This window comes from Mycobacterium sp. 852013-50091_SCH5140682, from assembly GCF_001665685.1.
In the GTDB taxonomy this organism is placed as follows: Bacteria; Actinomycetota; Actinomycetes; order Mycobacteriales; family Mycobacteriaceae; genus Mycobacterium.
In genome coordinates this window covers 1-57671 of sequence record NZ_LZTB01000025.1, presented here as the reverse complement: position 1 = coordinate 57671, position 57671 = coordinate 1, and the positions used below count along the sequence as shown (strand labels likewise).

The window sequence follows — 57671 nt, the reverse complement described above, 5'->3', positions numbered from 1 at the left end:
CCGTGGCGTGATCGTCGAGGGTGTCGTGTTCCTGCGCGAAGTAGCCGAGTTTGAGGCCATGGCCCGGCTCAAGGGCGCCCGCATCGGCGGTTTCCGCACCCGCCAGCAGACGCAGCAGGGTGGTCTTGCCCGCACCGTTGAGTCCGAGCACCACAACCCGCGATCCGCGGTCGATGGCCAGGTCGACACCGGTGAAGATCTCCAGCGACCCGTACGTCTTGGTCAGCCCCTTGGCCACCAGCGGCGTCTTACCACACGGCGCCGGGCTCGGGAATTTGATCCGGGCCACCTTATCGGCAACCCGTTCAGCGTCCAGCTCGGCGATCATCCGCTCGGCTCGACGCAACATGTTCTGCGCGGCAACGGCTTTCGTGGCCTTGGCGCCCATCTTGGCGGCCTGGGCGCGAAGTGCGCCCGCCTTCTTCTCCGCGTTGGCGCGCTCCCGACGACGGCGCTGCTCGTCGGTCGCGCGGGCGTCGAGGTATTTCTGCCAGCCCATGTTGTAGACATCGGCCTCGCCACGCACCGCGTCCAGGAACCACACCCGGTTGACGACGTCAGCCAGCAGCTCGACGTTGTGGCTGATGACCACCAGACCACCGGCATGGTTCTGCAGGAAGGTCCGCAGCCACCCGATCGAGTCGGCGTCGAGGTGGTTTGTGGGCTCGTCGAGCAGCAAGGTGGTAGCCGAACCCGATCCCGTATCGGACGCCGCGAACAGAATGCGGGCCAGTTCCACCCGCCGGCGCTGACCACCCGAGAGGGTCCGCAGCGGCTGGGTCAGGACACGGTCCGGCAACGCCAGGCTCGCGCAGATACGACCTGCCTCGCTCTCGGCCGCGTACCCGCCAAGGGCGGCGAAGCGCTCCTCCAGCTGACCGTACTTCCGCACGGCCTTGTCGCGGGCGGCGTCGTCGGCCACCTCGGCCATCAGCGCCTGCTGCTTCTCCAGATCAGCCAGCAGCGCGTCCAGGCCACGCGCCGAGAGGACGCGGTCACGGGCCAGCACGTCAAGGTTGCCTTCCCGGGGATCCTGTGGCAGGTAACCGATCTCGCCGGTCCGCGTGACAGTGCCGGCGTACGGCTCGCCCTCACCGGCGAGAATCCGCATCGTGGTGGTCTTGCCCGCGCCGTTGCGGCCGACCAGACCGATCCGGTCGCCGGGCTGGATCCGCAGCGCCGAACCCTCGATGGACAGCAGTGTGCGCGCGCCGGCGCGGACCTCCAGGTCCGTTGCGGTGATCACGCTACTGCCTCCCTGCCTGTTGTCTCATGTGTCGTTGGTGCCTGACGGCTATTTGTCGTCGGTGCCTGTCGATTCCTCGCGCAAGCGCTCGTCGGTGCCTGTCGATTCCTCGCGCAAGCGCTCGTCAGTGAAAACCGGGGGCCGACGCTCCGCGCGCGCAGCCACCGCTTCCTCGAAGTTCGCGGTGAGCAGGCGCACGAAGAGTTGCCCGAGGCCTTCGGCCTGCATATGCCCCTCAAGGCTAGCGGCGTCCAGTCCACTCCAAAGTGTCCGCTTGGTCAACTCGATTCCCGGGCGGGAGAACGCCGCCATGCCCTCGGCCATCGAGTAACAGGTTTCCAGCAGCTCACCTTCCGGCACCGACCGCGACACCAGGCCGATGCGCTGGGCTTCCTCGGCGTCGACATCGCGGCCGGTCAGCATGATCTCGAAGGCCCGCGATGCGCCTATCGCCCGGGGCAGCAGGTACGAGAGGCCCAACTCGCTCGCGGTCAGCCCGTTGTTGATACCCGCGGCGCGGAAGTACGCGCCCTCGGCGGCCACGCGGATGTCGCAGGCCAGCGCCAGGCACAGGCCGCCGCCGATGGCGGCCCCGTTCACCGCCGCGATGACGGGCTGATGCAGCCGCCGGAGCCCCAGAATCACGTCGTCGAGTACTTCCATCGACCGCAGCGCGAACGTCGGCCGGGTCAGGCCTCCCACGTGGGGTACCGACCCGGCCGACTTGTGGTCAGCGCCCGAAGAGAATCCGCGACCGGCGCCGGTCAGCACCACAACCCGCACAGAGTTGTCGTAACGGAGCTCTTCGAGCGTCTGCTTGAGCGGAACCATGACGTCGAACGCCATCGAGTTCATCCGCTCGGGCCGATTCAGGGTCACCAGGGCCACGCCAGGGCGCGGACGGTCGACGACGACGAACTGGTTGGGCTCTGTCACGCACAGCACGCTATCGCGTGTGCAGCCGCCTGAGTGCGCAGCGACCCCGGATCAGGTCGGTTAGACCTGCTCCCCGTCGCCCTGCGCGGCGATCGCGGCGTCGACGTCGAATTCCTTGACCTTCTGGACCAGGTCCTCGAGCGCTGCGGGCGGCAGGGCGCCGGCCTGGTTGAACACCAGCTTGCCCTTCTTGAAGGCCATCAGCGTCGGAATGGACCGGATCTCGGCGGCGGCAGCCAGCGACTGCTCGGCCTCGGTGTCGACCTTGGCGAACACCACGTCGGGGTGCTTCTCCGATGCGGCCTTGAAGGTCGGCGCGAACGCACGACACGGCCCGCACCAAGACGCCCAGAAATCCACCAGCACGATCTCGTTGTCGGCAATGGTGGTGTTGAACTGTTCTGCGGTGATGTCTTGCGTACTCACGACTTTCCTAACGTTGCGGTGCGGCGGGCTGTTCCCAGCCTATGGTCAATGCAAGCCGGCCAGTGCAGTTTCAGCGTGGTAGCCGCCGAAGCCGTCGAGCGTGTCGTCGCGCAACCGGTTCACCCAACCCGGGTCGGCCAGCAACGCCCGCCCGATCGCCACGATGTCGAACTCACCTGCGGCGAACTGCTCGAGCAACCGGTCCACCGGAGCCGGGGTGATCACATCGCCGTCGGCCCGGCCTGGTTTGAATTCGGTGGCCAGCCCGACGGAGCCTACGCCGATGACCGGGATGCCGGTGATGTGCTTGACCCAGCCGGCGAGGCTGCGCGTGGACCCGGGGAACGCCGGAAGGTAGTGCCTGCGGGTCGACGGGTGCAGGATGTCGATGCCCGCGCTCACCAGAGGTGTCAGCACCGCCTCCAGCTCACCGGGATCGGCGGCGATGTGTGCGTCGTAGGCGTTGGCCTTCCACTGCGAGAACCGGTAGATGATCGGGAACTCCGGACCGACCGCGTCCCGTACCGCAGTGATCACCTCGACCGGGAACCGGGTGCGCGCGGCAATCGAGCCGCCATATCCGTCGGTGCGCTGATTTGTTCTCTCCCACAGGAATTCGTCGAGGAGGTAGCCGTGCGCGCCGTGCAGCTCGACAGCGTCGAACCCGGCGATCTTGGCGTTGCGGGCAGCCTCGGCGAAGCTCGCGGCCACGCCCGCGAGTTCGTCGGTGCTCAAGGCGCGCCCTTTCGCCTCGCCGAGAGAGTTGACGCCGGACGGACTCACCGGGACGAGCCCGTCACGGTCGTCGCGCTCCGCGCCTTGATGCCACAGCTGCGCCGCGATGGTCGCGCCGTGAGCGTGGACCGCGTCGGTGACCGCCCGCCAGCCGGCCAGCACCTCTGAACCGGCCAGGGTGGGGATGCTGAACGGCCAGCCGGCCACGGGATCGGGCAACCGCACGCCCTCGGTGATGATCAAGCCGACACCGCCGGCGGCGCGACGCGCGTAGTACGCCGCGACATCGGGCCCTGGAACACCATCCGGCGACGCGCGACGGGTCATCGGGGCCATGGCAAACCGATTGGGGATCGTCAGGGACCCGACGGTGATCGGACTGAACAACTCTGGACGTGGCACGTTCACATGTCCAACCAACATCGGTTGCCGCGCGGGGATTCCGTTTTACTCGCCGCGAGTCTGAGTGGGTAGCGGCTTCTCGAACCAGTGATCGGCGTAGACCTCGCCGCTGAACGGTTCGACTTCCTCGTAGCCGCAGCTGCGGTACATCCGCTGCGCCTCGGTCAATGCAGCATTGGTGTCCAGACGCATGAGCCGAGCCCCGTGGGCCTGCGCGTGTGACTCCAGGGCCGTGAGGATGCGTCGGCCCACCCCCAGGCCGCGTGTGCTCGGGGCGACCCACATCCGTTTGACGAGCGCGACCGCGTCGGGATACCAGATCACCGCACCGCACCCCACGGGCCGGCCGTGCAGCGAGGCGACGAGCAGCAACCCCGCGGGCGGTGTCATCTCGGCATCGGCGACCGGACTGACCGCCGGGTCGTAGCCGCCGGTGAACCGCTGGGCCAGTTCGGCGTAGTAGGTCGCCAGGCAGTAGCGAGCGTCGGGATGGTGTGGATCGCAGACATCCAGCTGGACCGCAGACGCCGTCAGCAGCCGCTCGACCTGGGCCATCGCCGTCACCAGCCGGTCCTGCTGGCTGCCGGACAGTGACCGCAGCACGGCGGCTGCCGCGGCGTCGGAGCGCTCGTTGAGCGTGGCGAGCTCCCGGCGCCCGGCGTCGGTGAGCTGCGCCGTACGCACCCGCCCGTCTGCGTCGCTCGGCGCGACCGCCACGAGCCCTTCGTGCTGCAGAGCCCGCAGGAGCCGGCTCAGGTAACCCGAATCCAACCCGAGCCGTTCCCGCAGGTCCCGCACGTCGCATCCATCGACACCGATCTCCCACAGCAGCCGGTCTTGACCCAGCGATCGCCCGCTGGCCAGGAAGTTCTCGTTGAGCACCCCCGCGCTGCGCGTGACGACCCGGTTGAACCTACGGACCTGCGCGACCATCTCCGCGGACATATCTCTGACTTTAGTCAGGTAAATACCGGACGCGCCGAGCTTCCGTCAGGATGAGCACTTCATGCGGTGGACGGCAGCTCGGGCCGGCGTGCCGACTCGAACCGCCAGATCGCATGGTGCAACGCCGTGGCGTCCCAGCCCGCGTCGTCGGCTACGGCCTGCAGAAGCGCAGCCACGTCCTCGCCATCGACCGCACCGAGTTCGCGATACACGTAACCGGCGACCGACGGATCGACGGTGACACCGGGCTGTTGTGCGAGCAGCACGAGGTAACGCCAGGTGAAACCTGACCGCTGCCCCGGCACCGCACACCACGCCGCCTTGGCCTGCGCGCAGCGGTCATCGTCCGCGGCCACGGCCCGCAGGTCCGCAGTGGTGCGGACCCCGAGCCCGACGAGAGCCTGGGTGACCTCGATGAGCGCTGCCGCCCGCAGCGGCGCACCCTTGGCCGTCGACGTCGGACGGCGATTGCCGATCTCTGCCGCCCACTGCGGCGGACCACCGAGCTCCTCGACATTCGCGAGAAGCTCCGGCGCGCCGTCGGTGTCGGCGTCTCCACCCTGGGCCGCTCGATAGCCGCGGTATCGCTCGACCACTTTCTCGACGGTCAGGTGCCGCGCACCGGTCACGTAGATCGCGTCAATGATGCACAGCGCCAATGCATCTGGATATCCGAACGGACCCGGCCAATCGCCCGGATCGCCGAGATCGCGTTCGCATGCCACCCGCAACCGCTCAATACTCATATCGGTGCCTTCCCAACCTGTGGGCCCGCCATCGGTCCCGTCTGGCCGAAAGCTAACGAGGACAGCCGACAAGAACGGCTCAGGATCGGGAGTTATCCACAGGCCCGGTCGACATTGGCGAGCAATTGCGCCCTGCGCTTCGGCCACCAGAACATTTCGGCCAGCAAGGCAACGAGATAGATCACCGAGGCCACGGCATTGCCCCACGAACCGAACACCGCGTCCCACGCTGCGGACGCGGCCGCAACGACAAGGACCACCGGAAACAGCCACCTCAGGGGTCGTGCGTCCTCAGCTGCGGCATGCATACCGCGGCGATAGTCGAGCGCTGCGGGCATCAATCGGGGATCGTCGATCCGGTCCCCGTTTCGCGCCGCAGTCACCACCGCGACCCGGTCGGCACCGCCGAGTTGCTTGGCGGCCGGCCAGTACCGCGCCATCCGTTGCGGCATCCATATCCCGTAGAAGACGCCCATGACCACGAACACCGCGACGCCTGCCACCCAGAATCCGGAGTCCAGCAAGGCCAGGACCGCAAGGCACAACCCGACACTGCCGCCGATGATCACCGCGCGGTAGAAGAAACCACCTCGCCATACGAAGGCAGGGACCGTCAGCACACCGTCATTGTGACGGGGCGAGAGCGGCTAAACGGTGAAACCGAGAGCCCGCAGCTGTTCGCGACCGTCGTCGGTGATCTTGTCGGGACCCCACGGCGGGTTCCACACCCAGTTGATCCGGAGTTCGTCGACCAGCCCGGCACCGACGAGCGCGGTCCGCGACTGATCCTCGATCACGTCGGTCAGCGGGCACGCCGCGGATGTCAGCGTCATGTCGATCAGCGCGACGGTTCCGGTATCAGCCTGTTCGACGTTCAGTCCGTACACCAGACCGAGGTCGACGACGTTGATCCCCAGCTCCGGGTCGACCACGTCGCGCATGGCCTCTTCGAGGTCGGCGAGGAATTCCTCATTGGCGGTGTCGGTCATGCCGTCTCCCTGTGCGAATCGTTGGCCTCGGCGAGCGCGGCCTTGAAAGCTGTCCAACCCAGTAACGCGCATTTCACCCGCGCCGGGTATTTGGCGACCCCGGCGAACGCGATGCCGTCACCGATCACATCCTCGTCCCCCTCAACGTTGCCGCGGGAGGAAATCATCTCGGTGAACGCCGCGACCGTATCGAGGGCATCACCGACGCTCTGCCCGATCACCTGATCGGTGAGCACAGAAGTGGAGGCCTGGCTGATGGAACAGCCCTGTCCGTCATACGAGATATCGGCGATGGTGTCACCGTCGTCGGACAACGTCACCCGCAGTGTCACCTCGTCCCCGCACGTCGGGTTGACGTGATGCACCTCGGCCGCGAACGGCTCCCGCAGTCCGCGGTGGTGCGGATGCTTGTAGTGGTCCAGGATGACGTCCTGGTACATCTGTTCCATTCGCATCATCGATCCCCGGTCGCTTCGCTCCTGCCCGCCGAACCGAAAAACTCCACGACGCGCTTCACCCCGGCCACCAACCGGTCCACCTCGTCGAGCGTGTTGTACACCGCGAACGACGCGCGTGCGGTCGCGGCGATGCCGAACCGCCGGTGCAACGGCCAGGCGCAGTGATGCCCGACTCGCACCGCCACGCCGTCGTCATCGAGGAACTGGCCGACATCGTGGGCGTGGATTCCGTCGACGACGAAGCTCACCGGCGACCCACGGTGCTGCATGGTCGTCGGCCCGATCACCCGGATATTCGGTAGCCCTGCCAAGCCTTCCAAGGCGGCGGCCACCAGTTCGGCTTCGTGCGCCTCGACGGCGGGCATCCCGATGGCGGTCAGATACCGTGCGGCAGCGGCCAATCCGACGACCTGCGACGTCATCGGCGTGCCTGCCTCGAACCGCTGCGGCGCAGGTGCGTAGGTGGTCTTCTCCATCGTGACGGTCTCGATCATCGAACCGCCGGTGATGAAGGGCGGCATCGCGTTCAGCAGTTCCGAGCGCCCGTAGAGCACACCGATTCCGGTGGGCCCCAGCATCTTGTGTCCGGAGAACGCGGCGAAGTCGACGTCGAGGGCATGGAAGTCCACGGGCTGGTGCGGCACCGACTGGCAGGCATCGAGCACCGTCAGCGCCCCGACCGCCTTGGCCCGCGACACCAGCTCGGCCACCGGGGCGATTGCCCCGGTCACGTTCGAATGATGGCTGAACGCCACCACATTCACGCGCTCGTCGAGTTCGAGTGAATCGAGGTCGATGCGGCCGTCCTCGGTCACCGAGTACCACTTCAGGGTCGCCCCGGTGCGCTGCGCCAACTCCTGCCACGGAATCAGGTTGGCGTGGTGTTCCAGTTCTGTCGTGACGATCACGTCGCCCGGGCCGACCGCGCGGTCGAACCGCTTGTCCCCCAGCACATACGCCACCAGGTTGAGCGACTCGGTCGCGTTCTTGGTGAAGACCAGTTCATCGGGCTCGGCGCCGACGAAGGCCGCGATGTCGGCGCGGCCCTGCTCGTAGGCGTCTGTCGACTCTTCCATCAACTGGTGCGCACCGCGGTGCACGGCCCCGTTGGAGGTGATCAAGAAGTCCCGTTCGGCGTCGAGCACCTGTAACGGCTTCTGCGACGTCGCCCCGGAATCCAAGTAGGCCAACTGATTCCCACCGCGCATCACCCGACTCAGGATCGGGAAATCCGCACGGATCCGGGTGACGTCCAGGTCGACCGAGGCGGCAGTCATAGTCCTGCTCCTCACGTCCGCGCCATGATCAGGCGCCTACGGCTTGGGTGAAGCGCACGTAACCGTTCTCTTCGAGTTCGTCGGCCAGTTCGGGCCCGCCGGACTCCACGATGCGCCCACCGACGAACACGTGCACGAACTGCGGCTGGATGTAACGCAGGATCCTGGTGTAGTGGGTGATCAGCAGAATGCCGCCGTGGGTTTCCTCGGCGTAGCGGTTCACGCCTTCGCTGACGACCCGCAGCGCATCGACGTCGAGGCCCGAATCGGTCTCGTCGAGGATCGCGATCTTGGGCTTGAGCAGGCTCAGCTGCAGGATCTCGTGCCGCTTCTTCTCGCCACCGGAGAAGCCCTCGTTGACGCTGCGCTCACCGAACGCCGGATCGATCTCCAGGTCGCTCATCGCGCCCTTGACTTCCTTGACCCAGTGCCGCAGCTTCGGCGCCTCGCCGCGAACGGCGGTCGCCGCGGTGCGCAGGAAGTTCGACATCGAAACCCCGGGCACCTCGACCGGGTACTGCATCGCCAAAAACAGTCCCGCTCGCGCTCTTTCGTCGATGCTCATCTCGAGCACGTCCTGGCCGTCGAGGATGATCGACCCGGACGTCACGACGTACTTCGGGTGCCCCGCGATCGCGTAGGACAGCGTCGACTTGCCCGAGCCGTTGGGGCCCATCACCGCGTGGGTCTCCCCCGACTTCACGGTGAGGTCGACGCCCTTGAGGATGGGGATTGCGCCGCCGTCCTCGGCGCCGTCGTTAGCAGCGACGCTGACGTGGAGGTCCTTGATTTCCAGAGTGCTCATGCGTGCGTGATTCCTTCAGTTAGCTCAAGTTCGTGTTCGATGGCGGCGGTGAGGCGCTCCCGGACCGCGGGGACGGAGATCTTCTGGATCAGCTCACCGAAGAATCCGCGCACCACCAGGCGACGGGCCTGGTCCTCGGGGATACCGCGAGCCTGCAGATAGAACAGCTGCTCATCGTCGAATCGGCCGGTGGCACTGGCGTGCCCGGCGCCGATGATCTCGCCGGTCTCGATCTCCAGGTTGGGCACCGAGTCCGCGCGCGCACCGTCGGTGAGCACCAGGTTCCGGTTCACCTCGTAGGTGTCGGTGCCGGTGGCTTCGGCGCGGATCAGCACGTCGCCGATCCACACGGTGTGGGTGTCGGGCTTGCTCGACTGCGGATCCCCTTGCAGCGCACCCTTGTACGTGACGTGCGACCGGCAGTTGGGCTGGGCGTGGTCCACCAGCAGCCGCGACTCGAAGTGTTGGCCGTCGTCGGCGAAGTACAGGCCGAGCAGTTCGGCGTCGCCACCGGGGGCGGTGAAGCGCACCCGTCCGGTCAGTCGCGCGACGTCGCCGCCGAGGGTGACCGCGAAATGCCGCAGCACCGCGTCCTTGCCCAGCGTCGCATGGTGCGTGCTGACGTAAACGGCGTCGTCATCCCAATCGGCGATGGAAACGACCTTCAGCTGCGCTGCGTCGCCGACGATGAATTCGACGTTGTCGGCGTAGGTTCCGCCACCGCGGAGGTCGAGGACCACGACCGCCTCGGCGAGCTCCTCCAGCCGCACCTGCAGGTGACCGTATGCCGTCGACCCCGCACCTGGGCCGTTGACGGTGATCTCGATGGGCTCGGCAACCTGCTTGTTGCGCCCGACCGTGACGACCGTCGCGTGACCGAACGACGAGAAGGCCTGGGCCGCAACCCGATCCGCGGGCACACCACCCTGACCGAGTCGCTCGTCGCCGCGCTGGACGGTCTCGACGGTGACGCCGGGCCGCTCGGAAACCTCGATCAGCGCACTGCCGGTGACCGCGGCCGACCCATTGTGCAGCCCGCGAAGCCGCTTGAGCGGGGTGAACCGCCAGATCTCGTCGCGGCCGTGCGGCACCTCGAAGGCGTCGACGTCGAACGACGTGAAGATCTCGCCCTTATTGGTGCCTTCAACAGCTTCAGTAAGCCCTGCCACTAGCCGACCGCGCCTTCCATTTGCAGCTCGATGAGCCGGTTGAGCTCAAGTGCGTATTCCATCGGGAGTTCCTTGGCGATCGGCTCGACGAAGCCGCGCACCACCATGGCCATGGCCTCGTCCTCGGTCAGACCGCGGCTCATCAGGTAGAACAGCTGATCCTCGCTGACCTTGGACACCGTGGCCTCGTGGCCCATGGTCACGTCGTCCTCGCGGATGTCGACGTACGGGTAGGTGTCCGAGCGGCTGATCGTATCGACCAGCAGCGCATCGCATTTCACGCTGGAGCGCGATCCGTGCGCGCCCTTGTTCACCTGGACCAGGCCGCGGTAGGACGCGCGGCCGCCGCCGCGAGCCACCGACTTGGACACGATGTTGGACGACGTGTTGGGCGCCAGGTGCAGCATCTTGGCACCGGTGTCCTGGTGCTGACCCTCGCCGGCGAACGCCACCGAGAGCACCTCGCCCTTGGCGTGCTCGCCGGTCATCCACACCGCCGGGTACTTCATGGTGACCTTGGAGCCGATGTTGCCGTCGATCCACTCCATGGTGGCGCCAGCTTCGGCCCGGGCTCGCTTGGTGACCAGGTTGTAGACGTTGTTCGACCAGTTCTGGATCGTGGTGTACCGAACCCGCGCACCGGGCTTCACCACGATCTCGACAACCGCGGAGTGCAGCGAATCCGACTTGTAGATCGGTGCGGTGCAGCCCTCGACGTAGTGCACGTAGGAGCCCTCGTCGGCGATGATCAGCGTCCGCTCGAACTGGCCCATGTTCTCGGTGTTGATCCGGAAGTACGCCTGCAGCGGGATGTCGACGTGCACGCCCGGCGGCACGTAGATGAACGATCCGCCCGACCACACCGCGGTGTTGAGCGCGGAGAACTTGTTGTCCCCGGCCGGGATCACGGTGCCGAAGTACTGCTTGAAGATCTCCGGATGCTCGCGCAGGCCCGAGTCGGTGTCCAGGAAGATGACGCCCTGCGCCTCAAGGTCTTCGCGGATCTGGTGGTACACCACCTCGGACTCGTACTGCGCCGCCACACCGGCGACCAGCCGCTGCTTCTCGGCCTCCGGGATGCCGAGGCGGTCGTAGGTGTTGCGGATGTCCTCGGGCAGTTCCTCCCAGGACGCGGCCTGCTTCTCGGTGGACCGCACGAAGTACTTGATGTTGTCGAAATCGATGCCATCGAGGTTGGAACCCCAGTGCGGCATCGGCTTCTTGTCGAACGTGCGCAGCGCCTTCAGCCGGGTCTCCAGCATCCACTCCGGCTCGTTCTTCTTGCCCGAGATGTCACGCACGACCGCCTCGGACAGGCCGCGTTGCGCACTGGCGCCCGCGGCATCGGAATCCGACCAGCCGTAGCCGTAATTCCCCAGCGAGGCAATGGTCTCCTCTTGGGTCAACTGGTCCGGTGTGGTCGTCATCGCGACACTCCTTGTTCGTTGGTGACTACAGGCTGTTCGGGTATGACCGGCACATGCGTGGTGCATGCGCAGTCACCGTTGACGATGGTGGCCAGCCGCTGGACATGGGTTCCCAGGATCTCGGCGAACGCCTCGCGCTCCGTCTCGCACAGTTCGGGGAATTCCTCGGCGACGTGCGACACCGGGCAGTGGTGCTGGCAGATCTGCACGCCTCGCACGGGCCCGCTCACCGGATTGGTCGTCGTCGCATAGCCGGCCTTGGTCATGGCCGCGGCCACGCGATCGGCGGTTTCGGCCACATCGCCGGAGTCTGCGGTGACCCCGGCGAGGATGGTGTCGATGCGCCGCCGAGCGAATGTCCGGACCGCATCCTTGCCGCCGATCTCGCGCAGCTGCCGAATGGCCGCAACCGCCAGGTCGTCGTAGGTGTGCCCGAGCTTGGCCCGCCCGGCCGACGTCAGCTGGTAACGCTTGGCGGGCCGGCCCCGGCCGTTGTGCTGCCACGGCGCCGCGGCGCTGGCCTGGGCATCACCGGCATCGATGAGGGCGTCGAGGTGGCGACGCACCCCTGCGGCCGAGATGCCGAGCCGCTCGCCGATCTGGCCCGCGGTGGTAGGACCCTGGAGCAGCAACTGGATGATGGCGCGGCGCGTCTGGCCGTCGGAAACGGGCACGACGTCACCCGCAGCGGGCGCACCGGCAACACCGACAGGGGCCGGCGAACCGACCCCAGCCTTGCGCGCAACGTCCGAGCGGATTTTCACAACACCATTGTGACGGAATTCGGCCGACGGTTCTAGCAAGGGTAGCCTTACGTGATTTGGGCCACCCTCCTGCGCCCTCACCGGCCCGGACCACTCAATCACGGCGGTTACTCTGCACTGATGGCCAGCCGCCTGTCGTCCTTCAGCTCGTCGATCGCCCGGTGGCACGGCGACGAACGTGCGGTCGGCTCCCCACTGAACGACGCCGAGGTCGTCGCGCTGCGCCGGACCAGGCTGTTCGGCGCCACCGGCACAGTCTTGATGGCCATCGGGGCGCTGGGCGCAGGAGCCCGCCCGGTGGTGCAGGACCCGACGTTCGGGGTGCGGCTGCTCAACCTGCCGTCCCGCATCCAGACGGTGTCGCTGACCATGACCACCACCGGCGCCGTGATGATGGCGCTCGCCTGGCTGATGCTGGGCCGGTTCGCGCTGGGGCCCCGCCGCATGTCCCGCAGCCAGCTCGACCGCACGCTGCTGCTGTGGGCGCTGCCGCTGCTCATCGCCCCACCGATGTACAGCAAGGACGTCTACTCCTACCTGGCCCAGAGCGAGATCGCGCTGCTCGGGCTCGACCCGTACCGGGTGGGCCCGGCCACCGGCCTCGGCCTCGACCACGTCTTCACCCTGTCCGTACCCAGCCTGTGGCGCGAGACCCCGGCCCCCTACGGTCCGCTCTTTCTGTGGATCGGCCAGACCATCTCGGGAGTGACCGGCGAGAACATCGTCGCTGCCGTGCTGTGCCACCGCCTGGTCGTGCTCTTCGGTGTCGGCCTCATCGTGTGGGCCACCCCGCGGCTGGCTCATCGCTGCGGCGTCGCCGAAGTCAGCGCGCTGTGGCTGGGCCCCTGTAACCCGCTGCTGTTCATGCATCTCGTCGCGGGCATCCACAACGAGGCGCTGATGCTGGGCCTCATGCTCGCGGGCACCGAGTTCGCGCTCCGGGGGATCGATTCGAGCCACCCGCTGTTGCCGCGCCCGTTGACGTGGCCACACGGTTCGGCCGAGTGGGCCCGCTGGCGACCAATGGCGATGCTTCTCCTCGGCGCGGTGCTCATCACCATGTCCTCGCAGGTCAAGCTGCCGTCGCTGCTGGCGCTCGGGTTCGTCGCGATGGCCCTGGCGTGGCGCTGGGGCGGCACCGTGAAGGCGTTCTTCATCGCGAGCTTCTCGTTGGGCGCGGTATCGCTGGTCGTGATGGCGATCATCGGCTGGGCCAGCGGCCTCGGCTTCGGCTGGCTGTTCACCCTCGGCACCGCGAACGTGGTGCGCAGCTGGATGTCACCGCCGACACTGCTGGCCCTGGGCACCGGTCAGGTCGGCATCCTGCTGGGGCTCGGCGATCACACCACCGCGGTTCTGGCGCTGACCCGCGCGATCGGCGTCTCGATCATCGCGGTCGTCGTCACGTGGCTGCTGCTCGCGGTGATGCGCGGACGGCTGCATCCGGTCGGTGGCCTCGGGGTCGCCCTCGGCGCGACCGTCCTGCTGTTCCCCGTGGTGCAGCCGTGGTACCTGCTGTGGGCCATCGTGCCGCTCGCCGCCTGGGCCACCCGGCCCGGCTTCCGCGGCACCACCATCGTGCTGACCCTCGTCGTCGGCATCTTCGGCCCTACAGCCAACGGCGACCGGTTCGCGCTGTTCCAGATCGTGATGGCGACCCTGGCGAGCGCGGTGATCGTCCTCATCCTGATCGGGCTGACCTGGCGCCGGTTGCCCTGGCGCAAGCTGCCCGACACCACCACCAGCCCACCAGCGGCACCGGTCACCACCTCCGACGCCTACGCTGAGTCCCCGTGAACTCGCGTTCCGACGCTTCGCCGACTGAAACACCCGTGCTGCTGCGCGGCGTCACCAAGCAGTACGGCACGACGACAGCGGTATCCGGCCTCGACCTCGAAGTACACAAGGCCGAGGTGCTGGCGCTGCTCGGGCCCAACGGCGCAGGCAAGACCACCACCGTCGAGATGTGCGAAGGCTTCATCCGGCCAGACGGCGGCACCATCGAGATCCTCGGCCTCGACCCGGTCGGCGAGAACGCGCAGCTGCGTGAGCGGATCGGCGTGATGCTGCAGGGCGGCGGCGGCTACCCGGCGGCACGGGCCGGCGAGATGCTCAATCTCGTGGCGTCGTACGCGGCCAACCCGCTCGATCCGGCCTGGCTGATGGACACCCTCGGCCTCACCGAATCCGCCCGCACCACCTACCGGCGGCTCTCCGGCGGACAGCAGCAGCGGCTGGCGCTGGCATGCGCGGTGGTCGGGCGTCCCGAGCTGGTCTTCCTCGACGAGCCGACCGCAGGCATGGACGCGCACGCGCGAATCGTGGTGTGGGAGTTGATCGATGCCCTGCGCCGCGACGGCGTGACCGTGGTGTTGACGACGCATCAGCTGACCGAGGCCGAGGAACTCGCCGACCGCATCGTGATCATCGACCACGGCGTTGCGGTGGCCACCGGCACGCCCGCCGAACTGATGCGCACCGGCGCCGAAAACCAGCTGCGGTTCAGTGCGCCGCGCAAGCTCGATCTGTCGCTGCTCATCGCAGCGTTGCCCGAGAACTACAAGGCCGGCGAGACCGCACCGGGCGAATACCTGGTCGAGGGAGACATCGACCCGCAGGTGCTGGCCACCGTGACGGCGTGGTGTGCCCGGCTGGACGTGCTGGCCACCGACATGCGGGTGGAGCAGCGCAGCCTTGAGGACGTGTTCCTGGACCTGACCGGACGCGAGCTACGAGGCTGACGATACGGACGACATGACGGACAACGAGATGACCACCACGAACCGCTTCGAACCCGGGATGTTCTCTCCCGATCCGCGGCCGGCGGGCGTGCCGAAGATGCTGGCCGCGCAGTACGGGCTCGAGCTGAAATTGCTACTCCGCAACGGCGAGCAGTTGCTGCTGACCATGTTCATCCCCATCACGCTGCTGATCGGGCTGACGCTGCTGCCGCTGGGGTCGTTCGGCGAACACCGCGCCGCGGCGTTCACCCCGCCCATCATGGCGCTGGCCGTGATCTCCACAGCCTTCACCGGGCAGGCCATCGCCGTGGCGTTCGATCGCCGGTACGGCGCGCTCAAACGGCTCGGCGCGACGGCCCTGCCGGTCTGGGGCATCATCGCGGGCAAGGCGCTGGCCGTGGTCACGGTGGTGTTTCTGCAGGCGATCCTGTTGGGCGCCATCGGTGTCGCTCTGGGCTGGCGCCCGCCGGTCGCGGGTCTGGCGCTGGGCGCGGTGATCATCGCGTTGGGGACGGCCGGCTTCGCGGCATTGGGACTGCTGCTGGGCGGCACGCTCAAGGCGGAGATCGTGCTGGCGTTGGCGAACCTGTTGTGGTTCGTGTTCGCCGGGTTGGGTGCGCTGACGCTGGAAGGCGGCCTGGTGCCGTCGGCCCTGCGGTGGGCCGCCCGGCTCACCCCGTCGGGCGCCCTCACCGAGGCGCTGACCCGCGCGATGTCGCTGTCGGTGGACTGGTTCGGCATCCTGGTGCTCGTGGCGTGGGGCGCCGTCGCGGCCGTGTGCGCGATGCGCTGGTTCCGCTTCACCTGATGACCCCGTCGGCCCCTACTACGAGCTGTAGTTCCCGTTCCTCTACGATCAGCCCGTGACCGTCGGACGTCTTTTTCTGCGACTGGTCGATCTGCTGCCACTACCGAGCCTGCGGGTCCAGCGCATCATCGCGTTCCTGGTGATCCTCACGCAGGGCGGCATCGCGGTGACGGGAGCGATCGTGCGGGTGACCGCCTCGGGCCTCGGCTGCCCGACGTGGCCACAGTGCTTCCCCGGCAGTTTCACCCCGGTCCCGCACGCCGAGGTCGCCGTGGTGCATCAGGCCGTCGAGTTCGGCAACCGGATGATCACCTTCCTCGTGGTGTTCACCGCGGTGGCCGCCGTGCTGGCCGTCACCCGGGCCCGCCGCCGCCGCGAGGTGCTGGTCTACGCCTGGCTCATGCCCGCCTCCACGGTGGTGCAGGCCATCATCGGCGGCATCACCGTGCGGACCGGCCTGCTGTGGTGGACCGTGGCCATCCACCTGGTCGCCTCGATGACCATGGTGTGGCTGTCGGTGCTGCTGTACGTGAAGGTCGGCCAGCCCGACGACGGCTCCCCCACCGTGCTGGTGGCAAAACCCTTGCGGCAGTTGACCGCGCTGAGCGCCGTCATACTCGCCGCGATCCTGATCACGGGGACCCTGGTCACCGGAGCAGGCCCGCACGCAGGCGACAAGAGCCTCGACCGCGTGGTGCCGCGTCTGCAGGTGGAGATCACCACCTTGGTCCACGCCCACTCGTCGCTTCTGGTCGCCTACCTGTCGATGATCATCGCGCTCGGGTTCGCCCTCGCCGCAGTGCACGCGGCTCGGCCGATCATGGTGCGACTGGGTGTGCTGCTCGCCCTGGTGTGCGCGCAGGGACTGGTGGGGACCGTGCAGTTCTACACCGGCGTGCCTGCCGCATTGGTCGCCGTGCACGTCGCAGGCGCAGCGGCCTGCACGGCTGCCACGGCGGCGCTATGGGCGTCGATGCGAGAGCGGACCGAGCCCCAGCCGCTCCAGGGCTGATTCGACCCCCAGTGCGAACTGTCGTTCCGCGTCGGCGCGTTTGCCGGCGCTGAGCTGACGGAAACCCAGAGACGGTTCGACGAGCTCGAGTTCCAGGAGCCGGGGACCGTCCGTACCTGAGTCCGTCGCCCCGGCCCCGCCGATCACGTCCACCCGGGCGTACAGCAGGTCGCGCGCGGCGATGTCGAAAATCCGTGCCACGGCCGCGATGGCCAAGCGCCCGACCTCCCAGATCTCGTCCTCAGGTTCGGCCGGGGACAGGGTCTCGGTGGCATAGGTTCCGGTTTCTTCGAAGTCCGGCGCGCTGCCCGCAGGTGGCAGTATCGGCCCCTTGATGAACGCGTGGGACTCCTCGCCGTTGAGAAAGACCAATGCCGTCTCCCCGTCGGCGATGCGCGCGTCGTACGGCTGCACCAGCACAGCGCGCCCCTGCGCATGCAGCTGGGCCGCGTGTGCAGCGGCCGCGTCGGCGTCGACGAACCGTTGTGCTCCTTGCGAACCCGCCCCGACCGCCGGTTTCACCACCACCTCGCCTACGGGGACACTCACCGAATGGCCAACCGGGAAGTGCCGGGTGGGAACCACCGGCACCCCGAGCTGATCGAGGTCGATCAGATAGTGCTTGTCGATATTCCAGGCGACCAGCGCGGGCGGATTGATCAGGTTGCGCACCGAACGCGTCCACGACAGGTATTCGTCGAGCCGGTCGGGGTAGTCCCACGTCGCCCTCAGCACCACCAGATCCGCGTCCCGGGTCGCGGGGTCGTCCCAGGACAGCCACCGCGCGTGCAGGCCCCGAGCACGCAGCGCGGCGACCAAACCCGCGTCGTCGCCGTCGCCCTCGGGCAGTGACGGGCAACCGGCGAACACGATGCGTGGATGGAAGATGTCCGGGCGGGCGAGCTTCACACAATCCTCCGGGGTCGGCGGCGACGGGTTCTCCCAAGGGTGTCACGGGATCCCGCCGGGCGTTGCGGCACACGCGAACGGCCGACGCTTGGCAGGATGGTCACCATGCACGCGATCGAAGTCGCCGAGACCGGCGGGCCCGAGGTCCTCAATTTCATCGAACTGCCCGAGCCCACCCCGGGCCCCGGCGAAATACTGATCAAGGCCGAAGCGATCGGTGTGAACTTCATCGACACCTACTTCCGGTCCGGGCTCTACCCGCGGGAGCTGCCGTTCGTCGTCGGCACCGAGGTGTGCGGCACCGTCGCCGCCGTCGGTGACGACGTGGCCGCACTGGCCGTCGGCGACCGGGTGGTGACCGCCAACGCCACCGGTGCATACGCCGAATACTGCGTCGCCCCAGCCGATTTCAGCGCCTACGTGCCGGACGGCGTGGCACCGGACGCCGTGGCCTCCGCACTGCTCAAAGGCATGACCGCGCACTACCTCATCAAGTCGACGTATCCGGTGCAACCGTCGGACACCGTGCTGCTGCACGCCGGCGCAGGCGGCGTGGGACTGATCCTCACGCAGTGGGCCACCAGCATCGGCACGCGGGTGATCACCACGGCGTCCACGCCGCAGAAAGCCGAACTGTCCCGGCAGGCCGGTGCCGTCGAGGTACTCGACTACCCCGACGACCCAGCCGAGTTCGCCGAGAAGATCCGCGACCTCACCGGCGGTCTCGGGGTCGCCGCTGCCTACGACGGGGTGGGCAAGTCGACGTTCGACGCGAGCCTGGCCAGTTTGGCCGTGCGTGGCACGCTGGCCCTGTTCGGCGCCGCCAGTGGTCCGGTCCCGCCCGTCGACCCGCAGCGCCTCAACTCGTCGGGTTCGGTGTTCCTGACCCGGCCGACGCTGGCGCACTACACTCGCACACCCGACGAATTCTCTTGGCGGGCGGGAGAATTGATCAACGCCATCGCCGACGGGACCATCAACATCACCGTGGGCGGACGCTATCCGCTCGGCGAGGCAGCTCAGGCCCACACCGATCTGCAGGGCCGCAAGACCGTCGGCTCGATCGTCTTGGTGCCCTAGAGGCTCGACTCACGCCGAGACCGACAAAAACGTCGCTACGCCGCCGGATTCACAACACCTTCGTCGAACTCGCGGAAACGCCTGACCCTAGACAGGCTCGGCGGCCGGGAACGTCCATGACCCGTCGAGGATCTCCGGACGAGGCCGGTAGAGCCGCACGATGTAGTTCCAGCCGTCGGTGATCGGCAGCAGGTTCACCGCATCGGCACCACCGAACTGGATGACGGTCGCCCCGTCGGGCCCCTTCGCCGCGGTGATGTTGTTCAGCGAGTACGCGTTCTGCGCATTGAGCGTGAAGTACCCGTCCTTGTTGTAGACGGTCACCGACCAGAACCCGTCCACCGGGACATCTGCGACGGTGAGCCGGTACACGGTGGTGCCGTCGTTGGCGGCCGGGAAGACCGACAGGTACAGCGCGTCACGTTCCGGGTTGCCGCCCCAGGCGTACGCGGAACCGATCAGGTGCCGCACCGGATCGACGGCACCCTGTGGTCCGAATGTGGCCTTGGTGTCCGGAAGCGTCGTCGCCAACGTGATCAGGGCGTCGCGCACGGTCTTCTGACTCACCGGATCCCATTGCGGCACTTCGAAGCTGCCCGGCTCGGCCTGGCTGACCGAGATCGCATCCTGAAGGGCATGCACCGCCTGGAGGTCGGCGGGGTCGTTCGGGTCGACGAGGGTACGGACCGCCGCGGCGACATACCGGGTGCCGATGTCCGACCGGGTGAGGGTGAGCTCTGCCGGGGCGTACACGACCGTCGGAACGTAGTGATCCTCGGTGATGATCTGCAGGGCCATGAAGCGTCCGGCGCTGTCGGGCAGGGTGACGGTCACCGGCCCGGCGTCGAGATCGAAAACCCCGGCCGAGTAGAGGGTGTCCCGGTTCTGCCGGATCACCAATTGATTGTCGAGAGGACTCAGCTCGCGGATGTGGTGCAGCGCTGCGAAGCCGCCGTCCTTGACGATGTTGCCGAAATAGAGGTCTGATTCCGCGCGGGCGAAATTGTCAGGGGTGACCAGCACGCCCGCAGATTACCGCCCGAACAGTGTCGGCAGGGCCAATGCGGAGTCCACGGCGAGCGCGCAGAACACGACGGCCAGGTAGTTGTTGGACTGTAGGAACAGTCGCAAGGGCTTGACCGGCTCGCCGCGCTTCACGCCGGAGTACAGCTGGTGGGCCATCACCAGGAACCATGCCCCGGCCAGCAGAGCGACCGACGCGTAGAGCCAGCCGGTGGCCAACGCGAGCACCAGCGTGGTGATTACCGTGAGCCACGTGTAGATCAGGATCTGCTTGGTCACCTGGCGTTCGGTGGCCACCGCAGGCAGCATCGGCACGCCCGCCGCCTTGTAATCGTCCTTGTAGCGCATCGCGAGCGCCCAGGTGTGCGGGGGCGTCCAGAAGAAGATCACCAGGAACATCACCAGCGCGGGCCATTGGATGGTCCCAGTCACTGCCGACCAGCCGATCATCACGGGCATGCATCCTGCCGCCCCACCCCACACCACGTTCTGCGACGTACGCCGCTTGAGCAGCAGTGTGTAGACGAATACGTAGAACGCGATGGTCACCAGCCCCAGCACGCCCGACAACAGGTTGGTGGTCCACCACAGCCACGCGAACGACGCGACGGTCAGCGCGAGCCCGAAGATCAGCGCATGCCGCGTCGGCACCGACGCTCTGGCGAGCGGCCGGCGCGCGGTGCGCTTCATGACCTTGTCGATATCGGCGTCGGCCACACAGTTGAGGGTGTTGGCGCCTGCCGCCGCCATCATGCCGCCGACCAGCGTGTTGAGGATCAGCAGCGGATCAACGACACCGCGATGCGCCAAAAGCATGGCCGGGATCGCGGTCACCAGCAACAGCTCGATGACACGCGGCTTGGTGAGTGCCAAATACGCCAGGAAAGTGGTGCGTATTCGGCTCGGCGCCCCACCGAGGGAACGGCGCTCGCGAATGCTCACGCAAATAACTCCTCGGGTGACTGCACGCGACTTCTACTACAGACGATGGTAGACCGCCTGGCTGAGTGCCCGACACCGCAGGGTCCGATTTGCGCGCCCGGCCGAGGTGAACGGCGGGGTAATCGTGCCCCAACCAACCGCCCTCGATGAACCGCTGGCACTAGGGTGTTGGATGGGAGCTGCGGGTCTGCCGCGTTACAGCTCAGCACAAGCAATCGGAACTTAGGAGCGAGGTAGTGACCACCGTCGAAGAGATCTCCGCCCTCACCCGCCCGAACCATCCGGACGACTGGACGGACCTCGATTCGGCCGCCGTCGACACGGTCCGTGTGCTGGCTGCCGACGCGGTGCAGAAGGTGGGCAACGGCCATCCCGGTACCGCCATGAGCCTGGCCCCGCTGGCCTACTCGCTGTTTCAGCGCCAGATGCGCCACGACCCCAGCGACACGCACTGGATCGGCCGCGACCGGTTCGTGCTGTCGTGCGGGCACTCCAGCCTCACGCTCTACATCCAGCTGTACCTCGGCGGGTTCGGCCTGGAGCTGGCCGACATCGAGGCACTGCGCACCTGGGGTTCGCTGACCCCCGGACACCCCGAGTACCGCCACACCAAGGGCGTCGAGATCACCACGGGCCCGCTGGGCCAGGGGCTGGCGTCGGCCGTCGGCATGGCGATGGCCGCCCGCTACGAGCGCGGCCTGTTCGACCCGGACACCGCCCCCGGTGAGAGCCCGTTCGACCACTTCATCTACGTGATCGCCTCCGACGGCGACATGGAAGAGGGCGTCACCAGCGAGGCCTCGTCGCTGGCAGGCACCCAGGAGCTGGGCAATCTCATCGTGCTGTGGGACGACAACAAGATCTCCATCGAGCACGACACCCAGATCGCGCTGACCGAGGACACCCCGGCGCGCTACCGGGCCTACGGCTGGCACGTCCAGGAAGTCGAGGGCGGCGAGAACGTCACAGCGATCGAAGAGGCCATCGCGGAGGCCAAGAAGGTGACCGACAAGCCGTCGTTCATCGCGGTGCGCACCATCATCGGCTACCCCGCCCCCACCAAGATGAACACCGGCGGCGTGCACGGCGCGGCGCTGGGCGCCGACGAGGTTGCGGCCACCAAGAAGGTGCTCGGCTTCGACCCGGACAAGAGCTTCGAGGTGCGCGACGACGTCATCGCCCACACGCGCGAACTCGTCGCCCGCGGCAAGAAGGCCCACGAGGAGTGGCAGGTGTCGTTCGACGCCTGGGCCGAGCGGGAGCCGGAGCGCAAGGCGCTGCTGGATCGCCTGCTGGCCCGTGAACTCCCCGAGGGCTGGGACGCCGATCTGCCGCACTGGGATACCGATTCCAAGCCGGTCGCGACCCGCGCGGCCTCCGGTGCGGTGCTCGCCGCCGTCGGCCCCAAGCTGCCCGAACTCTGGGGTGGTTCGGCCGACCTGGCCGGCAGCAACAACACCACCATCAAGGGCGCCAACTCCTTTGGCCCGCCGTCCCAGTCGACCCACGACTGGACCATGAGCTGGTACGGCCGCACGCTGCACTTCGGTATCCGCGAACACGCGATGGGCGCCATCCTGTCCGGGATCGTGCTGCACGGCCCGACCCGCGCCTACGGCGGCACGTTCTTGCAGTTCTCGGACTACATGCGTCCCGCGGTGCGGCTGGCCTCCCTGATGGACATCGACCCGATCTACGTGTGGACGCACGATTCGATCGGTCTCGGTGAGGACGGTCCGACCCACCAGCCGATCGAGCACCTGGCGGCCCTGCGGTCCATCCCGAACCTGTCCGTGGTCCGCCCCGGCGACCCGAACGAGACCGCGTACGCGTGGAAGACCGTGCTGGAGCGCACGGCCAGCACCGGCCCCGTCGGATTGATCCTGACCCGACAGGGTGTCCCCGTGCTGGAGGGAACCAGCGCCGAAGGCGTGGCCCGCGGTGGGTATGTGCTCGGTGGCGGCAAGCCCGCCGACGACGCCGACGTCGTCATCATCGCGACCGGTTCGGAGCTGCAACTGGCGGTCGCAGCGCAGAAAGCGCTGGCCGAGAAGGACATCGTCGCCTACGTGGTGTCGATGCCGTGTGTGGAGTGGTTCGAGAAGCAGCCGCAGGACTACCAGGACTCGGTGCTGCCGCCGAGTGTGTCTGCGCGGGTGGCGGTCGAGGCGGGTGTCGCCCAGCCGTGGCACAAGCTGGTCGGCGATACCGGGCAGATCGTGTCCATCGAGCACTACGGCGCATCGGCCGACGACAAGACCTTGTTCCGCGAGTTCGGCTTCACGCCAGAGGCCGTGGTCGCCGCGGCGGAACGATCCCTGAACAACTAGTAGAGGAAGCAAATCATGACTCAGAACCCGAATCTCGCGGCGCTGAGTGCCGCGGGCGTGTCCGTGTGGCTCGACGACCTGTCGCGTGAGCGGCTGCAATCAGGGAACCTCACCGACCTGATCAACACCCGCAGCGTCGTCGGCGTCACCACCAACCCGTCGATCTTCCAGGCCGCGCTGTCCAAGGGCACGGCCTACGACGCCCAGGTCTCCGAGCTCGCCGAGCGGGGCGCCGACGTCGACGCCACCATCCGTACCGTCACCACCGACGACGTCCGCAATGCGTGCGACGTGCTGGCCAAGACCTACGAGGCCACCGACGGCATCGACGGCCGGGTGTCCATCGAGGTCGACCCGCGGCTGGCGCACGACACCGACAAGACGATCCTGCAGGCCATCGAGCTGTGGAAGATCGTCGACCGGCCCAACCTGCTGATCAAGATCCCCGCGACGCTGGCAGGCCTGCCCGCCATCACCGCCGTGATCGCCGAGGGCATCTCGGTGAACGTCACGCTGATCTTCTCGGTGGAGCGTCACCGCGCCGTCATGGACGCCTACCTGGAGGGCCTGGAGAAAGCCCGCGAGGCCGGTCACGACCTGTCCAAGATCCATTCCGTCGCATCGTTTTTCGTGTCCCGCGTGGACACCGAGATCGACGCCCGGCTGGAGAAGCTCGGGTCCGAGGAGGCGCTCGCGCTGCGCGGTCAGGCCGGGGTCGCCAACGCCCGGCTGGCCTACGCCGCTTACGAAGAGGTGTTCGGCGGCGACCGGTTTGCGGCGCTCAAGGCTGACGGCGCGCGCGTGCAGCGGCCGCTGTGGGCCTCGACCGGCGTGAAGAACCCGGCCTACTCCGACACGCTGTACGTCACCGAGTTGGTGGCCCCGAACACCGTGAACACCATGCCCGAGAAGACCATCGAAGCCGTCGCCGACCACGGTGTCGTCACCGGTGACACGATCTCCGGCACGGCCGCGGCCTCGCAGGAGACCTTCGACAAGCTCGCCGCGATCGGCATCGACCTCCCCGACGTGTTCAAGCTTCTCGAGGACGAGGGCGTGGACAAGTTCGAGAAGGCGTGGCAGGAACTGCTCGACGCGACTCAGGGCCAGCTCGACGCCGCGAAGAAATGACCGAAACCAACAGGCGTCCCGCAGATTGGGTCAACCCATTGCGGGACAAACGCGACAAGCGCATGCCCAGGATCGCCGGGCCGTGCGCCGTGGTGATCTTCGGCGTGACCGGCGACTTGGCCCGCAAGAAGCTGATGCCTGCGATCTATGACCTGGCCAACCGCGGTCTGCTGCCGCCGAACTTCGCCCTGGTGGGCTTCGCCCGCCGGGACTGGGCGGACGAGGACTTCAGCAAGATCGTCTACGACGCGGTCCGGCAGCACGCCCGCACGCCGTTCCACCAGGAGGTCTGGGACCGGCTGGCGGAGGGTTTCCGGTTCGTCCAGGGCACGTTCGACGACGCTGCCTCCTTCGATCGGCTCAAGGACACCCTCAACAAGCTCGACGAGGAGCGCGGCACCAGCGGCAATCACGCCTTCTACCTGTCGATCCCGCCGAAGGCGTTCCCGCAGGTCTGCGAACAGCTCTCCCGCAGCGGGCTGGCCGAGAAGCCGGACTGCAGCTGGAGCCGGGTGGTCATCGAGAAGCCGTTCGGCCATGACCTCAAGAGCGCCGAGGAACTCAACAGCGTCGTCAACAGTGTCTTCCCGGAGTCGTCGGTGTTCCGCATCGACCACTATCTGGGCAAGGAGACGGTGCAGAACATCCTGGCGCTGCGGTTCGCCAACGAGCTGTTCGAACCGGTGTGGAACTCGCACTACGTGGACAGTGTGCAGATCACCATGGCCGAGGACATCGGCCTCGGTGGGCGCGGCGGCTACTACGACGGTGTCGGCGCGGCCCGCGATGTCATCCAGAACCATCTGCTGCAGCTGCTCGCGCTGACTGCGCTGGAGGAGCCGGTGAGCTTCTCCCCCGCCGAGCTGCAGGCCGAGAAGATCAAGGTGCTCTCGGCGACCAAGCTGGTCGAGCCGCTCGACGAGACCACCTCGCGCGGACAGTACGTCGCCGGCTGGCAGGGCGGCGAGAAGGTCGTGGGCCTGCTCGACGAGGAGGGCTTCTCGAAGACCTCGACGACCGAGACGTTCGCGGCCATCACCCTGGAGGTGGACACCCGCCGTTGGGCCGGGGTGCCGTTCTATCTGCGCACCGGAAAGCGGTTGGGCCGCAGGGTCACCGAGATCGCACTCGTGTTCAAACGGGCGCCGCACCTGCCGTTCGATGCCAGCATGACCGACGAGCTCGGTGAAAACGCACTGGTGATCCGGGTGCAGCCCGACGAAGGCATCACGCTGCGGTTCGGATCCAAGGTTCCGGGCCACATCATGGAAGTGCGCGACGTCAGCATGGACTTCTCCTACGGTTCGGCCTTCGCCGAGGAATCGCCGGAGGCCTACGAGCGGCTGATTCTCGACGTGCTGCTCGGTGAGCCGTCGCTGTTCCCGGTCAATGCCGAGGTCGAATTGTCGTGGAAGATCCTCGATCCGGCGCTTGAGTACTGGGCCACGCACGGTAAGCCCGACCCGTACGAAGCCGGGACCTGGGGCCCGGACTCCGCGTTCGAGATGTTGCAGCGGTCCGGCCGGGAATGGCGGCGGCCCTAGTGATGACCGCTCGCGCTGCGACGGGCCCTCGGGCGAGGAGCCGTCGATGAAGAACAGAGGACTCCGATGATTGTCGATCTGCCCGACACCAATACCGGTGCCATCAACAAGAAGATCGTCGCGCTCCGCGAAGAGGGCGGAGCGATCACGCTCGGCCGGGTGCTGACGCTGGTCATCGCACCCAACAACGAATCGCTGCTCGAAGAGTCGATCGAGGCGGCCAATGCCGCAAGCCGCGAGCACCCGTGCCGCGTCATCGTGGTCATCCCGGGTGACCGGCTGGCCACCGAGGCGCGGTTGGATGCCCAGCTTCGGGTGGGCCGGGACGCGGGTGCCAACGAGGTGGTGGTGCTGCGCCTCTCCGGGCCGCTGGCCAACCATGCCAGCAGTGTGGTGACCCCGTTCCTGCTGCCCGACACGCCGGTGGTGACGTGGTGGCCTGATCTGGCTCCGAAGGTTCCGTCGCAGGACCCGTTGGGCAAGTTGGCCATTCGCCGGATCACTGATGCCACCAACGGCGAGAACCCGTTGGCTTGCATCAAGAGCAGGCTGGCCGGCTACAGCACCGGCGACACCGACCTGGCCTGGAGCCGCGTGACGTACTGGCGGGCCCTGTTGACCGCGGCAGTGGATCAGGGGCCCTACGAACCGATCACGTCCGCGCTGGTGTCCGGACTGAAAGACGAACCGGCACTTGACATCATGGCGGGCTGGCTGGCCAGTCGCATCGACGGTCCGGTAACCAGGGCCGTCGGCGAGCTGAAGGTCGAACTCAACCGGGCCAGCGAGACCATCACGTTGGCCCGGCCGCAGGAGGGAGTCACCGCGACACTTTCCCGCACCGGCCGGCCGGACGCCCAAATTCCGTTGGCCCGCAGAGAGACTCGTGATTGCCTTGCCGAGGACATGCGTCGACTCGACGACGACGAGATCTACTTCGAAGCGCTCCAGGGAATCGAGAAGGTGACATATGCCTGAGCGCGTGATCGAAACCTACGTCGACGCAGAACAATTGGCGGCCGCGGCGGGAGCCCGGCTGGTCGGGGCGATCACGTCGGCCATCGCGGCCCGCGACGAAGCATCCATCGTGCTGACCGGCGGCACCGTCGGGATCGCGATGCTGCGCCACGTCGCCGGGGCGGAGATCGACTGGTCCAAGGCGCAGCTCTTCTGGGGCGACGACCGCTTCGTACCGGCAGGTGACGCCGACCGCAATGACCAGCAGGCGCATGACGCCCTGCTGGAGTCCATCAACATACCGCCTGCCAATGTGCACCGGATGGCCACCAGCGACGGCGAATTCGGCGACGCCATCGACGATGCCGCTGCGGCATACGCCGAGGTGCTGCCGGCAGAGTTCGACGTGCATCTGCTCGGGATGGGCGGTGAAGGCCACATCAACTCGTTGTTCCCCGACACCGCTGCGGTGCAGGAAACCGAGCAGTTGGTGGTCGCAGTGACGGACTCCCCCAAGCCCCCGCCTCGGCGCATCACGTTGACCTTGCCTGCAGTGCACCGCGCCCGTGAGGTGTGGCTTGTGGTGGCCGGTGCCGAGAAGGCCGAAGCGGTGGCTGCCGCGGTGGGCGGGGCCTCGCCGGTCGACGTGCCCGCTGCCGGGGCGATCGGCCGCGAGCGGACGGTGTGGCTGCTCGACGAGCAGGCCGCCTCCAAGCTGCCGAGTCTGTGACACGGATCTCCCGCCCGGGACTTGCCCGCCACACCTGGTGATAACTTAGGCTTGCCTCACCTAATACGTGAGGCGGTTATGAGGACGATCCAGGTAGCGGTAATCGGTGCAGGTCCGGCGGGAATCTATGCCGCGGACATCCTGACCAAGGAGTACGGGCCCGCCCGCGTCGACGTATTCGACCGTCTCCCAGCACCTTACGGTCTGGTCCGGTACGGCGTCGCGCCCGATCACCCGCGCATCAAGGAGATCATCAAGGCGCTGCGTAGGGTGCTCTCGCGCGACGAGATCAGGTTCATCGGCAACGTGCACTACGGCACCGACGTGACGCTGCCGGAGCTGCGCCGTCACTACGACGCGGTGATCTTCTCCACCGGTGCGCGCGCCGACCGTGGCCTCGACATCCCCGGCATCGAGCTCCCTGGCAGCTACGGCGCGGCCGACTTCGTGTCCTGGTACGACGGACATCCCGATGTGCCACGCAGTTGGCCGCTGGACGCGAAGCATGTCGCGGTCCTCGGCGCGGGCAACGTCGCCCTCGACGTCGCACGCATGCTCGCGAAGCCCGCCGACGAACAACTCTCCACCGAGATCGCCGGCAACGTCTACCAAGGTCTGGCGGCCAACGCCGCGACCGATGTGCATGTCTTCGCCCGGCGGGGGCCCGCGCAGATCAAGTTCAGCCCCATGGAGTTTCGCGAACTGTCGCACTCGCCGAGCGTCGACGTCATCGTGCATCCGGAGGGTTTCGAGATCGACGAGGCCAGCCAGCGGGCCATCAACACCAGCAAGTCGACCAAGCTGGTCGTCGACACCATGATGAAGTACCTGGAGCGGGAACCGACCGGCGCACCGCACCGCATTCACATCCACCTGTGCCAGGCGCCGGTGGCCGTGCTCGGCGAAGACCGGGTAGCAGGGCTGCGCACCGAACGTACCGAGCTCATCGGGGACGGAACAGTCCGTGGCACAGGCGAATTCACCGACTGGCCGGTCGAGGCCGTGTATCGCGCGGTGGGTTATCTGTCGTCGCACCTGGCGGACCTGCCGTTCGACCACCATGCCGGGGTGATCCCGCACGACGCCGGCCGCGTGCTCGACATCGACGGCGGTCTCATCGACGCGACCTATGTGACCGGCTGGATCAAGCGCGGTCCGATCGGGCTCATCGGACACACCAAGTCCGACGCCGCCGAAACCGTCACCAGCCTGCTACGCGATCTGCCCGGGCTGCGCGTCCCGGAGGTCACCGACCCGGACGCGATCTTCGAGCATCTCAAGGCCAAGGATGTCGACTACACCACCTGGGCAGAGTGGGAACGCCTTGACGCACACGAGATCAGCCTCGGCGAGGTTCAGGGTCGCGAGCGCGTCAAGGTGGTTTCGCGCGAGGAGATGATCCGCGCCGGACGCGATGCGCTGGTCCGCGATTAGCCGTCGCTCACCTGCCCTCCACGGCCGGATCTGGGCGCCGGCCGAGCCGTGCGTCGGCCAGCGCGTTCCGGTACCCCGCCAGGTAGTCGGACGGCGCCCGGTCGGGGCGCTCACCTCTCAGTTGCCAACGGTACGAACAGTATTTCGTCACACCGTTCAGACGCACCGGTGCCGGGTTCGGTTCCGTCACCGGCCATACTGACTGTCATGGCAGACAGAGGCGACAGCCGGGGCCGCCCCGCGCCGCGCCGGCGGATCAAGACACTGACCCAGGCGGCGCTCAACGCCGACGCCACGGTCGAGCAGATCGATGCCTTGTTGACCGATCTCGACACCACGGTGACCAGCCTCAACAGCTCGATCGGCGACTTGGATGTCACCCTCGAGCGGTTCAATCGGACCATCACCAGTATCGATGAGCTGGCTCCGCGGTTGATCGCCATGGTCGAGCGGCTCGAAGGCATCGTCAACCGCGTCGAAGCCATCGTGGACATCGGCGAGGCTGTCGCATCGCCGATGGCCACGGCCGAGAATGCGGTGCGGCGCGTGGTCGATGTGGTGCGTCGTACTGCGGGGATCTAACCGCTGTTGCGGCAGCAACGATCTAACCGCTGTTTCGCAGCGCGGTGGCCAGTCCGCTCATGGTGAGCAGGATGCCACGCTGCACCAACTCATCGGTGTCCCCGGACCGGTAGCGCCGCAACAGTTCCACCTGCAGATGGTTGAGCGGTTCGAGATACGGGAACCGGTTGAACACCGAGCGGGCCAGGGCCGGGTTGTCGGCCAGAAGATCGTCCTGGCCGGTGATCAGCCGGTGCATCCGAATGGTGTGCTCGTGTTCGGCGACGATCTTGTCGAACACCCGAGCCCGCAGGTCCTCGTCCTCGACCAGCTCTGAGTACCGCGCCGCCAGGCCCATATCGGACTTGGCGAGCACCTGGGCCATATTGGACAGCACTGTCGCGAAGAACGGCCAGCGCCGGTAGAGATCCTGCAGTACCTCGAGTCGCCCGTCCCCTTCGCTGATCCACTCCTCGAACGCCGTCCCGGTGCCGTACCAGCCCGGCAGCATGACGCGCGACTGGCTCCAGGCCAGCACCCACGGGATGGCGCGCAGATCGGCGATCGAGGTGGTTGGCTTGCGAGAGGTGGGCCTGCTGCCGATGTTGAGCGCACCGATCTCGCTGACCGGTGTGGACGCCTTGAAGTAGTCGACGAAACCCGGTGTCTCATGGACCAATTCGGAGTATGCCCGCTGGGCCCTGGCAGCGAGGTCGTCGAGCACCGCGTACGCCGGCCCGGCTTCGTCGCCGAGGCCTTCGACGTCGAGCAGGGTGGATTCCAGGGTCGCCGCCAGCAGGGTCTCGAGGTTGCGATGTGCGATCCGAGGCTCGGCGTACTTGGCCGCGATCACCTCACCCTGTTCGGTGATCCGCAACGATCCCTTCACCGCGCCGGGCGGCTGGGCCAGGATGGCGTCGTAGCTGGGGCCGCCGCCGCGGCCGACGGTGCCCCCGCGACCGTGGAAGAGCCGCAATCGGATTCCGGTCTTGCGGGCCGACTCCACGAGATCGAGCTCGGCGCGGTACAGAGCCCAGTTGGCGGCCAGATAGCCACCGTCTTTGTTGGAGTCCGAGTAGCCGAGCATCACTTCCTGCTGCCTGCCGCGCGCCGTGACGATCTCGCGGTACACCGGCAGGTCCAGCGCATCCTCCAGGATCGTCGAACCGCGCTGCAGGTCGTCGATGGTCTCGAACAGCGGTACGATCCCGACCGGGCAGTACCCGTTCGAAACATCCAGCAGCCCAGCTTCTTTCAGAAGCACCGCGGCCTCCAGCAGATCCGAGACCGACTGGCACATCGAGATGATGTAGTTGGGCACCGCCTCCGGGCCGAGCACCTTGACCGCTCTGGCCGCCGCCGCGACGATCCCGAGCTCCTTGCGCGCCAGTTCCGAGAGCTGCGCGCCCTCGCCGATCAGCGGCCGGCGGGTGGCCACCTCGGCGGCGAGCAACTCGACCCGCTCGGCCTCCGGCAACGACGCGTAGTCGGGATGGACGCCCGCCCAGGCCAAGAGCTCGGCGACGACCTGCTCGTGTGTCTCCGAGTTCTGCCGCATGTCCAAGCCGCACAGATGAAAACCGAAGACCCGCACGGCCTCTCGCAGGCGCGCCAAGCGATCATCGGCCAGCACGGCACTCCCGTGCCCGCGCAGTGAAGCATCGACGGTATCGAGGTCGGAGAGCAACTCCGCGGGCGTGCCGTACGGGGTCAGCCCCAGATTCAGCACCTGTTCGGGCTGCTCGTCGAGGATCTCGGCGGCGGTGGCCGTCAGGCGCCCGTGGATCACGCGCAGCGCACGCCGGTAGGGCTCGTCGGCGCGGGCCGGTTCGGCGCAAGCGTCGGCGAGCGCAGTGAGCGCCGGGCTGACGTGGATGAGGCGCACCGACAGCGAAAGCTCCTCCTCCAGAGCGGTGATCTCGGCGAAGTAGTGCGTGAGCGCCGTGTAGGCGGCCCGCCCGGTGGCCAGCCGGACGATCTCTGGCGTCACATTGGGGTTGCCGTCGCGGTCGCCGCCGATCCACGAACCCGGGCGCAGGATCGGGACCTCCAACAGCCCAGCATCGGGCCAGCGGCTCTGCAGCTCGCTGCGCACCTGAGCATTGACCTGAGGTATGACGTCGAAGAAGGCCGCCGGGTAGTACCGCAGGCCGGTTTCGATCTCGTCGGAGATCTTCAGCCGAGACAGTCGCACCAACGCCGTCTGCCACAGCGTCAGGATGTGCCGTCGCAACTCGACCTCGATATCGCGGTCGTCGGCGGTGCGGGTCTGGCCGTGCAGCCGCAACCGCATCAGCTCGGTGATGCGGTGCTGGGTGTCGAACACGGTTCGGCGCCGAGTTTCGGTGGGGTGTGCGGTGATGACGGGCGAAACCAGAGCCCCGGCCAGCGCGTCGGCGACGGCGGCGGTATCGAGGGCAGCCGAGTCCAGCTTGCGGTAGGTGGCCGCGAGGCTGCTGTCCTGCGGGGGTTCGCCTGCCGCCACGTGCACGGCACGGCGCCGTTCCCGGTGGATGTCCTCGGCCACGTTGGCCAGCAGCGCGAAATGCGTGAAGGCCCGGATGACCGGAATGGCTTGGTGGACATCGATACCGCCGAACAGCCCGGCCAGCTCCGCTCGGTCGATCTCGGAGCGCCGGACGCGGAACGATTCCACGCGGGCACGTTCGATGAGGTCGAACACCTCCTCGCCGTTCTGTTCGCGCACGGTGTCGCCGAGGATCGTGCCCAACAGCCTGATGTCCTCGCGCATCGGCTCGGTGGCTTCCCGTCCCACCTGGGTGCGGTACACCGAACCGATGGGCAACAAGGTGGTGTCGAAAGCCTCTGCCATGTGTCCCAGTATCGGGGGTCGGCGCACTGCGCGCACAACGGGTGGGTATCCGCCTACGGGGTGGGTACCGCGGGCGCCACGATCGGCGTGGTCGTCGGGACTGACGTGGCCGACGCAGTCGAAGGTGGTCCGCCCGCCGGGACGATCGGCGTGGGACTTGTCGACGTGCTGGTCGAATCACCTTGTCCGCCAGATGGTTTGACGTGTGGTGCGGGCTGGCCGGGCGGCAGCACGATGGGGGTCGTTGCGGCCTGGTCGGTGCCCTTGCCCGCGGTGTCCGAGTCGGAGCTGAAGTCGGGCGGCCAGTCGACCGATGTCGGTGGCCAGCTTTCGGTCTTCCCCGATCCGTTGCCCGGTGCCGCGCAACCCGCGGCGGCACCGAAATCGCCTGCGCCCGTGCAGTTGTCGGCATTGGCCGCGGGCACGCTGGCGACGGTTGCGGCCATCCACGTGACCAGTGCCGCCACCACGAATCGTCGGGCCGTCATAGCGAGAGGATGTCCCCGTACGCGTTGACGCTGTCGTCGGATTTATCTGTGTCGATCATCGCGGTGGCGAAGAACCGGATGGACACCGGGCCACCGCACGCGTCGACCTTGACGTGCGCATCGTGCACGACGATCTCCCCGGTGCGGCCCTTGAGTTCCTTCTTGCCCAGTCCGATGTTGGTGATGGTGCCCGGCAACAGGTTCACCGACACGTTGCCGCCGAGATCCGCGTACGGGCCGATGTCGTTGAGCACGTTGCCATTGATGCCGGGGTTGATCCCGATGTCGGCGTCGCCGCCGACGCTGGCGCCCTCGCTGAGGTCGATCTGACAGCCCAATTGGAGCCCGAGCACCAGGGTTCCCGAGTTGACGGCGACGCCGCCGTTGCCGTCGATGGTGGCCGTGGCCTTGCCCGTGACGAAACCTTCACGGGTGAACGCGGTCGCGGCCATGTTCGGCACCGAATTGATGGTCATCCGGGTCAGTGACGCGCTGAGATGCCACCCGTCGTCGGTGTCAGCCGACTGGGTGACGTCGGCCACCGGAAGCGGATCCGCAACGGCGACCCCACCTGCCAGGCAGAGCAGGGATGCCACACCCGCGCCGACGCCGAGAAGTCTGAACACGTACACCCCGCCTAAGCCCCAAAAAGGTCTGGTCGGTGACTGATTCAGGCACCGACGGCGATCCTAGGAGGCTGTGCTGAGTGGTTCCTGGCATCCGATTGCGGATGACCGGTGGACCCGCGCGGCGGGGTGGTGACAGGGTGCGCTGTGCGCGCGAGACGTCAGGCGTACTTGATCTGCAGGGCGACGCCGACGATCGAGACCAGCCAGATGCCGGTGACGAACAGCGTCAACCGGTCGAGGTTCTTCTCGACCACCGTGGAGCCGGACAGGCTGGACTGGACGCCGCCGCCGAACAAGGTGGACAGACCGCCACCCTTGGCACGGTGCAGCAGGACCAGCAGCACGACCAGCACACTGGTCACGACCAGGATGATCTGCAGCGCCAATTGCATGGCCGCCAGAGTACCTGGTCAGGCTGCCGGTCCCGGCTCCGGGGTTACGGCAGGGGTCCACCTGCGGCGATGGCCGACAGGGTGGCGAACTGCTCGCCGTCCAGCGACGCACCACCGACGAGGGCACCGTCGATATCGGGCTGCGCGACGATCTCACCGGCGTTCTTGGCGTTCACCGAGCCGCCGTAGAGCACCCGGATACCCGTGGCGAGCTCGGGCGACGACAGGTTGCCGAGTTCGTCGCGGATGGCCTTGCAGACCTCCTGCGCGTCGGCTGCGCTCGCGACCCGGCCCGTGCCGATGGCCCACACCGGCTCGTACGCGATGACAACATTGCCGATCTGCTCTTTGGACAGCCCGGCAAGCGAGCCGCGCAGCGAGTTGATGTTGAACTCGACGTGGTCGCCGGCCTCACGCACCTCGAGCTGCTCACCGATGCAGACGATCGGGGTGAGTCCGTGCTTGAACGCCGCGGCGGTCTTGGCGGCCACCAGCGCATCGTCCTCGTGGTGATAGGTGCGTCGCTCGGAGTGTCCCACCACGACGTAGCTGCAGCCCAGCTTGGCCAGAAACGCGCCGCTGATGTCGCCGGTGTAGGCACCGGAGTCATGCTTCGACAGGTCCTGGGCGCCGTACGTCAGCCGCAGCTTGTCACCGTCGACGAGCGTCTGCACACTGCGCAGATCGGTGAACGGCGGGATGACGGTCACATCGACCTTGTCAAAGTACTTGTCCGGCAAGGCAAATGCGATTTTCTGCACCAGAGCGATGGCCTCGAAGTGATTGAGGTTCATCTTCCAGTTGCCGGCGATGAGCGGCTTGCGAGCCACGGGTCTCCTCGTTGATCTTGAGTGGACGAACTACTGCAAAATTTCGATGCCGGGAAGGACTTTGCCCTCCAGGTATTCCAGCGACGCGCCGCCGCCGGTGGAGATGTGCGAGAAACCGTCCTCGGGCAGGCCGAGCTGCCGCACGGCCGCGGCCGAGTCGCCGCCGCCGACGACGCTGAAGGCGCCCTTTGCCGTCGCACCGATGATGGCCTCGGCCACGCCCTTGGTGCCTGCCGCGAACGCCGGAAACTCGAAGACACCCATGGGACCGTTCCAGAACACCGTTTTGGCGTTCGACAGCAGCGCGGTGAATCGCTTGACCGACTCGGGGCCGATGTCGAGTCCCATCTTTCCGTCCGGGATGCGGTCCGAAGCGACCGTCTCGGGCTCGGCGTCAGCCGCGAACTTGTCGGCGACGACGATGTCCACCGGCAGGTGGATCACGTCCGCGTAGGTCTCCAGCAGGCGCTTGCAGGTGTCGATCATCTCTTCCTGGCACAGCGAGGTTCCGACCGAAACACCTTGCGCGGCAAGGAAGGTGAAGCACATACCGCCGCCGATGATGAGGCTGTCGGCCTTCGTGGCGAGGTTCTCGATGACCGCAAGCTTGTCCGACACCTTGGAGCCGCCCAGGACCACGGCATACGGCCGCTCGGTCGAGCTGGTCAGCTGCTCGAGCACCTTGACCTCGGCGTCCACGAGCGTGCCCGCGTAGTGCGGCAGCAGCGTCGCGACGTCGTACACCGACGCCTGCTTGCGGTGCACCACCCCGAAGCCGTCAGACACGAAGGCACCCGGTGACCCGTCGGCACCCTCGACGAGCGCCGCGAGTTCCTTGGCCAGCGCCAGCCGCTCGCTGTCGTCCTTGCTGGTCTCACGCGGATCGAAGCGGATGTTCTCCAGCAGCAGCACGTCGCCGTCGGTGAGGCCCTCGGCACGGGCCAGCGCGTCGGTCCCGACCACGTCACCGGCCAGCTGCACGTGCCTGCCCAGCTTCTCCCCCAGCGCCACGGCGACCGGGGCCAGCGAGAATTTGGCGTCGGGGCCGCCCTTGGGGCGACCGAGGTGGGCGGTGACGACGACCTTGGCGCCCGCCTCGGCCAACGCCTTCAGCGTCGGGACGGAGGCGATGATGCGGCCCGGGTCGGTGATGTTGCCCTGGTCGTCGAGCGGCACGTTCAAGTCGGAGCGAACCAACACGCCCCGACCTTCCACACCCTCGGCCAGCAGATCAGACAGAGTGGAGACAGCCACAGTTGCTTTATCCCGTCGCTTCGCTCTGGCTCAGAGCGACTTGCCGACCAGTGCGACCAGATCGGCGAGGCGGTTGGAGTAGCCCCACTCGTTGTCGTACCAGGAGACGACCTTGGCCTGGTTGTCGATGACCTTGGTCAGGCCCGAGTCGAACAGCGAGCTGTGCGGGTCGGTGACGATGTCGCTCGACACGATCGGCGCGTCGTAGTACTTCAGGATGCCCTTGAGCGGGCCCTCGGCAGCGGCCTTCATCGCGGCGTTGATCTCGGCGACGGTGGCGGACTTGGCCAGATCGGCCGTCAGATCCGTTACCGAGCCCGTGGGGACAGGCACGCGCATGGCGTAGCCGTCCAGCTTGCCCTTGAGCTCGGGCAGCACCAGGCCGATGGCCTTGGCGGCACCGGTCGAGGTCGGCACGATGTTCAGCGCGGCGGCCCGGGCGCGGCGCAGATCCTTGTGCGGGCCGTCCTGCAGGTTCTGGTCCTGGGTGTAGGCGTGGATGGTGGTCATCAGACCCCGCACGATGCCGAACTCGTCGTTGAGGACCTTGGCCAGCGGGCCGAGGCAGTTGGTGGTGCACGACGCGTTGGAGATGATGTTCTGGCTGCCGTCGTACTTGTCGTCGTTGACGCCCATCACGATGGTGATGTCCTCGTCGGTGGCCGGCGCCGAGATGATGACCTTCTTGGCCCCCGCATCGAGGTGGCCCTTGGCCTTGGCGGCGTTGGTGAAGATGCCGGTGGACTCGACGACGACGTCGACGCCGAGGTCACCCCACGGCAGGGCCGCCGGGCCTTCCTTGACCTCCAGCGACTTGATCTTCGTGTCGCCGATGACGATGGTGTCGTCGCCCTCCAGGCTGACGTCCTGCGCCAGCCGGCCCAGAATTGTGTCGAACTTCAGCAAATGAGCCAGGGTGGCGTTGTCGGTGAGGTCGTTGACCGCCACGATCTCGATATCGGTGTTCTGGCCCTCGGCCTGCTGCGCCGCAACGGCCCGGTAAAAGTTGCGGCCGATGCGGCCGAAGCCGTTGACGCCTACCCGGATGGTCACGTGATTTCTCCCTTGTCGCCAGTGGACTGCTCGCGCAACAGCCTAGTGGTGCCGATCTCAGTACGCGCGATCTGGTCAGTGCAGGACCTGCGCAACTCGCCGTGGGTGCCCTCACGCGCTGCCGACCGGTCTGGTTGACAATCTGGGCATGGCACTGACCGCTGCGGTGATCATCGTCATCACGTTGATCGTGATGACAACCGGCCGAACACCCGCGGTACTGGCGCTGATATGTGCGCTGGTGGCAGCCGGACTCCTGGGGATCGCCACGCCCAGCGAGCTGTTTGCCGGCCTCAGCAACGGCGGGGTCGTGACGATCGCGGCGATGCTGGTCATCGCCAAAGGTGTGCTGCACACCGGCGTGGTGTCCCGCGTGACGTTCCGGTTGCTGTCCGGGGTCACGACCGCCGGTCAGGCGTTGCGCCGGTTGATCCCGCCGGTCGGTTTCGTCTCGGCGCTGATCAACACCACGCCGATCGTGGCGATGCTCATCCCGGCCGCCAAAGAACTCCAGCAGCAGTCCGGGGTTCCGGCGCGCGGCGTCCTGTTGCCGATCGCGCACGCCACGACACTGGCCGGTTCGGCGACCCTGATCGGTACCAGCTCGAACCTCCTGATCGCCGCACTGGCCGCGCCGTCGGGCGTGACGCTGTCGATGTTCTCGTTCGTCCCTGTTGCCGTGCCGGTCGCGATCATCGGCTGGCTGGTCCTGCTCGTCACCGCCCCCGTCATGTTGCGCGGGCGTGCCGACGAGGCGGAGCGGGAGCTGTCCTGGCGCGCGGAGATTCCGGTCTCGGTCAATGCCATCGCGATCGGCCGCACCGCCGCGGAGCTGGGCGTGCACACCACGCTGGAATACCAGCTGCTGGAAATCCGCCGTTGGGGCAAGGCGCTGGCTCCTGATTCCGTGCTGGCCGCCGACGACGTCCTGGTCTACAAATGCACCGAGGACGGCGTCCGAATGCTTTGGGGCAGTCCACGATTCGGGCTGTCGCCGCAGCGCCTCTACCTCGTGGCGGTGGCGAACAACGAGCAGGCCACGGTGCGCGATCTCGAGGAGGACGAGGACATCGTGGTGGTCGCGGCGCAGACCGACCAGCTGCTGCGCGAGGCCCACGCCGAACCCGGGGAACTGTGTCTGGTGACCGCCAGTTCGGCCGAGGCACTGTCCGACCAACCGCTTGTCGGGCTCTGGCAGCAGGCCACCGGCACGGCCCCGCAGACCGGCAAGACCTGGATCGCCCTGGCCATCCTGACCGCCGTCATCGTCGCCGGATCGCTGGGCCTGGCCGCCGTCGAACTCGTCGCCGTCACCGGGGCCGTCCTGATGGTGCTCACCGGGGTGCTCACGCCGCGTTCCGCGGTGCGGGCGCTGAACTGGAACATCCTGGCCATCATCGCCGGGTCGATCGGCCTGGGCACGATCGTGGTGAACAGCGGCCTGGGCGGCTACATCTCCGACGCCATCCTGCGGTTGTCGGGCAGCAGCATCCCGCTGGTCGTGCTCGTCGTGGTGGTGGGCACCACGCTGCTGACCAATGTGGTCACCAACGCGGCCGCGGCCGCGATCCTGACGCCGGTCGTGCTGACCATCGCCACCTCCACCGGGCTGAATCCGGTGCTGCTGCTGATCCTGGTCGGAACGTGCATCTCGTTCACGTTCCTCAACCCGTTCAGCCACCAGTCCAACCTGATGGTGATGCGCCCCGGCGGGTACACCTCGGCGGCCTTCGTGCGGTTCGGTCTGCCGCTCACCGCGGTGTCGGTGCTGACGGCTTTCGGTGTCGGCTGGGCGCTGCTGGCGAGGTAGCCGAACCGGCTCAGGCGTCGTCGAGCAGGTCCGGGGTGACCGCCGACTCGGTGTCCGGAATGCCATCCTGCTTGGCCTTGCGGTCGGCCATCGACAGCAAGCGCCGAATCCGCCCTGCCACAGCATCTTTCGTCATCGGTGGGTCGGCGAGCCGGCCCAGCTCCTCCAGGGAGGCCTGCCGGTGCTCGACGCGCAGTTTGCCCGCCGCCGCGAGGTGGTCGGGCACCCCGTCTCCCAGGATGTACAACGCCCGCTCGACCCGGGCGGCGGCAGCGACCGCAGCGCGTGCCGACCGGCGCAGGTTCGCGTCGTCGAAGTTCGCCAGCCGGTTGGCGGTGGCCCGCACCTCCCGGCGCATCCGGCGTTCCTCCCAGGTCAGCCGGGTGTCCTGAGCGCCCATCCGGGTCAGCAGAGCGCCGATGGCCTCACCGTCGCGGACCACCACGCGGTCACTGCCACGCACCTCGCGAGCCTTGGCGTTGACACCGAGCCGCCGCGCCGCGCCCACCAAGGCCAGCGCGGCCTCGGGCCCCGGGCAGCTGACCTCAAGCGCCGACGACCGGCCGGGCTCGGTCAGCGAACCGTGCGCCAGAAACGCTCCTCGCCAGGCGGCCTCGGCGTCGCCGACGCTGCCGCCCACCACCTGGGCAGGCAGCCCGCGCACGGGGCGGCCACGCAGATCGAGCAGGCCGGTCTGCCGCGCCAGCGCCTCGCCGTCGGTGGCCACGCGCACCACGTAGCGGGTGTTCTTGCGGATACCGCTGGCCGACAGCACGTGCACCACCGCGTTGTAGCCGTAGAGGTCGTGGATGTCCTTGCGGAGCCTGCGCGCGATGATGCCGAGATCCACCTCGGCTTCCACCACCACGCGGCCAGCGACGATGTGCAATCCGCCGGCGAACCTCAGCAGCGACGCGACCTCGGCGCGGCGAGCGCTCACCGAATTGACCACCAGCCGGCTCAGCTCGTCCTTGACCTCGGCTGTCATCGCCACGGATCGTCCCCTCTCGATCTGTTCGGTATCGGTTCCTGCCGCATGACATCAACCGACCTGGCGGTGGGCGTAGGAACCGTGGGTTCCTGCACGATGCCGCCGTCGGGTGTCTTGGCGCGCAGGCCGACGCCTTCCAGGGCCGCGGCCAACCTCGCCGGGTCATGTAAAGGTGTACCAGGTCGGCACACGTCAGCAAACTCAACGCGGGCGTTGAGGATTTTGGCCGTGCGGCTGAGCTGCTCACGTTCGCGCTGGCTCGGCACGCTGCTGGCGTCCACGATGATGTCATGCACCGTGAACTCCGGCGCATGCTGGGCCAGCACATGGATGTGACGTTCCACCGAGAAGCCCGCCGTCTCACCGGGCTCGGCCACCAGATTCAGCACCAACGCGCGGCGCGCCGTCGTCGCCTGCAGGGCGGCCGCCAACTGGGGCACGAGCACATGCGGGATGACGCTGGTGAACCACGAGCCCGGGCCGAGCACCACTAGGTCGGCGGCCATGATCGCGTCGATGGCCTGGCGTGTGGCCGGCGGATCACCCGGCAGCAACCGCACGCGGCGCACCTGACCGACGGTCGTCGCGATGGCAACCTGACCGCGGATCACCCGGCTCATCCGGGGATCGGATTCCAGCCCGGCCACGTCGGCCTCGATCTGCAGCGCGATGGGGCACATCGGCAGCACCCGCCCCTTGACCCCGAGGATGCGGCCGAGTTCGTCGAGCGCGGCCACGGGGTCGGCGAGGACCTCGTTGAGCCCGGCCAGGACCAGGTTCCCGATGGGGTGCCCGGCCAGCGCTCCGCTGCCGCCGAAGCGGTGCTGGATGATGGTCGCCCACAGCCGGCCGTGCGGACTGTCGGATGCCAACGCCGCCAATGCCATTCGAAGATCGCCGGGTGGGACGACGTCCAGCTCCGAACGCAGCCGGCCTGACGAGCCACCGTCGTCGGCCACGGTGACCACCGCGGTCACGTGCGGCGTGAGCCGCCGGGCCGCCGACAACGTCGCGTACAGGCCGTGTCCACCGCCCAGAGCGACGATGCGCGGCGCGCTCATTCGCGACCCAGATCCCGGTGCAACACCCGCACCGTGAGTTTGTCGCCGCCCGCCAACCGCTGCGCCAGGGCTTCGGCGATCGCGACACTGCGATGCTTGCCCCCGGTGCACCCGATGGCCACGGTCATATAGCGCTTCCCCTCCCTGCGGTAGCCCTCGATCACGACATCCAACAGCCGATGGTAGGTCTCCAGAAACTCGTGGGCGCCGGGCTGACCGAGGACGTAGTCCCGTACCGCCGCATGCTGGCCGGTGTGCGGGCGCAGCTCGTCGACCCAGTGCGGATTGGGCAGGAACCGCACATCCATCACCGTGTCGGCGTCCATCGGCAACCCGTATTTATAGCCGAACGACTCTACTGTCACGTTGGTGTCTGACACCGCCTCGCCGCCGAAGGCCCGCTCGATGCTCGCCCGCAGTGCAGGCACCGGCAGCGCCGACGTGTCGATCACGAGGTCGGCCACCGCACGGACCGGGGCCAGCATCGCGCGCTCCGCGGCGATCCCCTCGGCCAGGGTCTGATTGCCCTGCATCGGGTGACTGCGCCGGTTCTGCTCGTAGCGGCGCACCAGGATGGCGTCGGACGCCTCCAGGAACAGCACCCGCGGTGTGATGTTCCGCGTGGCGAGCTCGTTGCGCACCGAATCCAGGTCGCCTGTGAAGCCGCGGGACCGCGCATCCATCACCACCGCCAACTGGGTGATCCGCGACCCCGCCGCCAGCCCGAACTCGACCATCCGGGCGATCAGCTCGGGCGGCAGATTGTCGGCGACGTACCAGCCGAGGTCCTCGAGCACCTTGGCCGCGGTGCCGCGTCCCGCCCCGGACAAGCCGGTGACCAGGACCACGTCGATGCCGGAATCGGCGACCGCCCCGGTGCTGTCGAGAGGGTCCCGATGTGGCTGTTCTGTCACGCCCGATCCGCCTGCCGTTCACTGGTGTCCATGTCCGCCCCTGTCATCGCACTGCCCCTCGCTCGATCATCCTGGATAACGGTTGCGGCTGCGCCGGAATCCGGCGCGCTCAGCGCCTCCCGCACGGCCCGCGCCGTCGCGACACCAATACCCGGCACCGCGGTGATCTCCTCCACGGTCGCTTCTTTGAGCCGGGCCACGGATCCGAAATGGGTCACCAGCGCCTTGCGCCGATTCTCCCCCAGCCCCCGCACCGCATCGAGGGCCGACGCCGTCATGCGCTTGGACCGCTTACTGCGGTGGTAGCTGATGGCGAAGCGATGCGCCTCGTCACGCACCCGCTGCAGCAGGTACAGCCCTTCGCTGGTGCGCGGCAGGATCACCGGATCGGGCTCGGCGGGCACCCACACCTCTTCGAGACGTTTGGCCAACCCGATCACCGCGACATCGTGGACGCCGAGCTCCTCGAGCACCGCCGCCGCGGCATTGACCTGCGGGGCGCCGCCGTCGACCACGAACAGGTTGGGTGGGTAGGCGAACCGGCGCGGCCGCTGCTCGGCCGTCGCATCGGGTTTGATGTCCGCGAGGTGACGCTGGAACCGCCGCCGGGTGACCTCGGCGATGGAAGCCACGTCGTCGGAACGTCCCTCCCCCGCCGCCTCCCGGATGGCGTAGTGGCGGTAGTCGCTCTTGCGCGGCAGCCCGTCCTCGAAGACCACCAGCGACGCCACCACGTCGGTGCCCTGCACGTGGCTGATGTCGATGCACTCGATGCGCAGCGGCGCGTCGGCCAGCCCGAGCGAGTCCTGGATGCTCTGCAGAGCTTCGGATCTGGCGTTGAAATCCCCGGCTCGCTTGAGTTTGTGCTGGGCGAGCGCCTCCTGCGCGTTGCGTTGCACGGTCTCGGCCAGCGCGCGTTTGTCACCGCGCACCGGGACCCGCAGCGCCACCCGTGAGCCGCGCAACCCCGACAGCCAGACCGCCAGCTCGTCGGCGTTGGGCGGCAGCACCGGCACCAGCACCTGGCGCGGCACCGGATTGGTCGCCTCGTCGGCGGCCCCACCCAGCTCGGCCTGGTCGCCATAGAACTGGGTGAGGAACTGCTCGACCAACTGCTCCTGCCCGGACTGCTCCGGATCACCGGACTTCTCCACGATCCAGCCGCGCTGGCCGCGCACCCGCCCGCCGCGGACGTGGAACACCTGGACGGCGGCCTCCAGATCGTCGTCGGCGAAGGCCACCAGGTCCGCGTCGGTGCCGTCGCCGAACACCACCGCCTGCTTCTCCAACGCCCGCTTGAGCGCAGAGATGTTGTCCCGCAAGCGCGCTGCCCGCTCGAAGTCGAGTTCCTCGGCCGCGGCGAGCATCTGCTGCTCCAGGTCGCGGGCCAGCCGATCGGTGCGGCCTGCCAGGAAATCGCAGAAGTCCAGCACGATCTGCCGATGCTGCTCGGCGGTGACCCTTCCGATACAGGGAGCCGAGCACTTGTCGATGTACCCGAGCAGGCACGGACGCCCGATCTGGTTGTGCCGCTTGAAAACTCCGGCCGAGCAGGTACGCGCCGGGAACACCCGGGTGAGCAGGTCGAGGGTTTCGCGGATGGCCCAGGCGTGCGAGTACGGACCGAAGTAGCGCACGCCCTTCTTGCGCGGGCCTCGGTACACCATCAACCGCGGGTATTCCTCGTTGAGCGTGACCGCCAGCACCGGATACGACTTGTCGTCGCGGTAGCGGATGTTGAAGCGAGGATCGAACTCCTTGATCCAGTTGTACTCGAGCTGCAGCGCCTCGACTTCGGTGTTCACCACCGTCCACTCGACGCTTCCCGCCGTCATCACCATCTGCCTGGTACGCGGCGCCAGGCCGGTGAGATCGGCGAAATACGACGTCAGTCTGCTGCGCAGGCTCTTGGCCTTGCCGACATAGATGACCCGCCCGTGGGGATCGCGAAACCGGTAGACGCCCGGTTCAACTGGGATCGATCCGGGCGCCGGCCGGTATGTCGCTGGATCGGGCACGGATTCAAGGTTACTGCCGCGATCCGACTGATCTCCGCTACCGTCGAGAGGGTGCGGATGCTGGCGTCCACGCGATTGGTCATCGCCCTGCTCACTGGCGTCGTGTTGGTTCTCGGCGGATGCGCCGGCGACAGTCAGCGCCGAAGCGCGACCACGCCCGCACCGTGCACGATCGCCTCCAACGGCACCCCGACACCCAAGACCCCGACCGCTCCCGCGCCACCGCCCGCGCCGGGCACGACGGCAAACCTGGCGACCAATCCCGAAGTGGCGACGGGCTACCGCCGTGACATGACCGCGGTTCACACCGCCACCTACGCGGTGGCCACGGCGAACCCCCTTGCCACCGAGGCCGCCTGCAAGGTGTTGCGCGACGGCGGCACCGCAGCGGATGCCCTGGTGACCGCGCAGGCCGTGCTGGGCCTCGTGGAGCCGCAGTCCTCCGGCATCGGCGGTGGCGGCTTCCTGGTCTATTACGACGCCGCCTCCGGGGCGGTGCGGACGTTCGACGGCCGCGAAACCGCGCCTGCCGCGGCCACCGAGAACTATCTGCGGTGGATTTCGGATACCGACCGCGCCGCGCCGCGTCCCGATGCCAGGGCCTCGGGACGCTCGATCGGCGTACCGGGCATCGTGCGGATGCTCGACGACGTCCACCGCACCTTCGGCAAGAAGCCGTGGCGTGAGCTGTTCGAGCCCGCGGTGCGACTGGCCGACGACGGCTTCGACGTCAGCCCCCGGATGGCCGAGGCCATCGCCGACGCCGCGCCCCAACTGCGCGGCGACCCCGCGGCCGCGGCATACCTGCTGCACCCCGACGGCAGCCCCAAACCGGTGGCCACCCGGCTGACCAACCCCGCCTACGCCAAAACACTCGGCGCCATCGGGTCGGGTGGCGCCCAGGCCTTCTACACCGGCGACATCGCCCGGGCCATCGTCGCGGCGGCGACCGACACCTCCGGAGGGCGCACTCCGAGCTTGATGACCGAGCAGGACCTTGCCGGCTACACCGCCAAGGAACGGCCGCCGCTGTGCACCGGGTACCGCGGCCGCGAGATCTGCGGCATGCCACCACCGTCGTCCGGCGGTATGGCCGTGGCCGCGACGCTGGGCATCCTGGAGCACTTCGCGATGAGTGCCGACCGGCCCACCGACGTCGACCTCAACGGCGGACGCCCCACCGTGATGGGAGTTCATCTGGTCTCCGAGGCCGAGCGGCTGGCCTACGCCGACCGCGACCGCTACGTCGCCGACACCGACTTCGTGCCGCTGCCCGGCGGCACCCCCCAGACCCTGCTGGGCGGCGCCTACCTGACCGGACGCGCGGCGCTGATCTCTCAGCAGCACACCATGGGCACGGCGCAGCCCGGCAAATTCGGTCCGCCTGCCACCGCGGCACCCGCGCGTGAACACGGCACCAGTCAGGTCAGCATCATCGACAGCTACGGCAATGCGGCGTCATTGACCACGACCATCGAATCGTCGTTCGGCTCGTTCCACATGGTCGACGGCTTCCTGCTGAACAACCAGCTCACCGACTTCGCTGCCGATCCCGTGAGCCCCGAGGGGGTCCCGGTGGCCAACCGTGTGCAGCCGGGCAAGCGGCCACGCAGTTCCATGGCGCCGACGCTGGTGTTCGACAAAACGGGGCCGGGGCGCGGGCCGCTGTACGCGGTGCTGGGCTCCCCGGGCGGCTCGGTGATAATCCAGTTCGTCGTGAAAACGATTGTCGGCATGCTCGATTGGGGCTTGGACCCACAACAGGCGGTGTCCATGGTCGACTTCGGTGCCGCCAACACCCCGGAGACCAATGTCGGCGGCGAGCATCCCGTGGTCGACGCCTCAGGTCCACCCGGCGCTCAGGGCGATCACGATCCGCTGGTCGCGGGGCTGCGCAAGCTGGGCCACCGGGTCAACGTCGCCGACCAGTCCAGCGGACTCTCGGCCATCATGCGCGCACAGCCAGGCTGGGTGGGCGGCGCCGACCCGCGCCGGGAAGGCCTGGTGATGGGCGACGCCCGCTGAATCTGGGCACGCCGCAACGGGTGAACCGGTTGTAATCAGCCTGCGCTCGGACGGTACTTGTCGGTCAACGTCCGCAGTTGGTCCATCGCGTCGACGGCCCGGCCTTTGTCGATCGCCTGGATGGCCATCAGCGGGATGTACTCGTCGTCGGGCAGGTCGACCCTGGCCCACCTTGCCCCGACCGGGAAAGACACTCCGACCACATCGGTCCACGGAATCAGCTTGTACGACACGAGATTACGCACGGCCAGGCCCTGCGCACCGATACGCAGCCGCGGCCGCGTGAGCATCAATACCGCGCCGGCGAGGATGACGCCGAGCAGTGCCATGGCGACCTGGTCGGAGGTCTGGAACACCACGCCGGTGGATCCCACCTTCAGCAGCGCGCCGATGGTGATATGCGCTGCGATGAGTACGAACGCTGCGATATAGGCGAACATCGGTGTGCGATATGGCTTTATCTCAACGTCCCAGCCGGCTTCAGTCATCGCCTTGGTCATGCCAGCGCGCGCAGTTCCCGCAGCGTCAGCGCGGTGGACAGGGCCGCGGCGGCGGCCTGCGCGCCCTTGTCCTCGACCGACCCGGGCAGCCCGGCCCGGTCCAGGGCCTGTTGCTCGTCGTTGGTGGTCAGCACACCGTTTGCCACCGGCGTCGACGCATCCAGCGAGACCCGGGTCAAGCCCTGGGTTACGGCGTCACAGACATAGTCGAAATGCGGTGTCTGACCGCGGATCACCACACCCAAGGCGATGACGGCGTCATGCGTTGCAGCCAATGCCTGTGCCACAACGGGAATTTCGATGGCGCCCAGCACCCGCACCACGGTCGGGTCCGCGACACCGGCCTCGGCCGCCACCTTGCGGGCGCCGTCGAGCAGGGCGTCACAGATCGTGGTGTGCCAGGTGCTGGCCACGATGGCCAGCTTGACCGTCGAGGCGTCGACCTTGGGCATATCGGGAACGCCTGCGCCCCCACTCATTTGTCGTCTCCGCCGACGCTACTCACAGGGCCGCCCGAAGCCGGGATGTCGCCGGAATCGTTCGCAGTCGGCGGGCGCCGGTCCCCGAGCAGGTACACGGCCTCGTCGTAATCGTCCATGCTCACCGCTTCGTCGTAATCGTCGAGCCCGACCAGATCGTGGCCCATGCGGTCACGCTTGGTCATCAGGTATCGGATGTTCTCGGCATTGGCGCGCACCGGCAGCGGCACACGCTCGATGATGTGCAATCCGTAGCCGTCCAGTCCGACGCGCTTGGCCGGGTTGTTGGTCAGCAGCCGCATCGAGCGGATACCGAGATCGACCAGGATCTGGGCGCCGATGCCGTAATCCCGCGCGTCGGCGGGCAGGCCAAGTTTCAGGTTGGCGTCGACGGTGTCTTCACCCGCGTCCTGCAGCTGATAGGCCTGCAGCTTGTGCATGAGGCCGATGCCGCGGCCCTCATGTCCGCGCATGTAGAGCACCACACCGCGGCCTTCTCGGGCCACCATCGCCATGGCGGCGTCCAGCTGCGGACCGCAATCGCACCGCCGTGAGCCGAACACGTCGCCGGTCAGACATTCCGAGTGCACCCGCACCAGCACGTCGTCGCCGTCGCTGTGCGGTCCGGCGATCTCACCACGAACCAGCGCGACGTGTTCGACCTCGTCGTAGATGCTCTTGTAGCCGACCGCGCGGAACACGCCGTGCCGCGTGGGAATTCGGGCCTCGGCGATGCGTTCGACATGCTTCTCGTGCTTGCGGCGCCACTCGATGAGGTCCGCGATGGAAATCAGCGCCAGGTCGTGCTCGTCGGCGAACACCCGCAGCTCATCGGTGCGGGCCATGTCGCCCTCGTCCTTCTGGCTGACGATCTCGCAGATCGCGCCTGCGGGCTGCAGTCCCGCGAGCCGGGCCAGGTCGACGGCGGCCTCGGTGTGCCCGGGGCGGCGCAGCACGCCACCGTCTTTCGCGCGCAACGGCACCACATGTCCGGGCTTGGCGAAGTCTTCGGCGACGGCGGCCGGGTCGGCCAACGCGCGCATGGTCGTGGCCCGGTCCGATGCTGAAATACCGGTTCCCACACCCTTTTTCGCGTCTACCGTCACGGTGTAGGCAGTGCCGTGCTTGTCCTGGTTGACCGCATACATCGGCAGCAGGCCGAGCCGGTCGCAGACCTCGCCGTCGAGCGGGACGCACAGGTAACCCGAGGTGTACCGCACCATGAACGCCACCAGCTCCGGCGTGGCTTTCTCGGCGGCGAAGATCAGATCGCCTTCGTTCTCCCGATCCTCGTCGTCGATCACCACCACGGCCTTGCCCGCGGCGATGTCGGCAATCGCCCTCTCGACGGAGTCGAGCCTGGTCATCTTCGCCACCTTGCCTGTTCCAGTGCCGGCTCCGGCGCGGAACCCGTTGTCATCGTGTTCAGTATGAACCACCGGAACCCAGCGGTTATTGCCAGCTGTTACTGACCGGTGCCCGCCATCAACCGCTCAACATATTTGGCGATGATGTCCACCTCGAGGTTCACCCGGGTGCCCACCTCGGCGGTGCCGAGCGTGGTGAGCTCACGCGTGGTGGGGATCAACGAGACCTCGAACCAGTCGTCGGCGACCGCGGACACTGTGAGCGAAATCCCATCGACGGTGATGGAGCCCTTCTCGACCACATACCGCGACAGCTCCCGCGGCAGCGCGATCCGCACCACTTCCCAGTGTTCGGACGGAGTGCGGGAGACCACCTCGCCGGTGCCGTCGACGTGGCCCTGCACGATGTGGCCGCCGAGGCGGCTGTTGACGGCCGCGGCACGTTCCAGATTGACCTGGCTGCCCACCCCGACACCCCCGAGGCTCGACCGGTTGAGGGTTTCGCCCATGACATCGGCGGTGAAGGCGCCGTCGGGCAGCACGTCCACCACGGTCAGGCACACGCCGTTCACCGCGATCGAATCGCCATGGCCCGCGTCAGCAGTGACGACAGGCCCTCGGATGGTCAATCGCGCAGCATCGGTCAGCTCTTGCTTGTCGACCAATACGCCCAGCTCTTCAACGATTCCGGTGAACACAGCCCCCAGAGTATTGGAGCCCGCCCACGGTCGGAGAAAGCAGCCCGTCACCGCGAGCCTCTACGATGCAGTCATGCAGACGCGCCCACGCTTCGCTGTCCAATCCCTGCTCGCAATCCTTTTCGCAGCGGTCGCATTGATCGCCGGGTGTTCCGACAAATCCGCGGACAAGTCCAACGAGCCGTTGCCGGACGGGGCCACCCTGATCCAGCAGTCCACCGCGACCACGAAGGCCCAGCAGAGCGTTCACCTGCAGCTGACCACCCAGGGCACCGTCAGCGGGCTGCCGATCCAGAAGCTCGACGGTGACCTCACCAATTCCCCGGCGGTGGCCGCGCAGGGCACGGCCGATGTCACCGTGGCCGGCCAGAAGATCAGCGACGCCAAGTTCGCGGTGGTCGACAACGATCTGTGGGCGGCGCTGACCCCCGGTGATCCGCTGTCGAACTGGGGCCCGGCGGCCAACATCTACGACATCGCGGCCATCCTCAGCCCGGACAAGGGCCTGGCCAACATCCTCGCCAACTTCACCGACCCCAAGGCCGAAGGCCGCGAGACCATCGGCGGCGTCGATACCGTCCGGGTGACCGGGCAGGTCTCCGCCGATGCGGTCAACGCGATCGCCCCGTCCATCAAGGCCACTGCGCCGGTCCCGGCCGTGGCGTGGATCAGGTCCGACGGCGACCACGCGCTCATGCAGGCCAAGCTGACCCCCAGCGAGGGCAACAGCGTCACCATGACGTTGTCTGACTGGGGCAAGCAGGTCACCGTCGCCAAGCCTGCGGGCTGATGCCGATGCCCCGGACATCGAGCCGCGGTATCGCGATCAGCGCGGGCAGCCTCGCGGTGCTGCTCGGCGCCCTCGACACCTATGTCGTGATCACGATCATCGTCGACATCATGAAAGACGTCGGTATCGCGGTCAACCAGATCCAACGGGTCACCCCGATCATCACGGGATACCTGCTGGGCTATATCGCCGCGATGCCGCTGTTGGGCCGCGCGTCGGACCGGTTCGGCCGCAAGATGCTGATCCAGGTGGGTCTGGCCGGTTTTGCTGCCGGCTCGATCGTGACCGCGCTGTCCACCGATGTGACCGTGCTGGTCATCGGCCGCCTCATCCAAGGCTCGGCCAGTGGCGCCCTGCTTCCTGTGACGCTGGCGTTGGCGGCCGACCTGTGGTCCGCACGTAACCGTGCCGGCGTGCTGGGCGGAGTGGGTGCGGCGCAGGAGTTGGGCGCCGTCCTCGGCCCGATGTACGGCATCGCGCTGGTCTGGCTGTTCAACCACTGGCAGGCGGTCTTCTGGGTCAACGTGCCGCTGGCTCTTATCGCGATGGTGATGATCCACTTCAGCCTGCCGCCGAAGGACAAGGATCAGCCGCCCGAGAAGGTCGACGTCATCGGCGGCGTGCTGCTCGCGATCGCGCTCGGGCTGACCGTCGTGGGGCTCTACAACCCGGAACCCGACGGCAAGCATGTGCTGCCGTCCTGGGGTGTTCCGGTGCTCATCGGCGCTGCCGTGGCGACAGTTGCGTTCTTCGCGTGGGAGAAGGTTGCCAGGACGCGGCTCATCGATCCCGCAGGCGTGCACTTCCGGCCGTTCCTGGCGGCGCTGGCCGCCTCCCTGTGCGCCGGCGCGGCGCTGATGGTCACCCTGGTCAACGTCGAACTGTTCGGGCAGGGTGTGCTGGGCCAGGATCAGAACCACTCTGCGTTCCTGCTGCTGCGTTTCCTGATCGCGCTCCCGATCGGCGCGCTCATCGGCGGCTGGTTGGCCACCAAGCTCGGCGACCGGCTCATGGTGTTCGCGGGCCTGCTCATCGCCGCGGGCGGTTTCGTCCTGGTCTCGCACTGGTCGGTCAATGTCCTGGCCGATCGGCACAACCTGGGCCTGTTCACCCTGCCCGTGCTGGATACCGACCTCGCGATCGTGGGTCTCGGCCTTGGTGTCGTGATCGGTCCGTTGACGTCTGCGGCGCTTCGGGCGGTGCCCTCGGCCGAGCACGGCATCGCGTCCGCGGCCGTGGTGGTGTCCCGCATGATCGGCATGCTGATCGGCATCGCGGCGCTGGGTGCGTGGGGCTTCTACCGGTTCAATCAGCACCTGGCGACGCTTGCCGTCGCGCATCCCAACGCCAACATGTCACTGGTCGAGCGCCTGACTGCGCAGGCAGCCCGGTATCGCGAGGCCTACGTGATGATGTACGGCGACATCTTCCTCAGCGCGGCAATCGTGTGCGTCATCGGCGCGCTCGTGGGTCTGCTCATCGCGGGCCGGCACGAGCACGCCGAGGAGATCCCGGCCGAGGGATCTGAAGATTCCGACGATGCCGCGACCGAGCTGATCAGCGCGCCGACTCGGGTGAGCAACGGGTCTGCCGATCACCCGGGCCGGCACCGCAGTCAGTAGCTCAGCAACGCTCGACGCCTGGCCGGATGCGCGGGGGTTCACGATGAGCCGGCGCGCGCCGGGCCGGGAGGACGCCACGTAGCTGGGCACATACCAGAGCCTTGACGGTTCGCGGGGCGATTCGCGGGTTCAACGGGGACGTACTGAGCCAGTCCTGCAGAGCGGTCACGCTCGTGTTCCTTTGCTCAAATTCACCGGGCGCACGTTCGTCGGCGAAAGCGCTTTGGTACGAGTGTACCGAGACACCCCGACAACCGGCTGTCCGAGAACGGCCCCGCAACCGGTGAAATCGGCCCCTTGCCACAGCGGCGCTCGGTAATCTCCAGCCATGGCCGAGGCGTCGACATGCTGATGGCGGCGCTGCGTGACCTGCAGTGGCGACGCAGGCGGTTCGCCATCGCGGTCGTCGGCACCGGTCTGGTTTTCGCCATGACCCTGGTCCTCACCGGCCTGGCCAACGGCTTCCGGGTCGAGGCGCAGCGCACAGTCGACGCGCTGGGTCTCGACGCGTTCATGATCAAGGCCGGCGCGGCGGGCCCCTTCCTGGGCTCGGCGCCCATTCCGATGGCCGAAGTCCAACGGGCCGAACACCTTCCAGGGGTCACGGCCGCGGTGCCGCTGGTCTACGGCAGCTCGACGATCCCCGACGGCGCGTCGCCGCGCAACGTCAACGTGTTCGGCGTACCGGAGCGGGGCCCGGGCGTGCCCGCGGTGGTCACCGGCCGCTCCCCCGCGGCGCCCGACGAGGTCGCCGCCTCGACGACCATGGGCCGCGATGTCGGCGCCGACGTCGACATCGGCGCCCGGCGGCTGCACGTCGTCGGACTCGTCGACGATTCCACCGCCCTGGCCGGGCAGGCCAACGTCTACCTCACGGTCACCGGCGCGCAGCAGCTGCTGTTCTCCGGGCAGCCGCTCATCTCGTCGATCGGTTTGCGCGGCAACCCCACCGGCGCGCTCGACGGCTACCGGGTGGTCGACCGCGGCGGCGCGGTGGACGATATGGTGCGGCCGTTGCGCGGCGCCAACCAGGCGATGACCCTGATGGCGGGGCTGCTGTGGGCGGTCGCCGCGATGATCGTCGGCTCGGTGGTGTACCTGTCCGCACTCGAACGGACCCGCGATTTTGCGGTGTTCAAGGCGGTCGGGGTGGCCACCCGATCGATCCTCGCCGGGCTCGCGATGCAAGCCGTTCTGGTCGCGGTGCTGGCGGCGCTGCTCGGCAGCGGCCTGTCGATCGTATTGGGCCCGCTGTTCCCGATGCGCTGTGACGTGCCGACGGTGGCGTTCACCGCACTGCCACTCATCGCCGTGGTGATCGGCCTGCTGGCCAGCATCGCCGGGCTGCGCCGCGCTGTCGGGGTCGACCCTGCACTTGCGTTCGGAGGACCCTGACCGTGGCCGATCTGCGCATCAAGGATCTCGTCGTCGAATACTCCAGCGGCGACTACGCCGTCCGGCCCATCGACGGCCTTGACCTCGAAGTCGAGGCCGGGTCGTTGGCAATTCTGTTGGGCCCCAGCGGATGTGGCAAGACCACGCTGCTGTCCTGCCTCGGCGGCATCCTCAAACCGGCGGCCGGGCGCATCGAGTTCGGCGATATCGACGTCACGGCACTGGCCAGCCGGGAGCTTGCGTCCTATCGACGCGACACCGTCGGCATCGTCTTCCAGGCGTTCAACCTCGTGCCCAGCCTGACCGCGCTGGAGAACGTGATGGTGCCCATGCACGCGGCGGGGATGTTCCGGCAGGACGCGCGTCGGCGCGCCGAAGAACTGCTCACCCGCGTCGGCCTCGAACACCGGATGCGCCACCGACCAGGCGATTTGAGCGGCGGGCAGCAACAGCGCGTCGCGGTGGCACGAGCGATTGCCCTCGACCCGCCGCTCATCCTGGCTGACGAGCCCACCGCCCACCTCGACTTCATCCAGGTCGAGGAGGTGCTGCGGCTGATCCGTGAACTCGCCGCAGACGAGCGCGTTGTAGTCGTCGCCACACACGACACCCGCATCCTTCCGCTGGCCGACCAGGTGGTCGAATTGGTGCCGCACATGACCGAGGCCCACGAGGGGCCGGAAACGGTTCGGTTGCGGGCGGGCGATGTGTTGTTCGCCCAGGGCACGATGGGTGACCTGATCTACGTAGTGACGGCGGGCGAGATTTCCATCTCGCGCGAATTGGCAACCGGCGGTGAGGAAATGGTGAGGATCTCCACTCCCGGCGATTACTTCGGCGAGATGGGTCCGCTGTTCGGGCTGCCCCGGTCGGCGACCGCGCGGGCCCGCACCGACGCCACCGTCGTGGGCTACACCGTGCAGGCATTCCGCGAACGGCTCGGCCCCACGGGTGTGCGCAACCTCATCGAGCACCGGTCGCTGGACGACGAATAGCCCGACGCTCAGCCGGGTACGAGGCTCAGTAGCACGTCCGGGCCGATCGGCTCGACCCCGTCGAAGCGCCAGCGCTGCGCATGGGCGATGCTGGGCACACCGACATCGTCGACCGCGGTGATCGGGCCGCCCAGCAGGATCGGTGCCATGTAGGCGATGATGCGGTCGACCGCGCCGGCACGCAGGAACGCGCCGGCCAACGTCGGGCCCCCCTCGAGCAGCACATCCGTGCGGTCGGCGAGGAACTTGAGCACCTCGTGCGGATCGTGGGTCCGGATCACCATCGTGCGCGAATCGTCGTTGAGCACTTTGGCTTCCGACGACACTTCGCGATATCCGACGACGACGCGCAGGGGTTGATGCTCGGCGAGGCTGCCGTCGGCCAGGCGTGCCGTGAGCGCCGGATCGTCGGCGAACACCGTGCCGGTGCCGACCACGATGGCATCGATCACCGCGCGCCTGCGGTGCACGTCGGCGCGTGCCGCCGGGCTGGTGATCCACTGGCTGGATCCGTCGGCGGCCGCGCTGCGGCCGTCCACACTGGTGGCGAACTTCCACGTGACGTGCGGAAGCCCCGTGCGCTGCTTGTGCAGCCATTCGCGCAGCGGCCCCCGCGAGACCTCGTCGGCCAGCACACCGGGCACCACCTCGATACCCGTCTCGGCCAGCCGTGCCGCGCCCCCGGCGGCCACCTCGTTGGGATCGGAAACGGCGTACACCACCGTCGAAACACCCGCTGCCACAAGCGCATCCACGCACGGCGGGGTGCGGCCGTGATGGTTGCACGGCTCCAGGGTGACCACCGCGGTACCGCCCTGCGCCCGCTGCCCGGCCCGGCGCAGCGCCATCACCTCGGCGTGCGGGCCGCCGGGCGGCTGGGTGGCGCCCACCCCGACGACCTGACCGTCGCGGTCGACGATGACGGCGCCGACGGGTGGGTTGGGATAAGTGGTGCCCTTGACCCCGTTCGCCTGCTCGATCGCCAGGCGCATCATGGCGTCGGTCGCCGGTGCGCTCATCGCACCCTCAGGGCCGCGGCGAACATCGCGTCGGTGCCGTGCCGGTGCGGCCACAGCTGCACGTAAGGCCCGGCGCCGAGGTCGTCGGCCGGGGCGAACAGCTCTCGGGCGTCCAGCGCGGTCACCGGCTGGCGGCGCAGCGCGTCGGCCACCACCCCGACCGTCTCGGCCAGATGCGGAGAACAGGTCGCGTAGAGCACGACCCCACCTGGGCGGGTCAGCTTGATGGCCGCCGCCAGCAGCTCCTTCTGCAGTTTCGCCAGGCCGGGAACATCGCCGGGCGCGCGACGCCAGCGGGCCTCCGGGCGGCGCCGCAGCGCACCGAGGCCCGTACACGGCGCATCGACCAGCACCCGGTCGAACCCCGGCGTCAGGCCCGAGTCGCGGCCGTCCACCCGGTGCACGTCGACGCCAAGGCCGCGGGTGTTCTCCTCGACCAAGTCAGCGCGGCGCTCCCCCGGCTCGACGGCGGTGACCCTGGCACCCGAAGCGGCCCCGATCGCGGCCAGCAGTGCGGTCTTGCCGCCCGGTCCGGCACACAAGTCCAGCCACCGACCCGTGTCCGGCCCGTCGAGCTCGGCCAGCGTCAGGGCCCGGGCCACCAACTGGCTGCCCTCGTCCTGAACCTGCGCGGCGCCGTCGCGGACGGCGGGAAGCCGCCCCGGATCGCCGCCGGGCAGATACACCGCGTACGGCGAGTACTTGCCGACGGTGCCGCCGGCCTGCTCGGCGAGTTCGTCGGCCGTCAACGCGCCGGGCCGGGCCGCCAGGTGCACCAGTGGACGCTCGTCGTCGCTGGTCAGCAGGGCGTCGAGGTCACTGGCCCGCGCACCGAGCGCGTCGGTGAACGCCTGGGCGATCCAGCGCGGATGGGCATGGACGAACGCAGCATGCCCGACCGGATCGGTGGCCGCCGCCGGGGCCAGCTCGTCGGTCCAGGCCTGCTCGTCGCGCGAGGCAATGGTTCGCATCACCCCGTTGACGAAACCTGCCCGGGCCGTGTCGAATTCGATGCCGGCCTGGTCGACGGTGGTGGACACCGCGGCGTGCGGCTCGACCCGAGTGCGCAGCAACTGGTAGGCGCCCAGCCGCAGCAGATCGAGCAGCACGGGATCGATGTTTCCGGTGGGCCGCCCAGCTGCCTTTTCGATCACCGCGTCGAGCAGCCCGCGGGCGCGGCAGGCACCGTAGGTCAGCTCGGTCGCGAAAGCGGCGTCCCGACCCTCGATTTTGCGTTCTGTCAGCAATGCGGGCAACGCCAGGTTGGCGTAGGCATCGCGTTCGGACACCGCGCGCAGCACGTCGAACGCCGCGCGCCGCGCGGGATGCAGCGGGGTGCGCCGCGGCTGACGCTTGCGTTGCGGTGGCCGCTTGTCGGGCCGGGTCATGAGGCTCGTACCGACTCGTCGAGCCGGGCGCCTCGCGCCCAGTCGGCGGCGTCCATCAATTTCTTGCCGGGCGGCTGAATCTGACCCAGCCGCACAGGCTGCGAACCCGTGCCCACCACCACATCCTTGCGGTGCACCTCGATCACGCCGGGAGCCAACGGATCGGCGTCATCGACCACCGTCACCGGGCCCACCTTGACCCGCTGGTCACCGATCATCGTCCAGGCACCCGGGTTGGGGGTGACGGCCCGGATGTGGCGGTCGACGACATGGGCGGGCAGATCCCAGCGCACCTTTGCTGCCTCCACGGTGATCTTCGGCGCGATGGTGATGCCGTCGGACGGCTGTGGTACCGCGGTCAGCGAGCCGTCGGCGATCCCGTCGATTGTCGCCTCCAACAGTGCTGCGCCCGAAACGGCAAGGCGGCCAAGCAGATCGCCCGCGGTGTCGGTGCTACCGACAGCTTCGGTGACCACACCGTAGACGGGGCCCGAATCCAACGCCGGTTCGATGAGGAACGTGGTCGCACCGGTCACGGTGTCCCCCGCGCCGATGGCGGCCTGCACCGGTGCCGCACCGCGCCACGCGGGCAGCAGCGAGAAGTGCAGATTGACCCAGCCCCGCGCCGGGACTGCCAGCAGCCGTCGGCTCAGCAGCGCGCCGTAGGCCACGACGGCACAGCAGTCCGGGGCCAGTTCGGTGAGCTCGGCGACGAATTCGTCATCGTTGGGCCGCGCCGGGCGCAGCAACGGGATGTCGTGCTCCAACGCCAGCTTCGCCACCGGCGACGGCGCGGGCTTGCCCCGGCGGCCCGCGGCGGCGTCCGGGCGGGTGAGCACGGCGACGACTTCGTGGCGCGGTGAGTCGATGAATCGGCGCAGCGACGGCAGCGCGGGTTCGGGGGTTCCGGCAAAGACGAGTCGCACTGCGCCAGTGTAGTGGCGCCCCGTTGGCTACTTCGGCGTCCGGTAGTACTCGCGTTCGGAGACCCCGGCGATCGGCGCCACGTACATCCCGGGAATGGTGCCCACCAAACGGTTCAGCGTGGCCACGGCGTCGTTGTAGTACTGGCGGGCGAAGGCGAGCTTGTTCTCTGTGTCGGCAAGGTTCTTCTGCAGGTCCAGGAAGTTGTTCGACGAGTTGAGCTGCGGGTAGGAGGTGCCCAGGGCCAGCACGCCGGCCAGGGCGTTGTCCAGATTCTGCTCGGCGGCGCTGCGCCGGGCGACGGACGTGCCGTCGGTCGCCGCAGCGAGGGCGGCGCGGGCAGCGCTCACCCGGTCGAAGATCGCCTGTTCATGTGTGGCGAAGCTCTGCACGGTGTGCACGAGGGCCGGGATGAGCGCGGCGCGACGGGTCAGTTCGACGTCGATGCCACTGAGCGCCTCGGACACGGTGATGTCCGCTGAGCGAATCTTGTTGTAGCCCGCCACAAAGCCGAACAGCACGAGCACGGCGAGCGCCAGCACCACGACCAGCAGCACCGTCACCATGACCCACCTCCTCCTCCGCCGAACAGGCCGGGCAGGATGCCCGGCAGCACCTGTCTCTTATACACATCTCCGAGCCCACGAGACTACGCTGCATCGAGTATGC

Annotated in this window: 53 protein-coding genes and 1 pseudogene (1 of these 54 running past the window's edge); 18 read left to right on the top strand and 36 right to left on the bottom strand. The window is 67.9% G+C overall.

All coding sequences use genetic code 11. The features are described from left to right. The 14 genes and pseudogenes from A5784_RS08545 to A5784_RS08480 form a co-directional block, all read right to left on the bottom strand. Positions 1–1246, bottom strand: partial view of an ABC-F family ATP-binding cassette domain-containing protein gene (locus tag A5784_RS08545; RefSeq protein WP_064944251.1) — the 5' portion only. The gene continues 383 nt to the left of window position 1, outside the view; 1246 of the gene's 1629 nt are visible here — the first part of the coding sequence; its start codon is at positions 1244–1246; the stop codon falls past the left edge of the window. Between the two features lie 120 nt (positions 1247–1366). After that, positions 1367–2191: pseudogene (locus A5784_RS08540) on the bottom strand (enoyl-CoA hydratase); the annotation flags it as partial. 51 nt (positions 2192–2242) lie between these two features. After that, positions 2243–2608: a thioredoxin gene (trxA, locus tag A5784_RS08535; protein ID WP_064944249.1), complete on the bottom strand. Its 366-nt coding sequence runs from the start codon at positions 2606–2608 to the stop codon at positions 2243–2245. Between the two features lie 45 nt (positions 2609–2653). Beyond that, positions 2654–3766, bottom strand: a complete 1113-nt coding sequence (locus A5784_RS08530; RefSeq protein WP_064944247.1) for an NADH:flavin oxidoreductase — start codon at positions 3764–3766, stop codon at positions 2654–2656. 24 nt (positions 3767–3790) lie between these two features. Continuing rightward, complete coding sequence (locus A5784_RS08525; protein ID WP_064944245.1) at positions 3791–4690, bottom strand: bifunctional helix-turn-helix transcriptional regulator/GNAT family N-acetyltransferase; 900 nt, start codon at positions 4688–4690, stop codon at positions 3791–3793. 59 nt (positions 4691–4749) lie between these two features. Further along, entirely contained in the window at positions 4750–5436 is a 687-nt protein-coding gene (locus A5784_RS08520) for a DUF8548 family protein (RefSeq protein ID WP_064944243.1), read from the bottom strand. Between the two features lie 92 nt (positions 5437–5528). Then, positions 5529–6056 carry a hypothetical protein gene (locus A5784_RS08515; RefSeq protein WP_064944241.1) on the bottom strand — a complete coding sequence of 176 codons (528 nt, stop codon included), beginning with the start codon at positions 6054–6056 and terminating at the stop codon, positions 5529–5531. Positions 6057–6083: 27 nt separating this feature from the next. Then, complete coding sequence (locus tag A5784_RS08510) at positions 6084–6425, bottom strand: metal-sulfur cluster assembly factor (RefSeq protein WP_064944239.1); 342 nt, start codon at positions 6423–6425, stop codon at positions 6084–6086. After that, entirely contained in the window at positions 6422–6880 is a 459-nt protein-coding gene (gene sufU, locus A5784_RS08505; protein WP_064944237.1) for a Fe-S cluster assembly sulfur transfer protein SufU, read from the bottom strand. The genes A5784_RS08510 and sufU overlap by 4 nt, the downstream gene beginning before the upstream one ends. Further along, positions 6880–8160, bottom strand: a complete 1281-nt coding sequence (locus A5784_RS08500) for a cysteine desulfurase (protein WP_064944235.1) — start codon at positions 8158–8160, stop codon at positions 6880–6882. Before A5784_RS08500 ends, sufU begins: the two co-directional genes overlap by 1 nt. Before the next feature lie 28 nt (positions 8161–8188). Beyond that, positions 8189–8965, bottom strand: a complete 777-nt coding sequence (gene sufC, locus A5784_RS08495) for a Fe-S cluster assembly ATPase SufC (RefSeq protein ID WP_064944233.1) — start codon at positions 8963–8965, stop codon at positions 8189–8191. Next, positions 8962–10134, bottom strand: coding sequence for a Fe-S cluster assembly protein SufD (gene sufD, locus A5784_RS08490; protein ID WP_064944231.1), 1173 nt, complete (start codon positions 10132–10134; stop codon positions 8962–8964). The genes sufC and sufD overlap by 4 nt, the downstream gene beginning before the upstream one ends. Further along, positions 10134–11561: a Fe-S cluster assembly protein SufB gene (gene sufB, locus A5784_RS08485; RefSeq protein WP_064944229.1), complete on the bottom strand. Its 1428-nt coding sequence runs from the start codon at positions 11559–11561 to the stop codon at positions 10134–10136. The genes sufD and sufB overlap by 1 nt, the downstream gene beginning before the upstream one ends. Further along, complete coding sequence (locus A5784_RS08480) at positions 11558–12325, bottom strand: helix-turn-helix transcriptional regulator (protein ID WP_286159414.1); 768 nt, start codon at positions 12323–12325, stop codon at positions 11558–11560. Before A5784_RS08480 ends, sufB begins: the two co-directional genes overlap by 4 nt. 120 nt (positions 12326–12445) lie before the next feature. Between A5784_RS08480 and mptB the strand changes: the two genes are divergently transcribed. The 4 genes from mptB to A5784_RS08460 all read left to right on the top strand — a co-directional run bounded on the left by mptB (position 12446) and on the right by A5784_RS08460 (position 16886). After that, positions 12446–14122 (top strand): polyprenol phosphomannose-dependent alpha 1,6 mannosyltransferase MptB, encoded by a 1677-nt coding sequence (mptB, locus tag A5784_RS08475; protein WP_064944227.1) that lies wholly within the window; start codon positions 12446–12448, stop codon positions 14120–14122. Then, positions 14119–15066 carry an ABC transporter ATP-binding protein gene (locus tag A5784_RS08470; protein WP_064944225.1) on the top strand — a complete coding sequence of 316 codons (948 nt, stop codon included), beginning with the start codon at positions 14119–14121 and terminating at the stop codon, positions 15064–15066. The genes mptB and A5784_RS08470 overlap by 4 nt, the downstream gene beginning before the upstream one ends. 28 nt (positions 15067–15094) lie before the next feature. After that, complete coding sequence (locus A5784_RS08465) at positions 15095–15874, top strand: ABC transporter permease (RefSeq protein ID WP_064944321.1); 780 nt, start codon at positions 15095–15097, stop codon at positions 15872–15874. An 82-nt stretch (positions 15875–15956) separates the two neighbouring features. After that, positions 15957–16886, top strand: coding sequence for a COX15/CtaA family protein (locus A5784_RS08460; RefSeq protein WP_197514671.1), 930 nt, complete (start codon positions 15957–15959; stop codon positions 16884–16886). Here A5784_RS08460 and A5784_RS08455 read toward each other — a convergent pair. Continuing rightward, complete coding sequence (locus A5784_RS08455) at positions 16836–17795, bottom strand: ATP-grasp domain-containing protein (RefSeq protein ID WP_064944221.1); 960 nt, start codon at positions 17793–17795, stop codon at positions 16836–16838. The two genes, A5784_RS08460 and A5784_RS08455, sit on opposite strands and share 51 nt — an antisense overlap. Positions 17796–17900: 105 nt before the next feature. On the opposite strand from A5784_RS08455, the gene A5784_RS08450 reads away from it, so the two are divergent. Next, positions 17901–18875, top strand: a complete 975-nt coding sequence (locus tag A5784_RS08450) for a quinone oxidoreductase family protein (RefSeq protein WP_064944319.1) — start codon at positions 17901–17903, stop codon at positions 18873–18875. A gap of 87 nt (positions 18876–18962) precedes the next feature. Here A5784_RS08450 and A5784_RS08445 read toward each other — a convergent pair whose 3' ends face one another. Both A5784_RS08445 and A5784_RS08440 read right to left on the bottom strand, forming a co-directional pair. After that, positions 18963–19898: a DUF1254 domain-containing protein gene (locus A5784_RS08445; RefSeq protein WP_064944219.1), complete on the bottom strand. Its 936-nt coding sequence runs from the start codon at positions 19896–19898 to the stop codon at positions 18963–18965. 9 nt (positions 19899–19907) lie between these two features. Beyond that, positions 19908–20840, bottom strand: a complete 933-nt coding sequence (locus A5784_RS08440; protein ID WP_064944217.1) for a heme o synthase — start codon at positions 20838–20840, stop codon at positions 19908–19910. A gap of 236 nt (positions 20841–21076) precedes the next feature. Here A5784_RS08440 and tkt point away from each other — a divergent pair, with 236 nt between their 5' ends. The 7 genes from tkt (at position 21077) to A5784_RS08400 (ending at position 29548) form a co-directional block, all read left to right on the top strand. Next, positions 21077–23170 (top strand): transketolase, encoded by a 2094-nt coding sequence (gene tkt, locus A5784_RS08435; RefSeq protein ID WP_064944215.1) that lies wholly within the window; start codon positions 21077–21079, stop codon positions 23168–23170. A 12-nt stretch (positions 23171–23182) separates the two neighbouring features. Then, positions 23183–24301, top strand: coding sequence for a transaldolase (gene tal, locus A5784_RS08430; protein ID WP_197514670.1), 1119 nt, complete (start codon positions 23183–23185; stop codon positions 24299–24301). Next, entirely contained in the window at positions 24298–25845 is a 1548-nt protein-coding gene (zwf, locus tag A5784_RS08425) for a glucose-6-phosphate dehydrogenase (protein WP_064944211.1), read from the top strand. The genes tal and zwf overlap by 4 nt, the downstream gene beginning before the upstream one ends. A 66-nt stretch (positions 25846–25911) precedes the next feature. Beyond that, positions 25912–26823: a glucose-6-phosphate dehydrogenase assembly protein OpcA gene (gene opcA, locus A5784_RS08420; RefSeq protein WP_064944209.1), complete on the top strand. Its 912-nt coding sequence runs from the start codon at positions 25912–25914 to the stop codon at positions 26821–26823. Beyond that, positions 26816–27532 (top strand): 6-phosphogluconolactonase, encoded by a 717-nt coding sequence (pgl, locus tag A5784_RS08415; protein WP_064944207.1) that lies wholly within the window; start codon positions 26816–26818, stop codon positions 27530–27532. The genes opcA and pgl overlap by 8 nt, the downstream gene beginning before the upstream one ends. A gap of 78 nt (positions 27533–27610) precedes the next feature. Further along, a complete protein-coding gene (locus A5784_RS08410; protein WP_064944206.1) occupies positions 27611–28966 on the top strand; it encodes an FAD-dependent oxidoreductase in 1356 nt (451 codons plus the stop codon). A 207-nt stretch (positions 28967–29173) separates the two neighbouring features. Further along, positions 29174–29548, top strand: a complete 375-nt coding sequence (locus A5784_RS08400) for a hypothetical protein (protein WP_064944203.1) — start codon at positions 29174–29176, stop codon at positions 29546–29548. A 22-nt stretch (positions 29549–29570) separates the two neighbouring features. Here A5784_RS08400 and ppc read toward each other — a convergent pair whose 3' ends face one another. The 7 genes from ppc to gap all read right to left on the bottom strand — a co-directional run bounded on the left by ppc (position 29571) and on the right by gap (position 37006). After that, a complete protein-coding gene (ppc, locus tag A5784_RS08395; RefSeq protein WP_064944201.1) occupies positions 29571–32360 on the bottom strand; it encodes a phosphoenolpyruvate carboxylase in 2790 nt (929 codons plus the stop codon). Between the two features lie 53 nt (positions 32361–32413). Beyond that, positions 32414–32848: a hypothetical protein gene (locus A5784_RS08390; RefSeq protein WP_064944199.1), complete on the bottom strand. Its 435-nt coding sequence runs from the start codon at positions 32846–32848 to the stop codon at positions 32414–32416. Beyond that, positions 32845–33426 (bottom strand): MspA family porin, encoded by a 582-nt coding sequence (locus A5784_RS08385; protein WP_064944317.1) that lies wholly within the window; start codon positions 33424–33426, stop codon positions 32845–32847. The genes A5784_RS08390 and A5784_RS08385 overlap by 4 nt, the downstream gene beginning before the upstream one ends. Positions 33427–33635: 209 nt before the next feature. Further along, positions 33636–33869: a preprotein translocase subunit SecG gene (secG, locus tag A5784_RS08380; RefSeq protein WP_064944196.1), complete on the bottom strand. Its 234-nt coding sequence runs from the start codon at positions 33867–33869 to the stop codon at positions 33636–33638. A gap of 44 nt (positions 33870–33913) precedes the next feature. Beyond that, positions 33914–34699, bottom strand: coding sequence for a triose-phosphate isomerase (gene tpiA, locus A5784_RS08375; RefSeq protein ID WP_064944194.1), 786 nt, complete (start codon positions 34697–34699; stop codon positions 33914–33916). Positions 34700–34729: 30 nt separating this feature from the next. Beyond that, a complete protein-coding gene (locus A5784_RS08370; RefSeq protein WP_064944192.1) occupies positions 34730–35953 on the bottom strand; it encodes a phosphoglycerate kinase in 1224 nt (407 codons plus the stop codon). A 30-nt stretch (positions 35954–35983) separates the two neighbouring features. After that, positions 35984–37006 (bottom strand): type I glyceraldehyde-3-phosphate dehydrogenase, encoded by a 1023-nt coding sequence (gene gap / locus A5784_RS08365; RefSeq protein ID WP_064944190.1) that lies wholly within the window; start codon positions 37004–37006, stop codon positions 35984–35986. 148 nt (positions 37007–37154) lie between these two features. Here gap and A5784_RS08360 point away from each other — a divergent pair, with 148 nt between their 5' ends. Further along, positions 37155–38816, top strand: a complete 1662-nt coding sequence (locus A5784_RS08360) for an SLC13 family permease (RefSeq protein ID WP_064944188.1) — start codon at positions 37155–37157, stop codon at positions 38814–38816. Positions 38817–38826: 10 nt separating this feature from the next. Here A5784_RS08360 and whiA read toward each other — a convergent pair whose 3' ends face one another. Genes whiA through uvrC form a run of 4 tightly spaced genes read right to left on the bottom strand, consistent with a single transcriptional unit; the run spans position 38827 to position 43800 of the window. Continuing rightward, positions 38827–39804 (bottom strand): DNA-binding protein WhiA, encoded by a 978-nt coding sequence (gene whiA, locus A5784_RS08355; protein ID WP_082944719.1) that lies wholly within the window; start codon positions 39802–39804, stop codon positions 38827–38829. Beyond that, positions 39801–40868 (bottom strand): gluconeogenesis factor YvcK family protein, encoded by a 1068-nt coding sequence (locus A5784_RS08350; RefSeq protein WP_064944184.1) that lies wholly within the window; start codon positions 40866–40868, stop codon positions 39801–39803. Before A5784_RS08350 ends, whiA begins: the two co-directional genes overlap by 4 nt. Then, complete coding sequence (gene rapZ, locus A5784_RS08345; protein ID WP_064944182.1) at positions 40865–41782, bottom strand: RNase adapter RapZ; 918 nt, start codon at positions 41780–41782, stop codon at positions 40865–40867. Before rapZ ends, A5784_RS08350 begins: the two co-directional genes overlap by 4 nt. Next, entirely contained in the window at positions 41779–43800 is a 2022-nt protein-coding gene (gene uvrC / locus A5784_RS08340) for an excinuclease ABC subunit UvrC (protein ID WP_064944180.1), read from the bottom strand. The genes rapZ and uvrC overlap by 4 nt, the downstream gene beginning before the upstream one ends. Positions 43801–43857: 57 nt before the next feature. On the opposite strand from uvrC, the gene A5784_RS08335 reads away from it, so the two are divergent. Further along, the gene (locus A5784_RS08335; protein WP_082944716.1) at positions 43858–45825 is read left to right on the top strand and encodes a gamma-glutamyltransferase family protein; all 1968 of its coding nucleotides are present in this window, start codon (positions 43858–43860) and stop codon (positions 45823–45825) included. 35 nt (positions 45826–45860) lie between these two features. Here A5784_RS08335 and A5784_RS08330 read toward each other — a convergent pair whose 3' ends face one another. The 4 genes from A5784_RS08330 to A5784_RS08315 all read right to left on the bottom strand — a co-directional run bounded on the left by A5784_RS08330 (position 45861) and on the right by A5784_RS08315 (position 48869). Further along, positions 45861–46325: a PH domain-containing protein gene (locus tag A5784_RS08330; protein ID WP_064944178.1), complete on the bottom strand. Its 465-nt coding sequence runs from the start codon at positions 46323–46325 to the stop codon at positions 45861–45863. Next, positions 46322–46804, bottom strand: a complete 483-nt coding sequence (gene ribH, locus A5784_RS08325) for a 6,7-dimethyl-8-ribityllumazine synthase (protein WP_064944176.1) — start codon at positions 46802–46804, stop codon at positions 46322–46324. The genes A5784_RS08330 and ribH overlap by 4 nt, the downstream gene beginning before the upstream one ends. Then, positions 46801–48171, bottom strand: coding sequence for a bifunctional 3,4-dihydroxy-2-butanone-4-phosphate synthase/GTP cyclohydrolase II (locus A5784_RS08320; RefSeq protein ID WP_064944314.1), 1371 nt, complete (start codon positions 48169–48171; stop codon positions 46801–46803). The genes ribH and A5784_RS08320 overlap by 4 nt, the downstream gene beginning before the upstream one ends. Positions 48172–48269: 98 nt before the next feature. Beyond that, positions 48270–48869, bottom strand: coding sequence for a riboflavin synthase (locus A5784_RS08315; RefSeq protein WP_064944174.1), 600 nt, complete (start codon positions 48867–48869; stop codon positions 48270–48272). A 73-nt stretch (positions 48870–48942) separates the two neighbouring features. On the opposite strand from A5784_RS08315, the gene A5784_RS08310 reads away from it, so the two are divergent. The 4 genes from A5784_RS08310 (at position 48943) to A5784_RS08295 (ending at position 53671) form a co-directional block, all read left to right on the top strand. Further along, entirely contained in the window at positions 48943–49659 is a 717-nt protein-coding gene (locus A5784_RS08310) for an LppX_LprAFG lipoprotein (RefSeq protein WP_064944172.1), read from the top strand. Further along, positions 49659–51281, top strand: coding sequence for an MFS transporter (locus tag A5784_RS08305; RefSeq protein ID WP_197514666.1), 1623 nt, complete (start codon positions 49659–49661; stop codon positions 51279–51281). The genes A5784_RS08310 and A5784_RS08305 overlap by 1 nt, the downstream gene beginning before the upstream one ends. Positions 51282–51626: 345 nt before the next feature. Then, positions 51627–52676, top strand: coding sequence for an ABC transporter permease (locus A5784_RS08300; RefSeq protein WP_064944170.1), 1050 nt, complete (start codon positions 51627–51629; stop codon positions 52674–52676). Positions 52677–52678: 2 nt separating this feature from the next. Continuing rightward, complete coding sequence (locus A5784_RS08295; protein ID WP_064944168.1) at positions 52679–53671, top strand: ABC transporter ATP-binding protein; 993 nt, start codon at positions 52679–52681, stop codon at positions 53669–53671. Positions 53672–53679: 8 nt separating this feature from the next. Here A5784_RS08295 and ribD read toward each other — a convergent pair whose 3' ends face one another. From ribD to A5784_RS08275, 4 genes are read right to left on the bottom strand one after another with little or no spacing between them, the layout of a single operon-like run. After that, complete coding sequence (ribD, locus tag A5784_RS08290; protein ID WP_064944166.1) at positions 53680–54690, bottom strand: bifunctional diaminohydroxyphosphoribosylaminopyrimidine deaminase/5-amino-6-(5-phosphoribosylamino)uracil reductase RibD; 1011 nt, start codon at positions 54688–54690, stop codon at positions 53680–53682. Next, entirely contained in the window at positions 54687–56078 is a 1392-nt protein-coding gene (locus A5784_RS08285; RefSeq protein ID WP_064944164.1) for an RsmB/NOP family class I SAM-dependent RNA methyltransferase, read from the bottom strand. Before A5784_RS08285 ends, ribD begins: the two co-directional genes overlap by 4 nt. Continuing rightward, entirely contained in the window at positions 56075–57004 is a 930-nt protein-coding gene (fmt, locus tag A5784_RS08280) for a methionyl-tRNA formyltransferase (protein ID WP_064944162.1), read from the bottom strand. Before fmt ends, A5784_RS08285 begins: the two co-directional genes overlap by 4 nt. Positions 57005–57031: 27 nt before the next feature. Further along, positions 57032–57568: a LemA family protein gene (locus tag A5784_RS08275; RefSeq protein ID WP_064944159.1), complete on the bottom strand. Its 537-nt coding sequence runs from the start codon at positions 57566–57568 to the stop codon at positions 57032–57034. Positions 57569–57671 lie beyond the last annotated feature (103 nt).

What these genes read in the sequence shown, in the direction of transcription:
- A5784_RS08530 (WP_064944247.1), bottom strand. Translation starts at nt 3,766, where the DNA reads ATGTTGGTTGGACATGTGAACGTGCCACGTCCAGAGTTGTTCAGTCCG.
- A5784_RS08525 (WP_064944245.1), bottom strand. Translation starts at nt 4,690, where the DNA reads ATGTCCGCGGAGATGGTCGCGCAGGTCCGTAGGTTCAACCGGGTCGTC.
- A5784_RS08520 (WP_064944243.1), bottom strand. Translation starts at nt 5,436, where the DNA reads ATGAGTATTGAGCGGTTGCGGGTGGCATGCGAACGCGATCTCGGCGAT.
- A5784_RS08510 (WP_064944239.1), bottom strand. Translation starts at nt 6,425, where the DNA reads ATGACCGACACCGCCAATGAGGAATTCCTCGCCGACCTCGAAGAGGCC.
- sufU (WP_064944237.1), bottom strand. Translation starts at nt 6,880, where the DNA reads ATGCGAATGGAACAGATGTACCAGGACGTCATCCTGGACCACTACAAG.
- A5784_RS08500 (WP_064944235.1), bottom strand. Translation starts at nt 8,160, where the DNA reads ATGACTGCCGCCTCGGTCGACCTGGACGTCACCCGGATCCGTGCGGAT.
- sufC (WP_064944233.1), bottom strand. Translation starts at nt 8,965, where the DNA reads ATGAGCACTCTGGAAATCAAGGACCTCCACGTCAGCGTCGCTGCTAAC.
- sufB (WP_064944229.1), bottom strand. Translation starts at nt 11,561, where the DNA reads ATGACGACCACACCGGACCAGTTGACCCAAGAGGAGACCATTGCCTCG.
- mptB (WP_064944227.1), top strand. Translation starts at nt 12,446, where the DNA reads ATGGCCAGCCGCCTGTCGTCCTTCAGCTCGTCGATCGCCCGGTGGCAC.
- A5784_RS08465 (WP_064944321.1), top strand. Translation starts at nt 15,095, where the DNA reads ATGACCACCACGAACCGCTTCGAACCCGGGATGTTCTCTCCCGATCCG.
- A5784_RS08450 (WP_064944319.1), top strand. Translation starts at nt 17,901, where the DNA reads ATGCACGCGATCGAAGTCGCCGAGACCGGCGGGCCCGAGGTCCTCAAT.
- zwf (WP_064944211.1), top strand. Translation starts at nt 24,298, where the DNA reads ATGACCGAAACCAACAGGCGTCCCGCAGATTGGGTCAACCCATTGCGG.
- opcA (WP_064944209.1), top strand. Translation starts at nt 25,912, where the DNA reads ATGATTGTCGATCTGCCCGACACCAATACCGGTGCCATCAACAAGAAG.
- pgl (WP_064944207.1), top strand. Translation starts at nt 26,816, where the DNA reads ATGCCTGAGCGCGTGATCGAAACCTACGTCGACGCAGAACAATTGGCG.
- A5784_RS08410 (WP_064944206.1), top strand. Translation starts at nt 27,611, where the DNA reads ATGAGGACGATCCAGGTAGCGGTAATCGGTGCAGGTCCGGCGGGAATC.
- A5784_RS08400 (WP_064944203.1), top strand. Translation starts at nt 29,174, where the DNA reads ATGGCAGACAGAGGCGACAGCCGGGGCCGCCCCGCGCCGCGCCGGCGG.
- ppc (WP_064944201.1), bottom strand. Translation starts at nt 32,360, where the DNA reads ATGGCAGAGGCTTTCGACACCACCTTGTTGCCCATCGGTTCGGTGTAC.
- A5784_RS08390 (WP_064944199.1), bottom strand. Translation starts at nt 32,848, where the DNA reads ATGACGGCCCGACGATTCGTGGTGGCGGCACTGGTCACGTGGATGGCC.
- secG (WP_064944196.1), bottom strand. Translation starts at nt 33,869, where the DNA reads ATGCAATTGGCGCTGCAGATCATCCTGGTCGTGACCAGTGTGCTGGTC.
- A5784_RS08360 (WP_064944188.1), top strand. Translation starts at nt 37,155, where the DNA reads ATGGCACTGACCGCTGCGGTGATCATCGTCATCACGTTGATCGTGATG.
- whiA (WP_082944719.1), bottom strand. Translation starts at nt 39,804, where the DNA reads ATGACAGCCGAGGTCAAGGACGAGCTGAGCCGGCTGGTGGTCAATTCG.
- A5784_RS08350 (WP_064944184.1), bottom strand. Translation starts at nt 40,868, where the DNA reads ATGAGCGCGCCGCGCATCGTCGCTCTGGGCGGTGGACACGGCCTGTAC.
- A5784_RS08335 (WP_082944716.1), top strand. Translation starts at nt 43,858, where the DNA reads ATGCTGGCGTCCACGCGATTGGTCATCGCCCTGCTCACTGGCGTCGTG.
- A5784_RS08330 (WP_064944178.1), bottom strand. Translation starts at nt 46,325, where the DNA reads ATGACCAAGGCGATGACTGAAGCCGGCTGGGACGTTGAGATAAAGCCA.
- ribH (WP_064944176.1), bottom strand. Translation starts at nt 46,804, where the DNA reads ATGAGTGGGGGCGCAGGCGTTCCCGATATGCCCAAGGTCGACGCCTCG.
- A5784_RS08320 (WP_064944314.1), bottom strand. Translation starts at nt 48,171, where the DNA reads ATGACCAGGCTCGACTCCGTCGAGAGGGCGATTGCCGACATCGCCGCG.
- A5784_RS08310 (WP_064944172.1), top strand. Translation starts at nt 48,943, where the DNA reads ATGCAGACGCGCCCACGCTTCGCTGTCCAATCCCTGCTCGCAATCCTT.
- A5784_RS08305 (WP_197514666.1), top strand. Translation starts at nt 49,659, where the DNA reads ATGCCGATGCCCCGGACATCGAGCCGCGGTATCGCGATCAGCGCGGGC.
- A5784_RS08300 (WP_064944170.1), top strand. Translation starts at nt 51,627, where the DNA reads ATGCTGATGGCGGCGCTGCGTGACCTGCAGTGGCGACGCAGGCGGTTC.
- ribD (WP_064944166.1), bottom strand. Translation starts at nt 54,690, where the DNA reads ATGAGCGCACCGGCGACCGACGCCATGATGCGCCTGGCGATCGAGCAG.
- A5784_RS08285 (WP_064944164.1), bottom strand. Translation starts at nt 56,078, where the DNA reads ATGACCCGGCCCGACAAGCGGCCACCGCAACGCAAGCGTCAGCCGCGG.
- A5784_RS08275 (WP_064944159.1), bottom strand. Translation starts at nt 57,568, where the DNA reads ATGGTGACGGTGCTGCTGGTCGTGGTGCTGGCGCTCGCCGTGCTCGTG.